A 57,671-nucleotide genomic window follows, 5' to 3' on the forward strand; every position below is an offset into this window, starting at 1 on the left:
GGTATTTGGTGACCCGGGACCGGAAGACGTAGTCCTCGAGAAAGGTGACCGCGCCCGCGTTCTCCATGGCACCGGCATTGAACTCCGGCACGAACAGCTGATCATATTTCCCGAACGCATACGGGAGTCCGAAGTTCTTGTGGTAGAAGGCGAATCCCTGTTTGGTCTCGGCGAACAGTCGCTCGGCATCCATGAATTCGGCGAGCGAGGCACGGCAGTAGATCCCCAGCGCAATGGTGCCGTGGTCGTCGGTGTAGGAGTCGGTCCACACCGCGTACGGCCCGGCGATCAGCGCTACGAGGTACGTGCTCATCGGCGGTGTCTCGCGGAAGCGATGGACACCGGGCTCGGCGGTGCCGTCGTCGACCACCGGACCGTTGGAGATGACCTTCCAGTCGGTCGGCGCGGTCACCGATATGGCGTAGGTCGCCTTCAGATCGGGTTGGTCGAAACACGCGAACATCCGCTTGGCGTCGGCCGTTTCGAACTGCGAGTACAGGTACACCGAGTCGTCGGTGGGGTCGACGAAGCGATGCAGACCCTCGCCGGTGTTGGAGTAGGCGCAGTCGGCGACCACTGTCAACGTGTTCTCGGCGCCGAGCGTGGACAGTGGGATACCGACGGATTCGTCGAAGTCCGACACGTCGAGTTCGGTGCCGTTGAGCGTGGCAGAGTGCAGCTGCGGGGCGACGAGGTCGATGAACGTCGACGATCCCGCGGTCGCGGTGAAGGTGACCGTCGATGTCGAACGGAAGGTGGTGGCGCCCGGTGCGCCGTTGCCGTCGGTGAGGTCGAGGTCGATGACGTAGCGGGTGACGTCGACGGTGGCGGCGCGCTCGCGGGCCTGATCACGGGTGAGGTTCGGGGCAGTCACAGCGGCCAGCTTAGCCGTGTTGGGCGAACCGGATCCGGGTCCGCGCGGGCACGGATGATGTGACGGTCCGGGTGCGGATGGAATGTCGCCGCGTGTGGTCGGGTTGAATCGACTGTGTCCCGGAGCGGGTCGGCGCGTGCCTGCCGCATCGCGGGAACCCCATGACGAGAAGGGATGCATGTATGTCGAAGGATCGTGTGGATTTCTGGTTCGACCCGCTGTGCCCGTGGTGCTGGATCACCTCGCGGTGGATTCTCGAGGTCGAGCAGGTACGCGACATCGAGGTGAACTTCCACATCATGAGTCTGGCCGTCCTCAACGAGGGACGCGACATTCCCGACGACTATCGGGAGAAGCTCAAGGAGGCGTGGAAGCCGGTGCGGGTGATCGCCGCCGCGGCGGCACAGAAGGGCGATGAGATCCTCTCGCCGATCTACACCGCCTTCGGCACCCGCATCCACAACCAGCAGGTCAAGGACTTCGGCGTCGTCGTCGCCGAATCGCTCGCCGAACTCGGTCTTGACCCGGAATTGGCGAAGGCCGCCGATTCGACGGAATTCGACGACGCGATCCGCGAGAGTCACCACCGCGGGATGGACAAGGTCGGCGACGACGTCGGCACCCCGACCATCCACATCAATGATGTGGCCTTCTTCGGGCCGGTGCTCTCGCGGATTCCGCGCGGCGAGACAGCCGGAAGTGTCTGGGACGGCGCGCTCGCGCTGGCCTCCTACCCGCACTTCTTCGAGCTCAAGCGTTCTCGCCACGAAGACCCCGAATTCGACTGAGGGGAAGATTGATTCGGGCGTGATGGCAGCGATCGCCGCCCGTCTCGATCGACACCGTCGGAGCCGCGGCCCCGTCCTCCCGTGGCCTGCCGCCGATGCCGCTCTCGGGCGTCGCGGGCAGGTTCACGTCGGGCCGGGGCCGGGCTCTATAGTGTCGGCATGCGCGTATACGTGGGTGGAGATCATGCCGGGTTCGAACTCAAGACGGCCATCGCCGAGCATCTGCAGGCCACCGGTCACGAGGTGATCGATTGCGGGGCACACGCCTACGACGCCGTCGACGACTATCCCGCGTTCTGCATCGCCGCCGCGGAAAAGGTGGTGGCAGATCCGGGCAGTCTCGGGATCGTGCTCGGCGGCAGCGGCAACGGCGAGCAGATCGCCGCCAACAAGGTGCCCGGTGCCCGCTGCGCCCTCGCCTGGAGTGTGGAGACCGCGCAGCTCGCCCGCCAGCACAACAACGCCCAGCTGATCGGAATCGGTGGCCGGATGCACACCACCGCGGCGGCTTTGGAGATCGTCGACGCGTTTCTCGCCGCACAGTGGTCGGAGGAGCCGAGGCATCAGCGGCGCATCGACATTCTGTCCGAATTCGAAGAGACCGGTGTGGCCCCCGCCGTACCGGAGGCGTGACTCGTCACGTTCGGTGTTGATCGAACGCGTGGCACACGATGCCTGAGGGCCACACCTTGCACCGGCTCGCGCGCCGGCAGCAGAAGTGTTTCGGCGGCCGAGAGGTCCGTGTGTCGAGTCCACAGGGCCGTTTTGCCGCGGGCGCGACCGTCGTCGACGGCATGGAGTTCCATCGTGCAGAGGCGTGGGGCAAGCATTTGATCCAGCGCTACCGGGATGGCGCGCGCCAACAGATCGTCCATGTGCATCTGGGTCTCTACGGCGGATTCACCGAACTGCCGGTGCCGATGGGGGAGCCGATCGGTCAGGTGCGGATGCGGATCGTCGGCGACGAGGTGGGCATGGATCTGCGGGGCCCGACCGCGTGCGAACTCTACACACCTGCCGAGCTCGATGACCTCGTCGCCCGGCTCGGTCCCGATCCGCTACGTCGCGGCGCCGACCCGGAACGCGCATGGCAGGCGATTCATCGTTCTGCCCGGCCCATCGGCGCGCTGCTGATGGATCAGAAGGTGATCGCGGGTGTGGGCAACGTCTACCGTGCCGAAGTATTGTTCCGGGCACGCCTCGATCCGCTGCGGGCCGGACGTGGCGTAGGCCGAGCGGCCTTCGACGAACTGTGGACCGATCTCGTGACGTTGATGCGAATCGGGGTGCGCCGCGGGCGCATTCACGTGGTGCGGGTCGAGGACGACTACGGTCCGGGCTCATATGCGCCCGACCGCCCGCGCACCTACGTCTACCGACGTACCGGCGAACCGTGCCGAATCTGTGGTACCCCCATCGCCATGGCCGAGATGGCTGGACGAAATCTGTACTGGTGCCCCAACTGTCAGCGGTGAGCGCCCAGGCGATGAATGAGGATGTAGTGGACGAGTCTGTGGCTCAGCGTGATTCGTGACGTTGGGCCATGACGAGCAGCTCGTCGCGCTGGGGTCCGGTCGACATCTGTGCGATGCGATCATAGAGGCGCCGGTGACTGGGTCCGGGGAAGAGAAAACGTTCACGCAAACGTGCGAACGACATGGGTACCGCTTCTTTCATACTTCTGGGAGTAGTTGATCGTTGATTACGGAATCAACCCCATCCATTGTTCGCGTTACGACAGTGTAAATCAATCTGGTTCCCGGTGATCCTGGTAACCCCGCGGACTACGACATGCGGGCCGCGAACGCGTGACCGGCCCGGTCACGACGGACTCTCAGAGTATGTTCAGGCGACTGCGCAGCGCTTCTCATCGGAGACGATGACGATGGATTCATGAGCGTCGACTGCGAGAGCGGCATCGGGCCCACGGTCACCCACGACCCCGACAGGTCCGCTGAGATGGGGGCGGGGCCGCGCGTGCGCGTGTTGGTGGTCGGCGGCACCGGCGAGTCCTTCGACGGCGACACCCGCCGCGAGGTCACCGGGCTGCTTGCCGGGGTCACCGGCGCGCTCGACGATCGGTTCTTGCCGCAATGGGTGGGATATCCCGCCAGTTATGGCCCGGCTCCGCATGTCTCGGGAATGAGTTTCGCCGATAGCGTCGACGCGGGCGTACGGCGAGTGTCCGCAGCGCTCGCCGAGACAGCTGGGCCGGTCATGATGGTCGGGTATTCACAAGGCGCGGTGGTGATCCGGCGCGCGCTCGCCGAACTACCGGCGTCATCGACCGCACAAATCCTGGCCGTCGGGTTCGTCGCCGACCCGCATCAGCCGCCAGATGCGGTAGCCGGATGTCACGGGTGGGGTGTGGCCGGGCCCGGTCCCGTGCTGCCGCCCGGTTTGCCTGCTCGATGGGTTGGCACCCCGGCGGACATGATCTGCAACGCCGCGCAGGACTCATTCGTCCGCGACATCGCCGATCTCACCCGGGCCCTGACGTTGGCGGCGCCGCGTCGATGGATGACAACGATCTGGAAGGTACTGCGCGACAACTCTTTCCAGAATGCCGACGTGACCTCTGTCAGGCCGGCGCAGTGGCGGCGGGACGTGGCGCGGTTGGCATCGGCATGGTGTGAGGTACGGGGCTATCTGCCGCCGGTCATCACCTGGCGCGGTATGGCCTTCGGCAACTCCATCGGTGGTAGGCACACCGCCTACCACGACGAACCGTACCGGCGGGACTCGGTGACCGATCCCTGTACCACAGGTTGTGAGTCACTGGCCCGCTGGATGCAGGTACAGGTGACCTTCACGCTCGGCGGCGTACCGAACTGAGGAAGTGGGTTCTCCCCGCGAGAGCACAGCAAAAAGGGCCGGCCCCCGCGGGGCCGGCCCTTGTTTGCTGTGCTCAGTGGATGCGAACGTCAGTCGCAGTCAGTTGCCGTCGTACTGGCCGCCGACGGTGCCGGTGACCACGATCGGGGTGCCCTGGCCGACGGTGTCATAGACCCACTTGCCGTTCTCGGTGCTCACATTGATGCAGCCGTGGCTGACGTCGCTCTTGCCCTGTTGCTGGACCGACCACGGCGCGGCGTGGATGAAGATCCCGTCACCCGACATCCGGGTCGCGTACTCGACGTAGGTGCGGTAACCCTCCGGCGAGTTGACCGGCACACCGTAGGTGGAGGAGTCCATGTACATGTCACGGTACTTCTCCCGGGTGTGGTAGACGCCGTTGGGAGTCGGATGCTCGTTGGTGCCCATCGAGATCGGCATCGACTTGACGAACTTGCCGTCGTTCCACCAGTAGATGGTGTGATTCGAGTCCTGCGCGAGGGCGACCCAGCCGGTGGGAGTCGCCACGTTCGGCTTGGCCGGCACGCCGGGGGTCTCCTGGGTGGTGGTGGCCGGCGGCGGAGGCGGTGTGGTCGGCGCAGGCGGCGTGGTGGTCGGCGGTGTCGGGAGGCCGGGGATCGAGGGCACCTCGACGGGCGGGAGTCCGGGGACGACCGTGATCGGGGCCGCCTGGGCCAAGCCGGGTAGGGCAAGCGCCACGGCGAGTACACCGAGTACGACGGCCACGAGGCGGCCCATGCCGCGTCGACGACGAGGTGAGTTGGTGGTGTTCAGCACGGAAGTTGAAACCTTTGCTTGTGGGACATCCGAGCGCTCCCCCGAGGGCGCCGAACCATCGTTACACAACTGTTGCCGCGGGCCCAAGACGTAGCGCGGCCTTGGCGCCTATGACGGTCTTGTATCGGCGATCCGTCATCTGAAAACCAAAGGTGAGAGTCACGCCGACGGAAAGTGTGATTGCGGTCACACTCGGGTACCTGTATGCGTCAACCGGTACGAATGATCAGCTCACGACGGGCGGTCACCGGCCGGGTGCGATGCCGGTCTCGTGTCAGGCGGGCTGAAGATGTTCGGTGTGCAGATGCCGCGACGGTTCAGAGCACCCCTCGTCGCGGCAGACGAGCGTGGTGTCGACCCGGCGACTGCCGCTCGAACTCTCGGTGACGTCCTTGCGGACATGCAGATTCGCCCCGCACGAGGGGCACTTGCGCCGGCTCTTGAGATAACTGGAAGGCATGGCCCAAGCCTACGCGTGAAGTGGCACAGATCACATCGATGGCTGCGGGCCACGCAGCGCCGCGACGGACTTGGGCCGGTGCGGTCCTGCGAGTCGAACAGCCGCGGGGATCTGCCGCCGGTGGCGCTTCCGGTTCGCGCGCGCGACGTAGACTGCGCCCGCCTCGCGTGCCCGGAAGTTCATGTCGTCGGGAGCATGCAGGAGCCAGAACACGACGGCGAGGGTGGCGGCGACGATCAGCACGATCAACACGGATTTCTCCTCTGGTCTGGTGGAACCCCCGGCGGTCGGGGGATACCGAAGACGCTATTGAGGACTTCTGCCCAGGTCAGCGGCCTGTGGGCGGAACTTTGCCGACCGCCCGGGGGCTGAGGCGGAATCCGACCAGGGGTGGATGTGCGACCCGTGCCGCGGGGATAGAATCGACGAATGCGCTGGTTGGAGGCGCACTACCGCCACGCCCTGGACATGTTCGGGTTCGAGTACCCGACGAGCTACATGCTGATCGCCGACCTCGGCGTGTTCACGCTTTGTGTGGCTGCGGTCGCGCAGCGCGTGCTCGCGGGTCCGTCCGGTCTCGACTGGGTGTGGATCTCCTCAGCAGTTGTCGCGGCCCTCGTGCCGCACGGGGCGTGCCTGTACGTGGGCTGGAAGCCACGGATTCTCGGGGTGACGGCGTTCACCATCGCAGCGGTCGTCTTGTTCTGGCAGGTTCCCGTCAAGGTGGATGTGGCCACTCTGTTGCTGCCGCTGGCGGCGACGATCATCGCTGCGGCGGCGACCCGGCGCAATGCGGTGATCTCCACCGCAGCTCTGGCGGCGACCGCCTTCGGCGGCAGCGTCGCCGGGGTCATCGCACAGGGCTGGCTGGTCGTCCTCATGGTCGGCTTCGGCGGCGTGGTCGGGTACCTCCTGCAAAAGCAGCTACTTCTGCTGCGCTCCGAGCGGCTCGCGCAGACGCAGCAGATGGCCTTGGATCGGGCAGCGATCGCCGGTGAGGTCCACGATGTGCTCGCGCACTCGCTGAGCATCATGATGCTGAACGTCACCGCCGCGCGTCGGGCGTTGCGGGAACACCAGGACCTGCCCGAAGCCGCCGAGGCGCTCGAGGACGCCGAACAGGTGGGGCGCTCGGCGATGCAGGATGTGCGCCGCACCATCGAACTGCTGCGTTCCACCGACGCGACGGCACCGACCACACCGCAACCAGGCCTCGCCGATCTCCCTGAACTGATCGACGGATTTCGGCGTGCGGGCGTCGACGTCGACGAGGCGGTCGAGCCGGGCCGGGTCAGTGCCGGAACCGGATTGGCGGTGTATCGCGTCGTGCAGGAATCACTGTCGAACGCGAGCAGGCATGCCGCCGGTTCGTCGGTGAGCGTGTCGGTATACCCGGAGTCCGCTGATGTGCTGGCCGTGCGGATCAGCAACGGCGTGACCGTCGGTACCGGTCGTGGCGGCGGAGGTTCCGGTCTGGCCGGGATGGCCTCGCGGGTCGAGCATTGCGGCGGGACGTTCCGCGCGCAGATCGTCGACGGACAATGGCGGGTGGAGGCGTTCTTTCCGATCGGTGCACGCGCAAGGCACACCACCGACACCGCGTCTGCGGTGGAGCCTGAAGCCGTTGGATTCCACAGTGGCACAGATGGACTCGGCCCCAGGGTGTCGGTGTCCGACGGTCCCTCCGTAGCTGGTTCGGTATGACGACCGGCGTCGCTCTGGTCGACGACCAAGATCTGGTGCGTGCTGGTCTGCGCAGAATCCTTCGCCCCCGGGACGGATTCGAGGTGGTCGCCGAGTGCTCCGACGGTGACGAGGTCGTCGATATGGTGGCCTCGAACCGGCCCGACGTGGTGGTCATGGATCTGCGCATGCGGCGGGTCGGGGGAGTGGAGGCCATCCGTCGCCTCGCCCGCACCACATCGCCGGACCGGTCGCCACCGCCGGTCCTCGTGCTCACCACCTTCCGTGACGAACAGTTGCTCTCTGCGGCGCTACGAGCGGGCGCGGCCGGCTTCGTGCTCAAGGATTCGCCCGCCGAAGAACTGATCCGGGCGGTCCGCCTCATCGCCCAGGGCGATGCGGTTCTCGATCCGGCCGTGGCCGCGCATGTACTCGACACCTACCGGAGTGCACCGGCACCGATATCGGCGCAGGATGGCGACCACGACTGCCTGACCTCACGCGAACTGACCGTGCTCGCGCTCGTCGGGCGCGGGCTCTCCAACGACGAAATCGCGGCCGAACTGGTGATCTCGGTGGTCACCGTGAAAAGCCACATCGGAAAGATATTCACCAAGCTCGGCGTGCGCGACCGCGCTGCCGCCGTCATCTACGCCTTCGATCACCGGATCGTCGAGCCTCGCGTGTGAGGCGGCGGCCGGCACGAATGGCTGCGGGTCGGTGATCGAGAATGATGCTGTTGACTGCCACGGCGTCTGATTGCCACTGCGTCTGATTGTCACTGCGGGGTCGAGTGATCTTCTCGCACAAATGAATAGAAGCCGAAGCGGCCGGTGTCGACTCTGAGTGAGTCGGTGTGGACGCTTGCTGCGTTCAGCGCTATTCGTGCGTTCCGGGCTGTTCGTGCGTTCCGGGTTGTTACAGCGCCGGCCGCGTCCGGTGACGGTACAGCGCGAACATCGCAAGCCACACGGTCGCGACGGCCACCGCTTCCATCACCCGGTTGCCGACAACCATGCCGACGAGAGCGATCGTGACGAGCGGTTCATGTGTCCGATTCTATCGAGTTGCGACATCAGGTGAAGTGGGTGATCGTGGCGTCGAACTTGTCGGCGGTGGGGAAGCCGAGCCGGGCTCGCCGATCGCAACCGAGGTTGCGCGGTTGCCCGAAAGAAAAAGGCCAGAGGGTGAAAATGCCCTCTGACCTGCGGAGCGGGTGACGGGAATCGAACCCGCGTAGCTAGTTTGGAAGACTAGGGCTCTACCATTGAGCTACACCCGCGTGCGCTCGCGTGGTGCCCGGATGATCCGCCGGCCGCCGTGGTGCGCGGATGAGACTGTACCTGCTCGGGGCGCCGGAACCGAAATCGCCCCGGCGGATACGCGTCGGGAGCACGAGTGGTGGCGGGCGTGCGGCGGACCGGGTTTCCCTCCGGCGTGCACCGACCCGTAACATCATCGGTCGGTCCTGTACGCGCGCATCCTTCGGTCGGTGATGTGCCGCGCTGCCGGGTCACGGGATGTGGCGCAGCTTGGTAGCGCATCCGCTTTGGGAGCGGAGGGTCGCAGGTTCGAATCCTGTCATCCCGACTATCACCGGCCTGACCCAACAGGACGGGTCGAGACGCTCAAGGCGTCCGTCGGCGTCCGCAACGCAGAAATAGGAGCATCGAAGCGTGAAGAGCACCGTCGAGCAGCTGAGCCCCACCCGGGTGAAGCTCCACGTGGAAGTACCGTTCGAGGAGCTCTCGGGCGATTTCGATCAGGCCTACCGGGTACTCGCCCAGCAGGTCCGCATCCCCGGATTCCGCCCGGGCAAGGCCCCCGCCAAGTTGATCGAGGCGCGCGTGGGCCGGGATTCGATCCTCGGTCAGGTCGTCAACGACGCATTGCCGGGCAAATACAGCCAGGCGGTCGCCGAGACCGAGACCAAGGCGATCGGGCAGCCCGAGATCGACCTGGAGGAGCTCAAGTACGGCGAGACCATCACGTTCTCCGCGGAGGTCGATGTCCGGCCGGAGCTCGACCTGCCCGACTACTCGACCCTGTCGGTAGAGGTCGAGCCGCTGGTCGACGACGCCGCGGCGGTCGACGAACAGGTCGAGAGCCTGCGTGCCCGCTTCGGCACCCTGGTCGGGGTCGATCGCGCGGCCCGCGACGGTGACATGGTCTCCATCGACCTGTCGGCCACCGTCGACGGCGAGGCCGTCGACGAGGCGTCGACCGAAGGTCTCTCGCACGAGGTCGGCTCCGGCGACCTGATCGACGGACTCGATGAGACTCTCGTCGGGCTCAAGGCCGGCGCGTCGAAAGTCTTCACCACCGAACTCGTCGCCGGCGATCATGCCGGCCAAGAGGCACAGGTCTCGGTCACCGTGAATTCGGTCAAGGAGCGCGAGCTACCCGAGTTCGACGATGAGTTCGCGCAGATGGCCAGCGAGTTCGACACCGTCGACGAGCTGCGCGAGTCCCTCGTGCAGCGGGTTGAGCAGTCCAAGAAGCTCGACCAGGCCAACAAGATTCGCGATGCCGTGCTCGACGAGCTGCTCGAGAAGGTCGAGATCCCGCTGCCGGAAAATGCCGTGCAGGGAGAGGTCGATGGTCAACTCGAGCAGGTTCTGCACAGCATCGGACACGACGAGGCCGTCTTCGCTCAGTTGCTCGAGGCGCAGGGCACCACTCGGGAAGCCTTCGAGGCCGACGCCCGCGAGGGTGCCGAGAAGTCCGTGCGTACGCAGCTGCTCCTCGATGCGATCGCCGATCAGCGCGAGACCCAGGTCGGCCAGGACGAGCTGACCCAGCAGATCCTGTTCTCCGCGCAGCGATACGGCATGGCTCCGCAGGAGTTCATCCAGCAGCTGACCCAGGCGAACCAGGTCGGTGCGGTCTACGCCGACGTGCGGCGGAACAAGGCGCTCGCCGAAATCGTCAAAGAGGTCACCGTCACCGACACCGACGGCAACACCGTCGACCTCACCGAGTTCTTCGGCGACCCCGACGCCGTCGACAGTGCCGAGAGCAATGACGACGCTGCGGACGTGAAGGGCGACGACGCCTGATCTTCACGTTTCGTAACAGCCGGATTCCAGTGATGGTGTCCGGCTGTTCGCGTCTGTGACTTGTCGCTGCGGATGTTCTGCTGTGAGCGAAGTAGGGCACCGGTGGGAGTGTCTCGGGGCGCGCATTGGTTAGTGTCGGTGACGACGCCGCACCGCTGACGCCGTTCGGCGATCCGAGACAAGCGCCGCCACCCGACTGCACAGAATGGACGAGCAACAAACCACGACGTGCGTGTCGATCAGACCGGCACGAGTCAGACCGGGGTTGCCCCGGGACCGGCACCATCCAGACAGGTACCACACCGACAGGTAAAGGCAGGAATCGTGAGCAAGCCGATGATCCACACCCCTTCGATGAGCTCAGGAGTCGCCGGGCTGAATCTCACCGATTCGGTGTTCGAGCGACTGCTGCGCGAGCGCATCATCTTCCTCGGCACGCAGGTCGACGACGACATCGCCAATCGGCTGTGCGCGCAGATCCTGCTGCTGGCCGCCGAGGATCCGACCAAGGACATCCACCTCTACATCAACTCGCCCGGCGGATCGGTGACCGCGGGCATGGCCATCTTCGACACCATGCAGCTCGCGGAATGTGACGTTGCGACCTATGCGATGGGTATGGCCGCGTCGATGGGCCAGTTCCTCCTGGCAGCCGGCGCCAAGAACAAGCGCCATGCGCTGCCACACTCGCGCATCATGATGCACCAGCCGTCGGCGGGAATCGGTGGAACCGCGGCCGACATCGCCATCCAGGCAGAGCAGTTCGCGGCGACCAAGAAGGAGATGAATCGGCTCAATGCCGAGTTCAGTGGTCAGCCGCTGGAGAAGATCGAGGCCGACGCCGATCGCGACAAGTGGTTCACCGCAGACGAGGCCAAAGCGTACGGGCTGGTCGATCACGTGATCACCCGGCCCGTGGCCAAGCCCTGACCCGGTTCCGCCCAGACCATTCGTCGTATCCCAACCTCACGGAGCAGACCATGACCAACATCTCCACCCCGGACGCACTGCCCGCCGATGTGGCTGCGGGAATCCCCGCTGCTGCGCTCGCCCTGAAAGCCATCGAGGCGCGCTACATCCTGCCCCAGTTCATCGAGCACACCCCCAACGGGCAACGGCAGTACGACCCGTACGCCAAGCTGTTCGAGGAGCGGATCGTCTTCGTCGGTACGCCCATCGATCAGACCGTCGCCAACGATGTGATGGCGCAATTGCTCGTCCTCGAGTCGCAGGACCCCGATCGCGACATCACCATGTACGTCAATTCGCCCGGCGGCAGCGTCCCCGACATGCTCGCCATCTACGACACGATGCAGTACGTGCACTGTGACATCGTGACCGTATGCCTCGGCGAGGCGGCCTCGGCAGCGGCGATCCTGCTCGCCGGGGGTACCCCGGGAAAGCGCGCCGCACTCCCGAACGCCACGATCCTGATCCATCAGCCGCGTACCGGTGGGGCCTACCAGGGTCAGGTCTCCGACCTCGAGATCCAGGCGGCCGAAATCGAGCGCATCCGCGGCCTGCTCGACGAGATCCTCGCCTCGCATACCGGGCAATCGGCCGAGAAGATCCGTGAGGACACCGACCGCGACAACATTCTCACCGCCGATGCCGCCAAGGAATACGGCATCATCGACGAGGTGTTCGAGTACCGCAAGAAGTCCATGAAGAAGTGAGTCAGCAGCACTGAGTCGGCCGCAGTCTGCACCGGGGCACGAGAGGTCGGTCGAGGTGGTCGCCGGCATCGGCCGGCGACCGGGGAATGTGACATTCTCACGCGACATTTGCCCCAAGCGGTCGAAGTAACGAGCAGGCGCGGGTACCGTCGGGAGGGCGAACGTTGGTGGCGCTCGAGTACGAACCCGAGCCCTCCGGGTGGCCACGACCGTCCGCGCCGCGCCTGTCTCCCGTCGCCGCCGATCTGGTGGCGGCGGCATCGAGCAGCCACGCAACATCGAGGAAGTAGGTACAGCACACGATGGCACGAATCGGAGACGGTGGCGATCTGCTGAAGTGCTCCTTCTGCGGAAAGAGTCAGAAGCAGGTCAAGAAGCTCATCGCCGGTCCCGGCGTGTACATCTGCGACGAGTGCATCGACCTGTGCAACGAGATCATCGAGGAAGAGCTCGCCGAGAACGGCGACGTCAAGCTCGATGAACTACCCAAGCCGGCCGAGATCAAAGAGTTCCTCGAGAACTACGTCATCGGCCAGGACACGGCCAAGCGCACGCTCGCAGTGGCGGTCTACAACCACTACAAGCGCATTCAGGCGGGGGAGAAGAAGGAAGCCCGCAGCGGTGAGATCGTCGAGCTGATGAAATCCAACATCCTCATGCTCGGTCCGACCGGTTGTGGCAAGACCTATCTCGCCCAGACACTCGCGAAGATGCTGAATGTTCCGTTCGCAATTGCCGACGCGACGGCGCTGACCGAAGCCGGATACGTCGGTGAGGATGTCGAGAACATTCTGCTGAAGCTGATCCAGGCCGCCGACTACGACGTCAAGCGCGCCGAGACCGGCATCATCTACATCGACGAGGTGGACAAGATCGCCCGCAAGAGCGAGAACCCGTCGATCACCCGGGACGTCTCCGGTGAGGGTGTGCAGCAGGCGCTGCTGAAGATCCTCGAGGGAACCCAGGCGTCGGTGCCCCCGCAGGGTGGCCGCAAGCATCCGCATCAGGAGTTCATCCAGATCGACACGACGAACGTGTTGTTCATCGTCGCGGGTGCGTTCGCCGGTTTAGAGAAGGTGATCTCGGAACGAATCGGTAAGCGCGGCATAGGTTTCGGCAACGAGGTCGCGTCGAAGAACGAGGTGGACACCACCGATCATTTCTCCTCGGTGATGCCCGAGGATCTCATCAAGTTCGGTTTGATCCCGGAGTTCATCGGTCGGTTGCCGATCATTGCGTCGGTGACCAACCTCGACAAGGAATCGTTGGTCTCGATCCTGTCGGCGCCGAAGAACGCGCTGGTGAAGCAGTACACCAAGCTGTTCGAGATGGACAACGTCGAACTCGAGTTCAGTGCGGATGCGCTCGAGGCGATCGCCGATCAGGCGATCCACCGCGGCACCGGTGCGCGCGGGCTGCGGGCGATCATGGAAGAGGTGCTGTTGCCGGTGATGTACGACATCCCGAGCCGCACCGATGTCGAGAAGGTCGTCGTCACCGCCGAGACCGTCAACGACAACGTGCTGCCGACGATCGTGCCGCGGGCCGACAGCGACGACGAACGGCGCGACAAGACGGCCTGAGTCCCGACGCCGGTACGCCCGGCCCAATCGGTAGAAGTTCACCACTCCCGCCCGGTCGGTCACGACCGGGCGGGAGTGGTGTGTTCCGGCCATCGGCCGGAGGTGTGCCCGGCGGGCCGACGGTCGAATACTTGTTGTGCGACACCGGTATCGGCGATCTCGGCACGCGGCAAGTGGTCATCACCCACACTGGAGCCATGACTGCGCAGACGAGCGATCGACATCTGGCCGGATTGGTGCTCGCGGGAGGACGATCCCGGCGAATGGGCCACAACAAGGCGGCGATGGACTGGGAAGGACAGCCGATGCTGGCGCGCATCGTCGAGACCCTCAACGGTTCCTGCGACAGCGGTGTCTTCGTCGCCGCGAGCACCGCCTCACCTGCCTATCAGGAGTTGTACGGCACAGGTGGCCCGCCGGCGCAGTGGGTAACCGGGGAACAGCAGGGCGCAGGCCCGCTCGGCGGGCTTGCCGAGGGCCTCGCGACAGCGCGCGATCACGGCGCGACGCTGGTGTTCGTCTGCGCCACCGACATGCCACTGATCGCACCCGGACTGATCGAGGAGCTCCTGGTGGGCATGACCGAGTCGGCCGACGCGGTGGTTGCCCGTGACGCCGAGCGCGATCATCCGATGGCGGGGATCTACCGCGTCGGGTCCGCAGCGAAGGTGGAAGCTCTGCTGGAGACCGGCGAGCGTCGCATGACCGCCGCTCTCGACGCGTTGATCACCCGTCGGATCACCGTGTCCGACCCGTCGTGGCTGATCAATGTCAACGCACCGGAGGACCTCCATCGGCTGCGCACCCTCGCGCGGCGCTGAACCTTCACACCCGGACGAGCCGGCCGGCTGCGGCGCGGTGACCGTCTAGCGCGCGGTGGGCGCAGGAGCGTGCGGGGCGTTCCCTAAGATTGGGGGGTGACCACACCCGATTCCTCCCGCGAGCTGCCGAAGTCCTGGGATCCCGCCGAGCATGAGGCCGCGCTGTACCGGCAATGGGTGGACGCAGGCTATTTCACCGCGGACGCGGCCAGTGACAAGCCGCCGTTCTCGATCGTGATCCCGCCGCCCAACGTCAACGGGTCCCTGCACATGGGGCACGCCTATGAGCATGTCCTGATGGACGCGTTGTCGCGTCGCCGCCGGATGCAGGGCTATGAGGTGCTGTGGTTGCCCGGGATGGACCACGCGGCGATTGCGATGCAGACGATGGTCGAGCGCAAACTCGCCGCCGAAGGGCTGACCCGCGACGACCTCGGCCGCGAGGCATTCATCGAGCGCGTCTGGGCCGAGAAGGCCGAGATCGGCGGCAACATCGGCGAACAGATGCGCCGCCTCGGCGACAGCGTGGATTGGAGCCGGGAACGCTTCACGATGGACGCAGGCCTCTCGCGTGCCGTGCAGACGATGTTCAAGAAGATGTACGACGACGGGCTGATCTATCAGGCCGAGCGTCTGGTGAACTGGTCGCCGGTCCTCAAGACGGCGGTGAGCGACATCGAGGTCAGTTACGCCGACGTCGAGGGTGAGCTGGTGAGCTTCCGCTATGGCTCGCTCGACGATTCGCAGCCGCATATCGTGGTCGCCACCACCCGGCTGGAGACGATGCTCGGCGACACCGCGATCGCTGTGCACCCTGGCGATGAGCGGTACGCACATCTGATCGGCACCGAACTGGCGCATCCGTTCGTCGAGCGGACGATACCGGTCATCGCCGATGACTACGTCGACCCCGAATTCGGCAGTGGCGCAGTCAAGATCACGCCGGCCCACGATCCCAATGACTTCGCGATCGGACAGCGGCACGATCTCGCGATGCCGACGATCCTGGACGAGGAGGCCCGGATCGTCGGCACCGGAACCCAATTCGACGGCATGGGCCGCTTCGAGGCGCGCGTCAAGGTGCGAGAGGCGCTGGCCGGTCAAGGGCGCATCGTCAAAGAGATCCGCCCATATCTGCACAGCGTCGGGCATTCCGAGCGGACCGGCGAGCCCATCGAACCGCGGTTGTCGATGCAGTGGTGGGTCGATGTCGCACCGCTGGCGAAGTCGGCCGGGGACGCGGTACGCGATGGTTCAACCGTCATCCACCCCACGTCCATGGAGCCGCGGTGGTTCGGCTGGGTCGATGACATGCACGACTGGTGTATCTCGCGCCAGTTGTGGTGGGGCCACCGGATTCCGATCTGGTACGGCCCCGAGGGCGAGGTCGTGTGCGTGGGCCCCGACGAGGAGGTGCCCGCCGGCTACCGACAGGAAACCGACGTCCTCGACACCTGGTTCTCCTCGGGTTTGTGGCCGTTCTCCACACTGGGATGGCCGGAACAGACCGATGATCTCGAGAAGTTCTATCCCACTTCGGTTCTCGTCACCGGCTACGACATCCTGTTCTTCTGGGTGGCGCGGATGATGATGTTCGGCACCTACGCAGGCACCGAGATGGGTGCGGATCGCCGTGTGCCCTTCCGGAATCTGTTCCTGCACGGTCTGGTCCGCGACGAGCACGGACGCAAGATGAGCAAGTCCAAGGGCAACGGCATCGACCCGCTCGAGTGGGTGGAGCGCTTCGGTGCCGACGCGTTACGTTTCACGCTCGCGCGTGGTGCGAATCCGGGTAGCGACATCTCGGTCGGTGAGGATCATGCGCAGTCCTCGCGGAATTTCGCGACCAAACTCTTCAACGCCACCAAGTTCGCACTGATGAACGGTGCAGCAGTCGGTGAACTGCCTGATCCGGCGGAACTCACTGCCGCCGATCGTTGGATCCTGTCGCGGCTCGAGGAGGTGCTCGCCGAGGTCGACGCCGGCTTCGAGTCCTACGAGTTCGCCAAGGCATGCGAAGCGCTCTATCACTTCGCCTGGGACGAGTTCTGCGACTGGTATCTCGAACTGGCCAAGGTTCAGTTTGCCGGTGGCGATGAACGGCGTTCGCACACAACAGGTCTGGTCCTCGGTGCGGTCCTGGATCCACTGCTGCGCGCGTTGTCGCCCGTGATGCCCTTCGTGACCGAGGTGCTGTGGAGGGCGGTGACCGGCGGTGAGTCGCTGGTGATTGCGCAGTGGCCGACGCCTGCGGGTCGCCGCGCCGACCCCGAAGCCGCGGCGACCATCGAGGACCTGCAGAAACTCATCACCGAGGTGCGGCGTTTCCGCAGTGACCAGGGCCTCAAGCCGGGCCAGAAGGTGCCCGTTCGGTTTGCGCACCTCGAGGAGTCCGGTCTGACGCCGCTGACGCCCTACATCGCGGCGCTGGCCCGGCTGGATGAGCCGGAGGCGGGATTCGCGGCGACGGCCACCGTCGAGGTCCGGTTGCGGGCCACGACGGTGGAGGTACAGATCGACACGTCCGGGACCGTGGACGTCGCGGCCGAACGCAAACGGGTGGCCAAGGATCTCGCGGCCGCCGAGAAAGAGCTGGCCCAGACCACCGCCAAGTTGGGCAATGACCAGTTCCTCTCGAAGGCCCCTGACCACGTCGTGGCCAAGATTCGTCAGCGGAGCACGATCGCAGCCGAAGAGGTCGCCCGGCTGCAGGCCAAACAGGATTCGCTGGGAGCGTCATGAGCCGCCGCGACGACGATGATCGGGTTGACGATGCCGTCGAGGGCGCCGACGACGAGCCGATCTTCACGGCAGCCGATTTCGCCGGTTGGGAGGACTCGGGTCCCATCGAGCCGGGTGATCTCGAGCCCGGTGATCTCGGGCCAGGGGACATCGAGCCCGACCGGATGGACCTCGCGTCGCTGCTGAGAGACGACGAGGAGACCGCGACCGATGCGCGGGACCGGGCTCCGCTGACCGCCGGCGACAGCGCGGCGGATCTGGCCGAACTCGCCGAGGTCGAGGCCGAACTCGACACCCGATGGCCCGAGACGAAGATCGAACCATCACTGACCCGGATCTCGGCGCTGATGGATCTGCTCGGGTCCCCGCAGCACGCCTATCCGGCGATTCATGTCGCAGGCACCAACGGCAAGACGTCGGTGACCCGGATGATCGACGCGCTGCTCATCGCCCTGCACCGGCGTACCGGGCGTATCACCAGCCCGCACCTGCAGCGCGTCACCGAGCGTATTGCGGTTGACGGACAACCGATCTCGGCTCGCACCTACATCGAGACCTACCGTGATCTGGAGCCGTACATCACGATGGTCGACGATTCGTCGACAGCCGTGGAGGGGCCACGGATGAGCAAGTTCGAGGTGCTCACCGCGATCGCGTATGCGCATTTCGCCGAGGCGCCCATCGATGTGGCCGTCGTCGAGACCGGAATGGGCGGCCGCTGGGATGCCACCAATGTCGTCGACGGCGTGGTCGCGGTGATCACGCCCATCGCCATGGATCACGCGGACTTCCTCGGTGATTCGCTGGCTGCGATCGCCGGGGAGAAGGCCGGAATCATCAAGCGTGCCGCAGAGGACCTGGTTCAGACCGACCCGGTCACCGTCATCGCCCCGCAGCAGCCCGAGGTGCTGGAGGTGCTGCTTCGCGAGACCGTCGAGAAGGGCACGATCGTGGCCCGGCAGAACTCGGAGTTCGCGGTACTCGAGGCAGCCACCGCCGTCGGGGGACAGATGCTGCGGATCCAAGGTCTCGGCGGGGTGTACGAGGAGGTGTTCCTGCCGCTCCACGGCGAACATCAGGCCGCCAACGCCGCGTTGGCGCTGGCGGCGGTCGAGGCGTTCTTCGGTGCCGGACCCGACCGGCAACTCGACATCGACGCCGTCCGTGCGGGTTTCGCGGCGGCGTCGAGCCCGGGACGGCTCGAGCGGGTGCGCAGCGCGCCGAGCGTGTTCGTCGACGCCGCGCACAATCCGCACGGTGCTCATGCTCTTGCCCATGCGCTGGCCGATCAGTTCGATTTCCGGCGTCTGGTCGGGGTGGTCGGTGTCCTCGGCGACAAGGACGCCGAGGGGGTACTCGCCGCGCTCGAGCCGATTCTCGATCAGATCGTGGTCACCAACAACGGGTCTCCGCGCGCACTCGATACCGAGGACCTCGCCGAGATCGCGCGGGAGGTGTTCGGGGAGGACCGGGTTCTGGTCGAACCGTTCTTGCCCGACGCGGTCGCCGCAGCGATCGGGCTCGCCGAGGAATCCGACGGCGAGCCGGTGTCCGGCGCGGGCGTGATCATCACCGGATCGGTGGTCACCGCCGGTGCCGGCCGAACCCTCTTCGGCAAGGAGCCCGCATGAGCGAACACCCTGGGTTCACCGCCCCGGCCACCGACCCGTGGCGCGGTCTGCGTGGAGTGATGGCCGGCACGCTGATCCTCGAGGTCATCGTCATGGTGCTGACCTTTCCGGTGGTGGCGAAGATCGGTCCGGGTCTGACCTGGGTGTCGGGCATCTATCTCGCGGTGGTGACCGTCTTGCTCATCCTGGCGAGCGGAATGCAGCGCCGGGCGCGTGCGCTCGAGCTCGACATCGGGTTGCAGGTGCTCGTGATCATCGGCGGGCTGTTCCACTGGTCGATCGCGATCGTCGGCCTGTTGTTCTTGTTCGTATGGCTCTACATCCGTTACGTCCGCAACGATGTCGCGCGCCGCATCCGCGAGGGACGCCTGGCCGGCCAGGAACCGATCGATCCGTCATAGTTCGCGCCGATTTGGCCGTAATGCCGGAATCGGTTGCTGTGCAGAGGCTTTCGCCCTTTGAATTGGGTATCGTCGGTGGCTTGTGTCAGTGATGAGAGGAAGAGTCGCCGGTGAGTGAGTTGACCTATCCGCAAGCCATCGTGATGGGTTTGCTGCAGGGCGTGACCGAATTGTTTCCGGTGTCGAGCCTGGGGCATTCGATCCTGGTTCCGGCGTGGCTTGGCGGCAGCTGGGAACAACTGGTAACCGAGTCCGACAGCGCCGGGCACACACCGTTTCTCGCCTTCGTCGTGGCGCTGCACGTGGCCACCGCTGTCGCGCTGGTCCTGTTCTACTGGCGGGACTGGGTCCACATCGTCGGCGGGTTCGTCTCGTCGGTGCGTCGACGGCGCATCGATGATGATTCCGCTCGGCTCGCATGGCTCATCATCGCGGCGACCATCCCGGTCGGGGTCGTCGGCCTCCTCGCCGAGAAACCGTTGCGTGTGGTGTTCGCCAATCCGCTCGCCGCGTCGATCTTCCTGTTCCTGAACGGGCTGGTGCTGGCCACCGCCGAGCTCTTGCGCCGCCGATCGGCCACCGGGCGGCACGCGCGGCGACGTCCCGACACAGACCGTCCGATGGCGGCGTTGGGAGTGGGGGAGGCGGTCGGCATCGGTGCGTGCCAGATCCTTGCGTTGCTGCCGGGGATCTCTCGATCGGGCGTCACGATCTCGGGTGGCCTGCTACGCCGATTGGCCCACGAGGACGCCGCGAAGTTCGCGTTCCTGCTCGCCACCCCGGTGATCCTCGCGGCCGGGTTGCTCAAGATTCCCGAGTTGTTCGGGCCGGCGGGACAGGGGATCGGTGGTCAGGTACTCGTCGGCTCGGTATGCGCTTTTGCCGCGGCATTCGCCGCCGTCGCGTTTCTGGCGCGCTGGTTTCACACCCGCACGCTGTATCCGTTCGTCGCGTACTGCGTCGTCGCCGGAGCGATCAGCATCGTCCACTTCGCCTGAACCATCGGTCTCGAGACCCACGTCGTCGTTCCCGTTCTGCCCGGGCTGTGCCGGTGTGGTCCGTTCAGCCGACGATCGGTGCGCAATCGTGACCTGAGCAGGTTGTTGTCGGCGGTGCCGGTCTTGCAGAATTACGCGAAGTCGCGCCGGGGCCGCGACGACGAATATGCCGGGGGCGAATGCGCGCTGTCGTCACACGTCGGTCGGGCCGGTGCGCTGACCGTACGGCGACCAACCGTCGCCGCTCCCACCGCACCACACCTGAAGGAGCCGCGTGATCATCGCCCGCGCCCGCGCCCGTGACCGCACCACCACCCCGACCCGGGCAGGGTTCATGGCCAGACGCGGGGCGCTTGCGCTCGTGGCGGCCGCGGCGGTCGGCACCGGCACCGTGGTGGGTGCGGCGCAATCGGCCGCGGTTGGAACGACTCCGCCGCCGCCCGACGCCCAGGCCGTCGTCGATCTGCCGGAGACCGGGTCGCCGATGCCGGTACCGACCGGTTCCTACGGCTACCTCGCCACCCACGATCTGACCAAACGCATGTCGACGATGAAGGTCGCCGACTCGATCGCGGCCTTGCCCGTGCCCGCCCAGTACCGCCCCGCCAACCTCGGACTCGCCAAGACGCTGGACCGGGCGGTGCAGGGAGCGCTCGCCGATCCGAAGGGCTGCGTGCAGATCATCGTGAACCCTCGATCGAGTTCTGGCGGACTGTTCGACTACGGGGTCTATGCGGTTTCGGGCCAGTACTGCTCATGAGTCCGGTGTCAGCGGTGGCCGCTACGCCGATAAGGTGTCCACGTGACTGAACGGACATTGGTACTGATCAAGCCCGATGGTGTCGCCCGAGCCCTGGTCGGCGACATCCTTGCCCGCATCGAACGCAAGGGTCTGACCCTGGTGGCACTGGAACTCAAGTCGGTGACCGACGAGCTGGCCCGGCTCCACTACGCCGAGCACGAGGGCAAACCCTTCTTCCCGGCATTGCTGGAATTCATCACCTCCGGCTCGCTCGTCGCGGCTGTCGTCGAGGGACCGCGCGCCGTCGCGGCGTGGCGGCAGATAGCCGGCGGCACCGACCCGGTGGAAAAGGCGGTACCCGGCACCATCCGCGGCGACTTCGCCTTGACCACGCAGAACAACCTCGTCCACGGCTCGGATTCTCCGGAATCGGCCGAACGCGAGATCGCCATCTGGTTCCCCGACATCGATTCCTGACATCCCGTCACCCGGCGGGTCGGCGCGCGTGGATGCACATGTGTGCCGGCGTCGACCCGCAGTGTGGGATACTTGGGGAGTTGTCGCGGACACACTTTGCCCGCGACGACACCGATGACGTTCGGAAATGGGTCGGACAAGCACGAAGTGCACCGGAATGCAGTACGCCCGGCATGAAGCACCTCGTGCCCGCCCGCCCAGCCGCTCTCCCCATCGCGGTGGTTCGCCGACGGTGACCCGCCGGCCACAGCCTCCGAGCCGATGGCGTGGAGGGTGGGCCGTAACCCATCACCCAGCAAGAGCGCCCTGCAGCTCCGATCGAGCCGAGGGGGCGCGCAGACCACACAACACCGGCCGAGGCCGGGACACACAGCAGAGACCCTCGCGTGGCCGCGTCGCAAGGACGCGCCCGGGGGTTCAAGGAGACACGAGTGACCGACAACGGGTCGCCGGATGACGCGAACGCAGCGTCTGATCCGGTGGAAGAATTTCCCAGCAAACTTCGTGTGCACGCACTCGCCCGAGTGCTCGGCCTGACCAGTCGTCAGGTACTCGCACACCTGGCCGAGTTGGGGTCGCACATGCGTAGCGCCCAATCGAGTGTTGAGCGCGAGTTGGCGCAGGCGGTGGCGCAGCGGGTTCGAGAGCATGGAAGCGAGTCGCTCGCTCCGCAGACGGCGAGCCCGGTAACCGATGTCCCGGTACCGGAAGCTTCCGTATCGAATAGCGCCGAGCAGCCCCGGGCCGGAGAGTCGGCACCGGTGGCCGCTGCCGCGCCCGAGGGCACGGACCGCCCGCGCGAGATCCAGGCCCCGGCCGAAGACGAGAAGGCCGGTGATCGGGGCCCCGACGAATCGGCGGCCGGAACCGCCGTGTTGTTCTCGGCGGCCGACGCCAGCAGCCATGCACCCGTTTCGGCAGTCGACGAGGTGGGGGCGGGACCGTTGTTCCTGCAGCCGAGTGCGCCGGCTTCCGCGCCGCAGCGCAGTGCGACCGGCTCCGGTGCCGCCGCGGACACCGCCGATGACGGGTCCAGCCGCGCCGCGGCAACGAGAGCCGGGTCGCATTCGAGTGCGCCCGCCGCCGGCAAGGATCGTCGGGCGGATATCGGCCGCGGTGACACCGACCCCGATGACACCGACTCCGATCACACCGACTCCGATCACACCGACTCGGATGACACCGATTTCGATGACACCGACTCCTCGGGTGAGGGTGGACGCAACCGACGCCGCCGGCGTGGACGTCGTGGACGGGGACGTGGGCGGGGCGACCGGCCCGAGTCCGACGACAACACCGACGATTCCGGGTCTGATTCATCTGGATCCAACTCTTCCGGGAACCGCACGAGCGATGTGGACTCGGACACCGGCACGACCTCCACGAGTGCGGACCCGACGGCATCGGTGCACACCGACGAAGCCGGCCCCGGCCCGAACTCCGAGAAGAAGTCGGGAAACCGGGCGGGTAAGAAGAACGCTGCCAAGAACAACGCAGGCAAAGACAACGCAGGCAAAGACAACGCAGGTAAAGACAACGCCGGTAAAGACAACGCCGGCAAGAACAAAGGAGCCGCCGACAAGGGCGGCGCGGCCAAGAGCGGCGACGACTCGGATGACGTCGCCGAGGATGCCGACCTCGAGACCACCGACGACGCCGACGACGCCGACATGCCCACGTCCAAGCGCCGCCGTCGACGTCGTCGTCGCAAGGGTGGTGGCGAGTCCGACGAGACATCGGTCGACGATCCGCCGAACACCGTCGTTCACGAACGCGAGCCCCGGAGCAAGCGGGTTCGCGACGAAGTCCAGGGGATCTCCGGATCGACCCGGCTCGAAGCCAAGCGGCAGCGCAGACGTGATGGCCGTGACGCCGGTCGTCGCCGGCCGCCGATCCTGAGCGAGTCGGAGTTCCTGGCCCGGCGCGAAGCGGTCGAGCGGGTCATGGTGGTGCGCGAGCGCAGTGCCAACAGTTCACTGCACAGCACCGACCACGCCGACGCCGCAGCGATCGAGGATTACACGCAGGTCGCGGTGCTCGAAGACGGTGTGCTCGTCGAACACTTCGTCACCACCGAGACCTCGTCGTCGATGGTGGGCAACATCTACCTCGGACGTGTGCAGAACGTGCTCCCGGGGATGGAGGCCGCCTTCGTCGACATCGGGCGTGGGCGCAATGGAGTCCTCTACGCCGGCGAGGTCAATTGGGACGCGGCAGGCCTCGACGGTGGCTCCCGCAAGATCGAGCAGGCCTTGTCGCCCGGCGACAACGTCGTCGTGCAGGTGAGCAAGGACCCGGTCGGGCACAAGGGAGCGCGCCTGACGACGCAGATCTCGCTCGCGGGCCGGTACCTGGTGTACGTACCGGGCGGGTCGTCGACGGGTATCAGCCGCAAACTGCCCGACGTGGAGCGCAAGCGACTCAAGCAGATCCTCGGCAAGCTCGTCCCCGATGACGCGGGCGTGATCATTCGGACCGCGTCGGAGGGTGTCAGCGCCGAGGAGCTGGCCGCCGACGTCGAGCGCCTCGAATCGAAATGGAAGTCGATCGAGTCGTCGGTAGCGGGCGCCCAGAAGAGCAATGGCTCACAGAAGGGTGGCGGATCGCAGAAGGGTGGCGGATCGCAGAAGGGCAGCGGATCGCAGAGCCCGCGGGCGTTGTATGAGGAGCCCGATCTGCTGGTGCGCGTGGTCCGCGACCTGTTCAACGAGGACTTCCGCAAACTCGTCATCGAGGGTGCCAAGTCGTGGAATCTGATCGAGGGATACGTCCGCTCGGTGGCCCCGGATCTGCTCGGGCGCGTGGAGAAGTTCGAGAGGGCACACGCCGATGCGCCGGATTCGTTCACGGTGTACCGGATCGACGAGCAGCTGGCCAAGGCTCTCGACCGGAAGGTGTGGTTGCCCTCGGGTGGCACCCTGATCATCGAGCACACCGAGGCGATGACGGTCGTCGACGTCAACACCGGCAAGTTCACCGGCGCCGGCGGCAATCTCGAGGAGACCGTCACCCGCAATAATCTCGAGGCGGCGGAGGAGATCGTGCGGCAGATGCGGCTGCGCGACATCGGCGGCATGATCATCGTCGACTTCATCGATATGGTTCTCGAGTCCAACCGCGACCTCGTCCTACGACGACTGACGGAGTCCCTGGCACGCGACCGCACCCGCCATCAGGTGTCCGAGGTGACGTCGCTCGGTCTGGTCCAGATGACTCGTAAGCGTTTGGGAACCGGTCTGCTGGAAGCGTTTTCGACGACGTGCACCGCCTGTGCGGGGCGCGGGGTGATCGTCCATTCGAGTCCGGTGGAAGTGCGTTCCGACGATGCCGCCCGCTCGGAGAACTCCGGCTCGAAGAAGGCGCGCCGCGGTAAGCGAAAGAACGAGCAGTCCGTCGAGCACCAGCAGGCCGCGCACAGTCCGGCCGAGCACCCGATGTTCCGGGCGATGGCTGCCCACGTCCACGAGGGCGATGAGCATCACGACCCCGCTCATCACGACCCCGCTCATCACGACGCAGCTCATCACGACGCCGCTCATCACGACGACCACGAGCGCGGCACCGCCGACCGCCCGGCCACTGATCGTGACACCACTGATCGTGACACCACTGATCGTGACACCACCGATGTGGGCACCGCCGGACCGGCGACCGGGTCCGTGGACACCGCCGCGTCCACCGGAGTCGACGGGATCCCCGAGGCGGGAGACGCCGGCGCAGCAGAGGTCGGGACCGGGCTCGCGGGCACCGGAAACGGCGGGTCGGGCCCGGCTCCGCGTCGGGCGCGGCGCCGGGTGGCACGGCCTGCGGCGGCACCGGCCACGGCGTCCGCGGCTCCTGCCGTCCATGTCGCTCCCGAGACCCCGCGCACACCGCTGACGACCTTCGGTCCGACGAGTGTCGAGTCGAGCGAGTCGGCGGTCGCGGTCCGTCGACGTCCGCGTCGGCGCGCCGCGGGCCGGCCGGCGGGACCGCCGGTAGACGAGTAGTCAGCGGCGCCATCCGGCGACCGCGACACGGCCCGGAACCGACGGTCGAGTCGAGTTTGACCTGACCGGACCGGCTCCCGTAACCTTGTTTGGTCGCCTCTGGCGGAGGGTTCGAGCTGTGCGGGGTCCCGATGGGATCCACGGCCGAGAGCTTCTCTGCGGCAGGTCTTCGGAGTGTTCCATGCAATCCCGGCGCGAGCAGGGTTTCGCACGGCCACACCGAATGCACACACCCACACACCCCGTGGACGCACATGCGTGGCACGGCCCGAGATGATGAACAAGAGGACAGCTTCGATGGCAACGTACGCGATCGTCAAGACCGGCGGTAAGCAGTACAAGGTCGCACAGGGCGACATTGTGAAGGTCGAGAAGATCGACAGCGCGCCGGGCACCACCGTGAATCTGCCGGTGGCGCTGGTCGTCGACGGTTCGAACCTCACCACCGACGCGGACAAGCTGGCGGGGATCTCGGTCACCGGCGAGGTGGTCGAGCATGTCAAGGGCCCGAAGATCCGCATCCACAAGTTCAAGAACAAGACCGGCTACCACAAGCGTCAGGGCCATCGTCAGAAGCTGACGCTCCTCAAGGTCACCGGCATCAAGTAAACGCAGTGGGGGCCGAGCCCCCATGAACCCCACACACTTTCAGGTAGCCAGGAGGACTGAGATGGCACACAAGAAGGGCGCGTCCAGCTCGCGCAACGGTCGCGATTCCAACGCCCAACGCCTCGGCGTCAAGCGTTTCGGTGGTCAGCAGGTGAGCGCCGGTGAGATCCTGATCCGCCAGCGCGGCACCAAATTCCATCCCGGCGTCAACGTCGGGCGCGGCGGCGACGACACCCTGTTCGCCCTCGCGGCGGGTGCCGTCGAGTTCGGTAGCAAGCGTGGTCGCAAGACCGTCAACATCGTTCCGGAGACCGCTCAGGCCTGACCGAGCGGTTCACGAGAACCACCAGAACACTGCGACAGGGCGGGCAGGGGCAGCAGGCACCCGGCCCGCCCTGTTGGTGTTCTACCTCCTTTCTTTCGGCGCCAGAGTCCGGCAGCGCCCGACTGGAAGGCCCTACACGAAGGACGTTGTCATGTCGCGGTTCGTCGACCGGGTGACCATTCACGTCGCCGCCGGTAACGGCGGCCACGGCTGTTCATCGGTTCACCGGGAGAAATTCAAGCCACTCGGCGGTCCCGACGGTGGCGATGGGGGCAACGGCGGTTCGGTACGTCTCGTCGTCGATCCGCAGGTGCACACCCTGCTCGACTTCCACTTCCGCCCGCACGCCAAGGCGGGCAACGGCAACCCGGGTCAGGGTGACAACCGCGACGGGGCGAATGGTCAGGATCTGGTGCTCGCCGTTCCCGATGGCACCGTGGTCCTCGACGGCGACGGCAGCATCCTCGCCGACCTCGTCGGCGAGGGCACGGCCTTCGAGGCCGCACAGGGTGGCCGCGGAGGATTGGGCAACGCCGCCCTGGCGTCACGTGCACGTAAGGCACCCGGTTTCGCGCTGCTCGGTGAAGAGGGCAGGCAGCGAGATCTGGTCCTGGAGCTGAAGTCGGTTGCCGACGTCGGCCTGGTGGGGTTCCCGTCGGCGGGCAAATCGTCGCTGGTGTCGGTGCTCTCGGCGGCCAAGCCCAAGATCGCCGACTATCCCTTCACCACGCTGCAGCCCAATCTGGGTGTGGTGCAGGCTCCCGGTGGCGTCTTCACGATTGCCGACGTACCCGGACTCATACCGGGCGCCTCGAGCGGACGTGGCCTGGGTCTGGAATTCCTGCGCCATCTCGAACGCTGCGCGGTGCTCGCGCACGTCGTCGATTGCGCCACTCTCGAACCCGGGCGTGACCCGGTGTCAGACATCGACGCGCTGGAGGCCGAACTCGCTGCCTACCGGCCCGCGCTGGCCGCCGACCACGGGCTCGGTGATCTCGCGGAGCGCCCGCGGGTGGTCATTCTCAACAAGATCGACGTCCCCGATGCAGCCGATCTCGCCGATCTCGTGGAACCTGAACTGGCGCAGCGTGGTTGGCCGGTGTTCCGGATCTCCGCCGTCACCCACGAGGGGCTGCGTGAGCTGACCAATGCGCTGCGGCGCATGGTCGACGACTATCACGAGGCTCATCCGAAGCCGAAGGCACGCCGAGCCGTCATCCGGCCCAAGGCCGTCGACGAGGCGCAGTTCGCGGTGTCACCCGATCCGGCCACGCCCGGCGGATTCATCGTCACCGGAACCCGTCCCGAGCGGTGGATCGCGCAGACCCAGTTCGACAATGATGAGGCGGTGGGCTACCTCGCCGACCGGCTCAACCGTCTCGGTGTCGAGGATGCGCTGGTGCGTCTCGGCGCCGAGCCCGGCGCCCCGGTGACCATCGGTGAGGTGAGCTTCGACTGGGAGCCGACCACGCCGATGGGTGATGACGTACCGATCACCGAGCGGGGCACCGACATCCGTCTGGAGCGGTCCGACCGGATGGGGGCTGCCGAGCGCAAGCAGGCGCGCCGGATGCGTCGTGGTCTGCCCGACGACGAGGCCGACCGGCAATGAGCGTTGTGCGCGAACGGATCGCACGTGCGCGCAGCATCGTCGTCAAGATCGGGTCGTCGGCGCTGACCGATCTCGGGACCGGCCTGGACATGGCGCGGCTCGATCGGCTCACCGATGTACTCGAAGCGCGGATGCGTGCCGGCTCCGACGTGACGGTGGTGTCCTCCGGTGCGATCGGCGCGGGTATCGCGCCGCTGGGCCTCAAGAAGCGCCCCACCGATCTGGCGACCAAGCAGGCCGCCGCCAGCGTCGGTCAATTGACGTTGGCCTACGCGTGGGGGACCAGCTTCGCCCGATACGGGCGCACCGTCGGCCAGGTGCTGCTCACCGCCGATGACATCTCCAACCGCGCCCACCACGCGAACGCGCAACGGACCCTGGATCGACTGCGATCCCTCGGCGCGGTCGGGATCGTGAACGAGAACGACACCGTCGCCACCAACGAGATCCGATTCGGCGACAACGACCGGCTCGCGGCCCTCGTCGCGCATCTCTCCGGCGCCGACGCGCTCGTGCTCCTGTCGGATGTGAACGGCCTTTACGACGGTGATCCGCGCAAGCCCGGCCCCGGCGGTCGGGTCGCGCAACTGATCTCTGAGGTCAACGGGCCCGAGGACCTCGATGGTGTGATCGCCGGTTCGGGTGGTGCGCTCGGCACCGGCGGGATGGCGTCCAAGCTGGCCGCGGCGCGGCTGGCGGCCGACGGCGGGGTTCCGGTACTGCTGGCCGCCGCCGCCGACGCCGCCCAGGCACTCGGGACCGCCTCGGTGGGAACGGTTTTCGCTCCCCGGCCCGACCGATTGTCGGCGCGGCGATTCTGGGTGCGCCATGCTGCCGACGCGCGCGGACAGATCGTCCTCGATGATGGGGCGGTGAATGCGGTCGGCGCCCGGCGGCGCTCGCTACTGGCCGCCGGAGTGATCGGGGTGCACGGCGGGTTCTCCGACGGTGACGTCGTCGAACTCGTCGATTCCACCGGCACGGTCCGCGCACGTGGCGTGTCGTCTTACGCCGCCGACGACGTGGCGCGGATGGTCGGGCGATCGACCTCGCAGCTGCCAGAACAGTTGCGGCGCCCGGTGATTCACGCCGACGATCTGGTGACCGTCTGAGCCAAGCGATCGGTGTCGCGCTCGCCGACCCCGGCCAGCGCGGGCAGTACGATGCCGCAGTAGTGATCGATCTTGAGGTCGGCAATCGCGTCGGCCCGGGTGGCGCCCCGGTTGAGCACCACCAGGGTCTTGCCGGTGCGTTGGGCGTGGCGCGCGAAGCGCAGACCGCTCATCACGGTCAGCGACGATCCCGCGACGAGTAGCGCGTCGCAGTCGTCGATGAGCGAGAATGCCTGCGCGACAAGCTCCTTGGGTGCGTTCTCGCCGAAGTACACGATGTCGGGTTTGAGGATCCCGCCGCATCGCGGGCAATCGGCGACCACGAAATCGTCGGTGTCGTCGAGCATCATGTCGGCGTCCGGGGCCACCTCGATCGCCCCGCGGCCCCGGACCCGTTGTGCGAAACCGGGGTTGAGCTCTTCCAGAGTCTCCGCGAGCCGGTGCCGCGACAGGGTGAAGCCGCACGCCACACAGCGCACCCGCCCGTAACAGCCGTGCAGTTCGATGACCCGCCGGCTACCCGCCTTGGTGTGCAGCATGTCGACGTTCTGGGTGATGATCCCCGCCAGACGTCCCTGTGCCTGCATCGTGGTGAGCGCGTGATGGGCGAGGTTGGGACGCGCGGCGTCCATGTGGCGCCAGCCGAGGTGATTTCGGGCCCAGTAGTGCCTGCGGAACTCTGGTGTGGACGCGAACATCTGGGCGGTCATCGGAGTGCGGACCGGCGCGCCGGGGCTCCGATAGTCGGGGATGCCGGAGTCGGTGGAGATGCCCGCCCCGGTGAGTGCGGTGATCCGCGCCCCGTCCAGAAGTGCCGAAAGCCGCTCGAGGAGGATGTCGAGATCCTCGTCGAGCGGCGTCGGTTCGGCCGGGACCCAGCCGATCTGTAAGCGGGTGCGCACCTGATCGAGGATATCGATTCGCGTGCGCGGGTGCGCCGCCTCAGGCGTTGGCGGTATCCGCGTGCTTGCCGCCTTGTTGCTCGGGCACGGTCACCAGTGGATACACCCCGTGCTCGTCGTGTACCTCGGTGCCCACGACCGGCGGGTTGAAGACACACAGCATCCGCATCTGCGTATCTGCGGTGACGGTGTGCCGCTCGTGACCGTTGAGCAGATACATGGTGCCGGGGGCCAAGGGATAGGTCTCGCCGGTTTCCCGGTCGAGAAGGGTGCCGGTGCCCTCCACGAGCCAGACGGCCTCGATGTGGTTGGCGTAATGGAACTCGTTGACGCTGCCGGCGTCGATCGTGGTCTCGTGGAAGGAGAACCCGACCCGGTCGCCGCCGAGCACGATTCGCTTGGACACCCAATTGCCCTTGGGGTCGGCGACGTCGCGGTCGGTTCCGGTGATCTCGTCTGTGGTGCGCACGATCATGCGAGCACCTCCTCGGTGGCGTCGGCGAGAATTCCCAGACCGCGGTCGAGATCCTCGGTGGAAATGGTCAGTGGCGGAAGCAGTTTGACGACCTCGTCGGAAGGCCCCGAGGTCTCGGCGAGCAATCCGGCGCCGAAGGCGGCGGCGCACACCTTGCCTGCGTCGGCGGCCTCGCCGAACACCAGTCCGCGGGCCATACCGCGTCCGCGGGTCGAGACACCGTCGTGCCGGGCGGCTAGCGTGCTGAGCACCTCGTCGATCTGACGGCCCTTCATGTGGACGTCGCGGGTGAGCGTGTCGTCGGACCAATAGTGCTCGATCGCCTTGGTGGCGGTCACGAAGGCGGGATTGTTGCCGCGGAAGGTGCCGTTGTGCTCGCCCGGTGACCACACGTCGAGGTCGCGACGGATGAGTACCAGGGCCAGCGGCAGTCCGTAGCCACTGATCGACTTCGAGAGGGTCACGATGTCGGGCTTGATGCCGGCTTCCTCGAAGGAGAAGAACTCGCCGGTGCGGCCGCATCCCATCTGCACGTCGTCGACGATGAGAAGGATGTCGCGGCGGCGGCACAGCTCCGATAGTGCGCGCAGCCACTCGGCCCGGGCGACATTCACCCCACCCTCGCCCTGCACGGTTTCCACGATCACCGCGGCGGGCAGATTCAGACCACTGCCGGAATCGTCGAGGACGCGCTCGAACCAGCTGAAGTCCTCGACGGAACCACCGAGGTAGTTGTCGAAGGGCATCGGCGTGGCATGCACGAGCGGGATGCCGGCACCGGCGCGCTTCATCGAGTTGCCGGTCACCGACAGCGAACCCAACGTCATGCCGTGAAAGGCGTTGGTGAAGCTCACGATCGATTCGCGACCGGTCACCTTGCGGGCCAGCTTCAGTGCCGACTCGACCGCGTTGGTGCCGGTGGGGCCGGGGAACTGGATTTTGTAGTCCAGGCCGCGCGGGGCCAGGATCTTCGAGGCGAATGCCTGGATGAATTCACCCTTGGCCACAGTGGACATGTCAAGACCATGGGTGATGCCGTCGGACTCGATGTAATCGAGCAGGGCGGACTTGAGCACCGGGTTGTTGTGCCCGTAGTTCAGGGCGCCGGCGCCGGCGAAGAAGTCGAGGTAGCGGGCACCGTCGGTGTTGGTCAGCCACGAACCGCGCGCCTGTCCGAACACCGTCGGCCACGTGCGGCAATAGCTGCGCACCTCGGACTCGTATTGCGTGAAGACCGAATCATCGATCGTGGTATCGAGCTTATTCATGGGCATTCCTCCAATATGGGAAATCGTCGGGTCGGCGATGACCGGTGCGAGTGTGTATCGCAGGTGACCGGCCGCATCATCCGACCGAGAGGGCGCCGCTGCCGGAAGACACCCCGGACAAGTCCTCCGGCGACACACGATGCGGTGCTCCGGTTGGGGCAACAATTGCACCCTGAGTGCGCCACGGCGCAGTCAGTGAACACCAAAAACGTTGCGCCCCTATGGTTCTGGAACTTCTGGCTCGAGGAGGTAGAGATCCTCGGGCTCGTGGGCGTCCGGGAAGTCGTCGGCCGCAAACAGGTCGCGGCGTTCGAACCCCAGTCCGCGCGCTGCGGCGACTGAGGCAAAAAGTCGTTGCGAGGCAACGTTGTCCGGGCTGATGGTGGTGTGCATCGCCACGGCACCGCGTCCGCTGACGCGATCGAAGAGACGATGAAGCATCGTCCCGGCGATCCGGTGGCCGCGATAGGTGTCGTCGACGGCCACCTGCCAGACCATCAGCGTCGACGGATCTGACGGGCGGCGGTAGCCCGTGACGAAGCCTACTGGCAGACCGTCGACTTCGGCGACGATCGAGGTGTCGGCGAAGTCGCGGCACCACAGCACGTACGCGTAACTCGAGTTGACGTCGAGAACTTGCGAGTCCCTGGCGATTTCCCAGAGGCGGGTACCGTCGGCGACCTTCGGCGCGCGGTAGTCGAGAACTAGTTGGGTTGATGTGGCCGAACTTGTGTGGGACGGGCTCATAACGCACTCGACGTTAACAACGTGTGTCGGCGAATTCACCCGCCTGCACAAATCGGACCTCGAATCTCCCACTTAACCCCAGTTCACCCGGCAGATGTGATGCGGGACACAAACGGTTGCGCACGGGCCTACGGCGTGCGGATCGCGGTGACGGGGAGGGCAGTATGGAGCGGTGACGCGGATCATCGCAGGTCGCTTCGGCGGTCGCAGACTCACAGTTCCCGACGAGGGCACCAGACCCACCTCCGACCGTGTGCGTGAGTCGGTCTTCAGCATGCTCGACGCGCGCATCGATCTGACGAGTACCCACGTGCTCGATCTTTATGCCGGGTCCGGCGCGCTCGGCCTCGAAGCGCTCTCGCGCGGGGCGTCGTCGGCGGTCTTCGTCGACAGCCGGGGGCGCGCGGCTCGCACGATCTCCGCGAATCTGACGGCCGTCGGGGCGGCCGCCTCGGGGCGTGTGATCACCTCGCCGGTGTCGGCATTCCTTGCCGGTGCCGCGCCCGGCCGATTCGACGTGGTGTTCTCCGACCCTCCGTATGCGCTCGCCGATGATGAGGTGGCCGCCGATCTGTCAGCGTTGGCCACCGGTGGTTGGCTCACCGACGACGGGCTGGTGGTCCTCGAGCGCGGACGCCGAGCCGTCCTCTCGTGGCCCCCGGGCTGGGAACTGGTCGTCGACAAATCCTATGGCGACACCACGGTGAAGGTCGCACGCCCCGGTGTCGCCGCGGACGAGTAGGTTCTGCAGAGCATGACCAGTGCGGTGATACCCGGTTCCTTCGATCCCTTCACACGCGGACACCGTTACGTCGTGGAGCGCGCGGCCCGGTGCTTCGACGAGTTGGTGGTCACCGTCGTGGTCAACCCCAACAAGCGTGGTCTCTTCTCCGTCGAGGAGCGACTCGAGCTCATCGCCGAGGACTGCGCCGATCTGCCCAACGTCCGCGTCGACCGGTGGCAGGGACTGCTCGTCGACTATCTGCGGAACAACTCGATCCATTCGATCGTCAAGGGGCTGCGTTCGGCGGTCGATTTCGACTACGAGTTGCCGATGGCGCAGATGAACCGGGAACTGGCCGACGTCGAGACCGTCTTCCTGTTGACCGATCCGCGATACGCGCACGTATCGAGTTCACTGGTCAAGGAGGTCGCCAAACTCGGCGGTGACGTGGCGCCGTTCCTTGCGCCCCACATCCTCCGGCGACTGGAGGCCAACCTTGCGGGCGAACGCACCATCTGAGCCGGCAGGTCACCGGCCGCGCGGTGACGCCTGCAGCGGACGAATCCGAGGCGCCTGCGCCGGGAAAAAATCTCCGAGAATGTGAACGCTGACCGGCGAGGGCCGCCTCACTATCGTGAGCTCGACGGTCATGAGCGTCAGCGACAAGCCCTGGCTTGCTGACCGGCAACCCTCGCATCGCGGTGGGGTGCCCCAGGTGACGACCGGATCGGGTTTCCCCCGATAAGCGCGATGGATTCGACGTGCCGGTTCCGCATCGAACCGCCGGTCGCCGTGGTCTCTCGACGCCTGATGCTATTGCGCGGGTGTCGGTGTGGTCTGCAGCGTCATCGTGCTGCCCCCGTTCCCGTACAGGAGAGTTCACACATGTCAGCCGCCCCATCGCCGTCGACGAAGGCCCGCGGTCATGCGCCGCCCGATCCGTCACCACCGTCGGCAGCCACCGAGGTGCCCGACGTCGCCAGGCCGGAACGTGTGGTGCCACTGTGGCATCCGGGCCGCTGGGTGCTGGCGGCGATCGTGCTTGTCGTCGTGGCACAGATCATCCATGGAGTGGCCACGAACTCCTTCTTTCAGTGGGATCGTTTCGGCTACTGGATCTTTCGTCCCGTGGTGATCGAGGGACTCGGCGTGACTCTCGAAGTCGCCGCCTACAGTGCGGTTCTGGGCCTCGGCGTCGGTATCGTGCTCGCGCTCATGCGACTGTCGAAGAACCCGGTCCTGGCGGCGGTGAGCTGGGCCTATGTCTGGTTCTTCCGATCGATTCCGCTGATCGTCCTGCTGCTCATCCTGTTCAACTTCGGGGCCCTTTATCAGAGCCTGAGTCTCGGAATCCCCTTCGGTCCAGGACTTTTCCACATATCCGAAGCCGACCTGGCCACACCTTTCATCATCGCGGTCGTCGGTATCACCGTGCACGAGGCGGCATTCGCCGCGGAGATCGTGCGGGGTGGGATCCTGTCGGTCGATCAGGGGCAACACGAGGCGGCCGCCGCGCTGGGCATCCCGCGCGGCTACCAATTCCTGCGGATCACGCTGCCCCAGGCGCTGCGCACGATCGTGCCGTCCTATGTGAATCTGCTGATCGGACTGATCAAGTCGACCTCGCTGGTCTACTACGTCTCGTTGCTCGATCTGTTCGGCGTGGTCTCGACCCAGAGCAGCACATACTCCGGTGACATCATTCCCCTGCTCATGGTGGCGACGGTCTGGTACGTCATCTTGACCAGCGTGGTATCGGTCGTCCAGTTCTACGTCGAACGCCACTTCGCGCGGGGGGCGGTGCGAACGTTGCCGCCGACTCCGCTGCAACGTGCCCGCACGGCCGTGGTGACAGTTCGCCGTGGCATCGCATTGCGGCCCTGGATGCGTGCGGTATGAGTGTGAAATCGAATACAGCTCAGGCTGTTTCCCCCTCCGACCGGGCTCGCGGCGCCGGTGTCGACATCGTCGACGCGCACCGTTGGTACGGGGACAATCACGTTCTCCAGGGCATCGACCTGAGTGTTCGTCCCGGCGAGGTGACGGTGGTCCTGGGCCCGTCGGGTTCCGGAAAGTCGACGCTGCTGCGGGCGATCAACCATCTCGACCGACTCGATGCCGGCCATGTCAGCGTCGGGGGAGAGCTGATCGGCGTGCGCCGGCTCAACGGGCACCTCAAGGAGCTGCCCGAACGGGCGATCCTGCGTCAACGGCGCAACATCGGCTACGTCTTCCAGTCGTTCAATTTGTTCTCCAATCTCACTGCCGCGGAGAACATCACCGCGGCGCTGGTGTCGACGCGCCGCGCCCGGCGTGCAGAAGCCGGCGACATCGCGCGTAAACTCCTTGAGCGAGTCGGACTTTCGGACAAGTTCGACGCATACCCGCGCCAGCTCTCCGGCGGACAACAGCAGCGAGTGGCGATTGCTCGGGCGCTCGCGCTCGATCCGCGGGTCCTGCTTTTCGACGAACCGACCTCGGCGCTCGATCCCGAACTCGTCGGTGAGGTGCTCGCGGTGATCGCCGACCTCACTGCCACCGGCACCACGATGATCATCGTCACCCACGAGATCGGATTTGCCCGTGAGGTCGCCGACACCGTCGTCTTCCTCGATGACGGCCTGATCGTCGAGCAGGGCACGCCGGAACAGGTACTCGACAGCCCATCGCACGCCCGGACAAAGGATTTCCTGACGCGGGTCCTCTGAATTCCGCGTCCGTCACACCTATGCCGACGGGTGCGGAGGACACAGTGTCCGCCCGGCCTCGTCGATCATCCCCTGCAGAAATGGAGTTACACCATGTCATCTTCTCGATCCCTCGTCGCCCGGCTCGGCGCCGTGGCCATCGGCGGAGTACTCACCGCAACACTGGTCACCGCCTGCTCGGGCGGGTCCAGTGATGCCGCCGACTCGTCGGGCACGCCGGGCAGCGTCGTCATCGGCGCTGTCTCCAACGGGGCGGCGCAGGAGACCACGCTCTCTGTGCCGCAGGTGGATTCGATTCGCAAGGCGCTGCCGGCGAAGGTGCGTGATTCCGGTCAGCTCACGATCGGCATCGGCGCCCTGCCCTCGGGGAATCCGCCGCTGGCGTTCATCGGTTCCGATCAGCACACGCTGACCGGCGTCGAACCCGATCTCGGGCGCGCCGTCGCGGCGGTACTCGGCCTCAAGCCGGTGGTCGGCAACTCCACGTGGGAAAATCTCTTCGTCGGCATCAGCAGCGGCCGCTCGGATGTGGGCTTCTCCAACATCACGGTGACCGAGGAGCGCAAGGACAAATACGACTTCGCCACGTACCGCAAGGACGAACTGGCCTTCGAGGTGCTCAAGTCGAACGCGTGGAACTTCGACGGAAACTACGAGAATCTTGCGGGTAAGACCGTGGCCGTCGGGTCGGGCACCAATCAGGAACGGATCCTGCTGAAGTGGCGCGACAAACTCGCTGCCGAGGGCAAGACGTTGAACGTGGTGTACTTCCCGGACGGCAACTCGTTCAATTTGGCGCTCGCCTCGGGCAAGATCGACGCGTATCTGGCGCCCAATCCGACCATCTCGTACCACGTCGTACAGACCGCCAACACCCCGAAGGCCACGCGGGTGGCCGGAACCTACTCGGGTGCCGGCTCCACCTTGCAGGGTCTCATCGCCGCGACGACCAAGAAGGGTAACGGACTGGTCGGGCCGCTGGCCGATGCGATCAATCACCTGATCTCCACTGGTGCCTACGCCAAATTGCTCGCGGCGTGGCATCTGTCGGCCGAGGCGTTGCCGGCCTCGCAGATCAACCCGCCCGGGCTGCCCCGCAACGACAGCTGAGGGGCTCATGTGCAGGTGGTGGCCGGCTCCGGCTCGCCAACCGGCGACCTGAGAAACAGGAGGATTCGCCGATGGGACATCATCACCTCATGGATATCGACCGGGATGGTGGGACAGGCACGGACACAAGCGTTCTCGACGACCCGATCCGATCGTCGCTGACCGGGCACCACCGGCACCTGGCGCAGCGACACGGCCGCATCCTGCGTTATCGGGACGACGTGTCGATATTCGCGGCATTCCCGCACGATCCCGGACCTGCGGACTGGGCCGACGCCGCCGAGTTCTTCGGTCCGGGTGGCACCGTGCCGATCTCGGGAGTCATGCCCACCCCGCCGCCCGGCTGGGAGATCACGATGAGTCTGCCCGGAGTGCAGATGATCGCGCGATCGGTCGCTGCAATGGCCGATCGCTCTGCGGTGGTGCTGACCGACGACGATGTCCCGGCGATGATGGATCTGGTGGCGCGCACCCGTCCCGGGCCCTTTCTCCCGCGGACCATCGAGATGGGTACCTACCGGGGGATCATCGCTGATGGCGCACTGATCGCGATGGCCGGCGAGCGTCTGCATCCCGTGGGCGCGACCGAGATCAGCGCGGTGTGCACCGATCCGCGTACCGCGGGCAAGGGCTGGCCGCGCGGCTGGTGCTCGCCGTTGCCGACGGCATCGTGCGACGCGGTGAGACCCCGTTCTTGCATGCGGCAGCCGACAACCGAGGCGCCATCCGGCTCTACGAATCGTTGGGGTTCGAGCTGCGCAAGGAGCTGACATTCGGGTCGATCCGCGTCCCTGAGTGATCCCTCGGGTATCACGTGACACGCCGACCACTCTGACCTCCATAACCACAGCGATCCCATTCGGCACAATAGTCACAGAAGTTTCACCAGATGACCAATGGCGTGAGCCGGATTGGGGTGGCTGTGTACCGCGTATTCGAAGCACTCGACGAACTCGTCGCAATCGTCGAGGAGGCACGTAGCGTTCCGATGACCGCGGGATGTGTGGTTCCACGCGGCGACGTGCTGGAACTGCTCGATGACATCAAGGACTCGATCCCGGGCGAGCTCGACGACGCGCAGGACGTACTCGACAGCCGTGACTCGATGCTCGAAGACGCCCGATCGCATGCCGACACCGTGACCGGCAACGCCGATTCGGAGTCCGAGGCGGTCCTCGCACACGCTCGTGCCGAGGCCGATCGCATCCTCGCCGACGCCAAGGCGCATGCCGACCGGATGGTCGACGAGGCGAACAACCACGGAAAGTCGCTGGTCGACGAGGCCGCCGACGAGGCTCGGCGGCTCTCGACCAGCGCGGCGCGCGAGTTCGAAGCGGTGACGGGGCGAGCCCGTGCCGAGGCGCAGCGGAGCATCGACGCCGCCAACAACACCTACGACAAGTCGGTCGCCGACGGGATCGCCGAGCAACAGCGGCTGGTGTCGGAGGCCGAGGTCGTGGCGGCGGCGAAGTCCGAGGCCGAACGCATCATCGACGCGGCGCACGCCGAGGTCGATCGTCTGCGCGGAGACTGCGATGTCTACGTCGACGAGAAGTTGGCGCAGTTCGAAGAGGTGCTCACCAACACGATGCGGTCGGTGAACCGCGGACGCCATCAGCTGCGCACCGGCGCCGGGATGCACGACTACGTCGAATACCCCCGCAGCGTCGACCACGATCACCCGCGTGGCCGGTCGCGCGATGATGCCGACGACTCGGTGTCGCCGCTGGCCGTGTAGGCCATCTACGGAGGCTCTCGCGTGCGTCGACACGGGGGTTCGCGCTCATTCGATGATTCGCTGACCTTGGCGTATGGTGCATTTGTGGCCGAAAATGCAGTGACTCCAGGTTCCCGTTCGGGTGCGGCTCCCGCGCATGCGCGTGGTCCCTTCGTACTCGACATCCGTTCGCTCGGCCGCCGTCCGGGCACGATGACCGAGGTGCACCAGACCGTTCGCACACCGGAGCGGCTGGGCGTGGAGATGATCGGCATCCCCGCTGATTCCGAGGTCGATCTCGATCTCCGACTCGAGTCGGTCAGTGAGGGCGTCCTGATCGCCGGAACGGTCTGTGGGGAGACGCAGGGTCAGTGTGCGCGCTGCCTCGAACCCGTCGACGGCACCGTCACGGTCTTTTTGACCGAGCTCTACGCGTACCCGAACAGCGAGACCGAACAGACGTCCGATGACGACGAGGTACATCGCATAGTCGACGACCGGGTCGACCTGGAACAGGCCATCATCGACGCGGTCGCCCTCGAACTGCCGATGTCGCCGTTGTGTCGCGAGGATTGTCCCGGGTTGTGCAGTGTCTGCGGGGTGCCGCTGGATGGCGCCGAATCGGGTCACGGACACGAGCTCATCGATCCGCGGTGGGCCGGGCTCGTCGACAAGTTCGGTGATCTCGGCGACGGCACGACCACGACATCGAGCGATCAGGGAGGTTCCGACGATCGTGGCCGGACACGAGGCGTGCAGTGAGTGATGGCAAGCGCCGGGGCAAGCGGCCCCCGTCGTGCGGTCCGCTGTTGGCGGCGCTCGGTACCGAGATCTCCGACGAATTGTTGACCCTGGCGCTGACGCATCGTTCCTACGCTTACGAACATGGCGGATTACCCACCAACGAACGCTTGGAGTTCCTGGGGGATTCGGTACTCGGTGTCGTCATCACCGAGCGGCTCTATCTGCGATTTCCCGAGCGGCCCGAGGGTGAACTGGCCAAGATCCGGGCCAGTGTGGTGAACATGCATGCCCTCGCCGAGGTGGCGCGCGGCCTGGGAGAGGACGGGCTGGGAGCTTACCTGTATCTCGGTCGGGGAGAAGAGCTCACCGGCGGCCGCGACAAGGATTCGATCCTTGCTGATGGCCTCGAATCACTATTGGGCGCAGTCTATCTCGATCATGGGCTCGCCACCTCGCAGCAGGTCGTCTTGGGTTTGTTCGATGAGATGATCGAGCGCGCAGGCGATCTCGGCGCCGGACTCGACTGGAAGACGTCCCTGCAGGAACTTGCTGCCGAGCGCGGGTTCGGCCCGCCGCAGTACCAGGTCTCCTCGACGGGGCCCGACCACAGCAAAGAGTTCACCGCGATGGCGGTGATCGCCGGCGAGCACGTCGGTCAGGGTATCGGCCGGACCAAGAAGGAGGCCGAGCAGAAGGCGGCGGCCCTGGCCTGGCAGACGCTGACCGATCGCGCCGGCGCCTCGTGACCGTGCCCGATCGACACACATGAACCGCGCGGCGAAGCACTATGTGCCGGACATGGGTACCGACAGGGGTGGAGCAAAGATCCTATGGCACAGCGTGTCCGGATGAGTGACCGACCGACGAGGCCGGTACCGTCGATCAAATACTTCGCGACGAGCTGGTACGACCGTGGATTCGCGTACTGGCGTCGGCGCTGCTGGTTGACAGCTTTTGCGCTCTTGCTTGCCCTTGCCGTCTCGGTAGGAATCTCGGCGTTGATCGTTGCGCTCGTTGACCTCATCGCATCGCCCGTCGGTCGCGTCGGCGCTATTGCTGTTGCTGCCATTCCGGTGGTGTGGAGTTGCTATAGCGCATACCTCACGCCTCGGCGCCCGCCAGAAGATCGTGCCGCGCACCACCCGATGAGCTTTGCCCCCCAGAACCCGGCCCATGTCCGGGTGGGCGGAGCGGCAGGAGTGACCACCGGACTCACGGCCACTGCGGGTTCATCGCTGGCGGGCGGACTGCTCGCGGTCGGTAGCCTCTTCCTGGTCGGCCAGGCGCTCGGTCTCCTGGCTATCACTCTCGGAAAGTACGTCAGCGAGGACGAATGGCGGCTCGCGCGACAATACGGCTCGGAAGAACTCGGACATCTGAGCCGCGGCGATGCCTGAACTTCCCGAGGTGGAGACCGTTCGCTCCGGTCTCGCCGAGCATGTCGTCGGGCGACGCATCACCGGCGTGGACGTCTTGCATCCCCGGGCCACGCGCCGTCACGTGGGGGGCGGCGCCGACCTCGAAACCCGTTTGCGCGGAAAGGCTCTCACCGCGGTCCGGCGCCGCGGAAAGTACCTGTGGCTCGACGTCGCCGACGACGACGATGACGCCGCGCTGGTCGTCCACCTCGGGATGAGTGGGCAGATGCTGATCGCGCGGGCCGGCGCTCCCGACCACACCCATCTGCGCGTGCGGGCCCACCTCGACGGCGGCGACGAACTGCGTTTCGTCGACCAGCGCACTTTCGGCGGCTGGCACCTCGACGAGCATGTGCCCGACCCGTATTCCAGCGCTTCTGGGGTGGCCGATCCGGAACCGACGCCGCTCGTGCCCGCGTCGATCGCCCACATCGCGCCGGATCCGTTCGACCCGGTCTTCGACCGCGCGGCCGTCGTCGCGAAATTGCGTGCGCGCCACACCGAGATCAAACGTGCACTGCTCGACCAGACCATCATCTCCGGGATCGGCAACATCTACGCCGACGAAGCGCTGTGGCAAGCGCGGCTGCATGGCACCCGAATGACCGATACTTTGGCGCCCAAGCGATTACGTGAGCTCGTCGACGCCGCTGGGGACGTGATGGCGCAGGCATTGAAGGTTGGCGGTACGTCCTTCGATGCGCTCTATGTCAACGTCAACGGTGAGTCGGGATACTTCGAGCGTTCGCTCAACGCCTATGGACGCGAGGGGCAGCCGTGCCGGCGCTGCGGCGCCATGATGCGTCGCGAGCAGTTCATGAATCGCTCGAGCTATTCTTGTCCGTCCTGCCAGCGGAAACGCTAACTGCCCCTTGAGTGATGCCGGGCTGTAGCGACGCGCCGAGCTTCTGCTGGACAGGTCTCGATTCGACGCCCTGCACGTGCAATGACGAAGATCTGGTGTCTTCCAGAGCGGCTCGTGCCGTGCAGGCCTGCGTTGCGTTGAACGAGGCAGACGGACAGTGGAGTACCAATTTTTGGTATGGTCTCGATGTGGCTCAGAATACTTCGATCAGCCTTGACGCCCACTTCTCGGACTTCCTTTCGCGAGAGGTCGCGTCGGGCCGCTACCGGTCCGCAAGCGAGGTCGTCCGCGCTGGTCTGCGGCTTCTGGAGGATCGGGAGACGCAGCTGGCAGCGCTCCACTCCGCCCTCGTCGCAGGCGAGGAGAGCGGCGCGCCGGAGGACTTCGACTTCGATGCCTTCATCGCAGCCAAGAAGTCGTGACGGGATACCGCCTCACCCCGGCGGCGCAGCGTGATCTCTCGGCGATCTGGGACTTCACCGAGGAGCGCTGGGACGTCGGCCAGGCCGAGACGTACGTGACGGAGATCGGGGCGGCGATCGAGCGCATCGCAGCCGACCCCCGTCGCGGTCTTGCGTGCGATGAGATCCGCCATGGGTACCGTCGGTACGGCATCGGCAGCCACCTGCTCTTCTACGTGGAGCGTTCCGACGGCGTGGACGTGATCCGGATCCTGCACCAGCACACGGACCCGGGCCGTCACCTTTGATGCGGACGTAGGATCCCCCGTGGGTGTGTGGCGCCTCTCGCGCTGATGTCTCGCGGCTCGAAAGCGCTCGGCGAACAGGGAAGGCGAGCGACACCGTCGGCGTTGTCGACACCGAAGCCACCGTCGGCGTTGTCGACACCGAAGCCACCGTCGGCGTTGCCGACACCGAAGCCACCGACCCGGTCCGGCCAGTACCCGAAGGAGCCCCGTCACGATGACCGTCGAGCAACACGCCGAGAGTTCGCAGCCCGGAGGTCATTCCGGGAAGCCGCACACCGAGCTGTGGGTGCAGCGCAGCGGAACCCGGCGCTACACCGGTCACAGTTCGCGGGGCGCCGAGGTTCTCATCGGCTCCGAGGACGTCGAGGGTGTCTTCACGCCGGGTGAGCTGCTGAAGATCGCGCTGGCCGCGTGCACCGGGATGTCGTCGGACCGGCCGCTGTCGCGGCGCCTGGGTGACGACTACGACGCGACCATCCGTGTCGATGGGGCCGCCGACCGCGAGAACGAGGTGTATCCGCGGCTCGAGGAAGTGCTGGAGGTGGATCTCTCCGAACTCGATCCGGAGGCGGCGCAGCGGCTCCTGGTGGTCGTCGAGCGTGCGATCGGTGCGGTCTGCACGGTGGGCCGCACCATCAAGGCGGGCGCCGAGGTCGATCTGCGTATCGACACCGAGTGACGGCAGGGGAGCAGGCTGCATGAGCGACGACGACGCCGGTGACGTGCGGCTCACCGCCTACGTACACGGACATGTCCAGGGGGTGGGGTTCCGCTGGTGGACACGCTCGCGGGCATTGGAACTCGGGCTCGTCGGCTATGCCGCGAACCAGCCGGACGGCCGGGTGCTCGTGGTCGCGCAGGGGCCGCAGGCGGCGGTGGACGTCCTCGTCGACGCGTTGCGGTCGGATGCGACGCCGGGGCGCGTCGACCTGGTCGTCGACAGCTACGACGCGCCGTGTGGGGATCTGACCGGGTTCGTGGAGAAGTAGGAGTCGACCGGCGCCGGCCCGTCTCGAGGTCCGTCGGAGGTGGGTAGGCTGTACGGTCGTGCACCTCAAGTCGCTTACTCTCAAGGGCTTCAAGTCCTTCGCGTCGGCGACCACCTTGCGGTTCGAGCCCGGGATCACGTGTGTCGTCGGGCCCAACGGGTCCGGCAAGTCGAATGTCGTCGACGCTCTGACCTGGGTGATGGGGGAGCAGGGCGCCAAGGCATTACGCGGCGGGAAGATGGAGGACGTCATCTTTGCGGGCACCTCGGGTCGCCCGCCCCTGGGCCGCGCCGAGGTCACGCTCACCATCGACAACTCCGACGGCGCGTTGCCCATCGAGTACTCGGAGGTGTCGGTCACCCGCCGCATGTTTCGTGACGGCGCCGGCGAATACGAGATCAACGGCAACTCGTGCCGGCTGATGGATGTGCAGGAGTTGCTGTCGGACTCGGGCATCGGGCGCGAGATGCATGTCATCGTCGGTCAGGGTCGGCTCGCCGCGATCCTGGAGTCCCGGCCGGAGGACCGGCGTGCCTTCATCGAAGAGGCCGCCGGGGTTCTCAAACATCGCAAGCGCAAAGAAAAGGCCGTCCGCAAACTCCAGTCGATGCAGGCGAATCTGGATCGACTGGGCGATCTGACCGCCGAATTGCGCCGCCAGCTCAAACCGTTGGGCCGACAAGCCGAGGTCGCCCGGCGCGCGCAGACGATCCAGGCCGATCTGCGCGACGCCCGGCTGCGCCTCGCCGCCGACGACCTGGTGACCCGGCGCGGTGAGATGGCCCAGCACACCCAGGTCGAGGACGGTATCCGCCGCGAGCAGGACGAGGTGTCGGCCGAACTCGACGCCGTGACCGGTGAACTCGCCGATCACGAGGAGCATCTCGCGCAGATCGTGCCCGCCGCCGAGGCGGCCGGACAGGCCTGGTTCACCCTGTCGGCGTTGGCCGAACGAGTCGACGCCACCGCGCGCGTCGCGGCCGAACGCACCCGCTATCTCGACGAACCGGTGTCCGGTACGACCGGCCCCGACCCTGAGGAACTGGACCGACAGGCCGACGACGCCGCCGAGAACGAGGCGCAGATGCAGGCGGCTCTCGAGAGCTCAGCAGAGTTCCTGGAAGGAACCCAGGACGAGCTCGCCGAGCGAGAACGTGCCGGCGCGGCCGCCGAGCAGGCCCATATGGCCGCGGTCCGCGCGATCGCCGACCGCCGCGAAGGTCTGGCCCGCCTCGAGGGGCAGGTCGACAGTCTGCGGACCAAGGCGGATTCCATCGACGCCGAGACCGCACGACTGACCGCAGCAATCGCCGCTGCGGCGCAGCGGGCGCAGGCCGCGCAGACGCAGCAAGATGTGGTGGCACAATCGCTCGGCGAACTCGAGGCCTCGGAGAAGAGCCTTGACGACCATCACGAACGGTGCGTCACCGCCCTCAACCTGTCCAACGAGCGGGCCGCGACCTTGCAGGCGGAGGATCGCGAGACCGAACAGCGGATCGCGTCACTGACAGCCCGCATCGAGGCGTTGTCGGTGGGTCTGGAGCGCGGTGACGGTGGTGCCTGGCTGCTGGAGAACTCCGCGGACGGTCTGCTCGGGCCGATATCGGAACTGATCACCGTCGAACCCGGCTACGAGGCCGCCATTGCCGCCGCCCTCGGCGGTGCGGTCGACGCGATCGCTGCGGCCGACCCGGCATCGGCATTGCGGGCGCTCGAGGCCTTGAAGGCCGGGGACGGCGGCCGGGCATCGATGATCCTCGGCGGGCTCGCCGAGGACGCGTCCGCGCCGGCAGGCCGTCTGCCCGAAGGTGTGGCATGGGCATCGTCGGTGGTGAGCTGCGCGCCGTCGATCCGCGGTGCGGTGGAAGCGATCCTGGCCGACACCGTCGTGGTGGACACCGCGGCGTCGGCGGTCGGCGTGACCGTCGAACTCGGTGTGCGTGCGGTGACACGCGATGGCGACCGGGTGTCGCGTGCGACGGTCGAGGGTGGTTCGGCGCATCGGCCGTCAACGCTCGAGGTGCAGTCGGCGATCGATACGGCCACCGGCGATCTTGCTGCCACCCGGCGTCGCCTCGAAGAACTCGGCGCCGCGTTGCAGGGTGCGCTGGCCGAACAGCAGGAGCGCCGGGAGGCCGCCGAGGAGGCACTGGCGGGCCTACACGAATCCGACAGCGCGGTCGGCGGCGCCTACGAACAGCTCGCCCGGTTGGGCCAGGAGATCCGGGCGGCGCAGGACGAAGGCGACCGGCTGACCCGGCAACGCACCTTCGTCGAGACCGGTCGTGCCGAGACGACCGCGAAGCTCGACGAGCTCGAACAACGTCTGGCGCTCGCGCGGGATGAGGGGGCCGAGCAACCCACAGACGACGCCGACTCCGGCGACCGGACGATGGCCGCAGAGGCGGTGGCTGCCGCACGGGCCGCCGAAATGGAGGCGCGTCTGGCGATGCGCACCGCCGAGGAACGGCTTGCGTCGGTCCGCGGGCGCGCCGACTCGCTGCGCCGGGCAGCGCAGCGCGAGCGCGATGCGCGTGAGAGTGCGCGTCGCCAACAGGAAGCGCGCAGACAGGCGGCGACAGTCGCCGCGGCGGTTGCCGTATCGGCGGCCGAGGTGACCGAACGGGTGGCGGCTGCGGTCGCGACGGCGCAGGCCGGACGTGACGAGCTCGAACGGGTCCGGGCCCACCGCACGGCGGCCGTCGACGAACTCAAGAGTCGTGTCAATGTGCTGTCGCAGCGCCTGAGTACACTCAAAGACGCCGTGCACCGCGATGAGGTCGCGCGCGCGCAGGCCAGTTTGCGGATCGAACAGCTCGAGGAGCACGTCCTCGAGCAGTTCGCGATGGCCCCCGACGACCTCATCGCCGAGTACGGGCCGGATGTCCCGATGCCGCCGTCCGCGTTGGAGGTGGCAGAGTACGAGGCCGCCAAGGCCAGGGGTGATCAGGTGGTCGCGCCGGCCCCGATGCCCTACGAGCGGGCCGCCCAGGAGGCACGTGCCAAGAAGTCGCAGAAGGACCTCAACACACTGGGCAAGGTGAATCCGCTCGCACTGGAGGAGTTCGCCGCGCTCGAGGAGCGGTATACCTTTCTCTCGGCACAGCTCGAGGATGTCAAGGCCGCGCGCAAGGACCTGATGTCGGTGATCGAGGACGTCGACGGGCGCATCCTCCAGGTGTTCACCGAGGCCTACGCCGATGTCGAGCGCGAATTCGCCCAGGTGTTCTCCACGCTGTTCCCCGGTGGTGAAGGACGTCTGGTGCTGACCGAACCAGACAACATGCTGACCACCGGTGTGGAGGTCGAGGCCCGGCCGCCGGGTAAAAAGGTCAAACGTCTGTCGCTGCTGTCCGGCGGTGAGAAGTCGCTGACCGCGGTGGCGATGCTGGTGGCCATCTTCCGGGCGCGGCCCTCGCCGTTCTATGTCATGGACGAGGTCGAGGCGGCTCTCGACGACACCAACCTGCGGCGCCTGATCAGCTTGTTCGAGCAACTGCGCGAACGATCACAGCTGATCGTCATCACCCACCAGAAGCCGACGATGCAGGTCGCCGACGCGCTCTACGGCGTGAGCATGCGCGGCGACGGGATCACCACGGTGATCTCGCAGCGGCTGCGCGGGATGGACATCCCGGTCACCGCGACCGCCCCCGCCGAACCCGGCTCCGATTGAGAACAGGACCAATGCAGCAGTGAACACCGAAATCATCATCGGCATCGTCGTAGCGGTGGTCGTGATCCTCGCGATCATCGTGGCGGGCATCGTGCTCGCGCGGCGCCGCCGGGTCTCGCTGACCGACCAGTCCGACACCCAGGTGATCGACGGGAGCAAGCCGCAGGTCGACAGATCCGGCGGCTACCAGGCCGGATCGGGGTTCACGTTCACTCAGGGCGGTGCCGGGACGACGGCGGTCCCACCGGCCGAGCCGGTCACGCCTTCGGTAGAGCGCACGGATGCCGAACGTACCGAGGCCGAACGTACCGAGGCCGAACGTACCGAGACCGACGGTCAGCCGGGCGTCGGTGACGACGCGTCGATCCCGCGCGACTCCACGCAGCGTGGCATGACCGACGTCACCCTTCCGGATGTCGTCGACGGCGCCCCCGACGTCGTCGCTACCGCTCCGGATGCCGTCGACAGTGCTCCGGCCACCGCCGATAGTGCTCCGGCTACCGCCGACAGTGCTCCGGCTACCGCCGACAGTGCTCCGGCCACCGCCGACAGTGCTCCGGCCACCGCCGACAGTGCTCCGGCCACCGCCGACAGTGCTCCGGCTACCGCCCCGACCGACGCGGCGGATGCGACGGTGGTCCCGCCGCGCGAGGAGATCGAACCCACCGCCGGACGTCTCGGACGTCTGCGGGGCCGGCTGTCCCGCTCGCAGGGCGCCATCGGCAAGAGCATGCTCGGGCTGCTCGGGGCCGGCGACCTCGACGAGGACAGCTGGGAGGAGATCGAGGACACCCTGGTGATGGCCGACCTCGGAGCCGCGTCGACGAGCGCGGTCGTAGAACGATTGCGCACCGAGCTCGCCACCCATCCGGTCCGCACCGCCGAGGAGGCCCGGGCGCTGCTGCGGCGAGTGCTCGTCGCCCAGTTGCATCCGGAGATGGACCGCTCGGTGCGGGCGCTTCCGCACGCCGGGACGCCGGCCGTTGTCCTGGTCGTCGGTGTCAACGGCACCGGGAAGACCACCACCACCGGCAAACTCGCTCGCGTGCTCGTCGCCGACGGCCGACGCGTCCTGCTCGGCGCTGCCGACACCTTCCGGGCGGCGGCGGCAGATCAGTTACAGACCTGGGGCGAGCGTGTCGGTGCCGAGATCGTGCGTGGGCGCGAACAGGCCGATCCGGCATCGGTCGCCTTCGACGCGGTCGCCAAAGGTATCGAGTCGGGCGTCGACGTCGTCATGATCGACACCGCCGGACGGTTGCACACCAAGACCGGCCTGATGGACGAGCTCGGCAAGGTCAAGCGCGTCGTGGAGAAGAAGGCGCCGGTCGACGAGGTCCTGCTCGTCCTCGATGCCACCGTCGGCCAGAACGGCCTGACCCAGGCCCGGGTCTTCGCCGACGTCGTCGACATCACCGGTGTGGTCCTGACCAAGCTCGACGGTACGGCCAAGGGCGGCATCGTTTTCCACGTGCAGGAAGAGCTCGGTGTCCCGGTCAAGTTGGTCGGGCTGGGGGAGGGCGCCGACGATCTGGCGCCCTTCGAGCCGGGCGCGTTCGTCGACGCGCTTCTCTGAACCACGCACGCCGCTGACGTCACCCACCTCTTGTCCTCCGACTCCCGGGTGCCGGCGTTGACGGCTTCATCGATGCGTGAACGTGTGATTGTCTGCTGCACAATCATGCGCACCGCTGCATACCGACCAGGGAGTTAACATCTACGAAATATAAACTGCCCGCTGGTTCACACATCGGAAACGACGAATAGCTCTCGCCGAAACAAACACCAAGCAATCTTCTCTCCAGGTCAAAACCGCGGCCTGTGAGCGGTGGGATGAGGAGGAGACTAGTGGCTTTCCCCACTATGGGTGTGCCGGATTCGGGCGACACAGCCTGGATGTTGGCCAGTTCGGCGCTCGTCTTATGTATGACGTTGCCCGGTCTGGCGTTCTTCTACGGCGGCATGGTCCGCGCGAAGAACGTCCTGAACATCATGATGATGAGTGCGTTGTCGGCGGGAATCGTCACCGTGCTCTGGACGATATACGGGTTCTCGATGGCGTTCGGCAACGACATCCTGGGAACGAATAACGGCGGACTGCTCGGCGATCCGGGTGAATACTTCGGGCTGAAGAACCTGCTCGCGGGCGTCAACGGTACCGCAGCGGTGGCCGCCGATCCCGCAACGCAGACCGCGGCGTCGCCGGCGGTCGAAATTCCGATCTTCGGCACGATTCCGGCGATGGTCTTCGTGGCGTTCCAGTTGATGTTCGCCATCATCACGGTCGCCCTGGTCTCCGGTGCGGTGGCCGACCGGATGAAGTTCGGTGCATGGACAGCATTCACCGTCCTCTGGTCGACCATCGTCTACTTCCCGGTGGCCCACTGGGTCTTCGCCTTCAACGGCATCACCGCAGAGAAGGGTGGCTGGATCGCCAACAACCTCAAGGCGATCGACTTCGCCGGTGGTACGGCCGTCCACATCAACGCCGGCGTCGCCGGTCTGGTTCTGGTGCTGTTCCTCGGAAAGCGCAAGGGCTGGCCGAAGACCCCGATGCGGCCGCACAACCTGCCCTTCACCATGCTCGGTGCCGGATTGCTGTGGTTCGGCTGGTACGGCTTCAACGCCGGCTCGGCGACCTCGGCCAACGGCGTCGCCGGCTCGACCTTCATCACCACGACGGTCGCGACCGCGGCAGCGATGCTCGGCTGGCTGATCACCGAGCGCATCCGTGACGGCCATGCGACCAGCCTGGGTGCCGCGTCGGGCATCGTCGCGGGACTCGTGGCCATCACGCCGTCATGTTCTTCGGTGGACATCTGGGGTGCACTGATCATCGGCGTGCTCGCCGGCATCATCTGCGCACTGGCCGTGGGTCTGAAGTACAAACTCGGATATGACGACTCGCTCGATGTCGTCGGTGTTCACATGGTCGGCGGTATCCTCGGTACCGTGCTGATCGGCTTCCTGGCCACCAAGAAGGCCCCGGCCGCCGTTGACGGTCTCTTCTACGGTGGTGGTTGGGATCAGCTGTGGCGTCAGGTGCTCGGCGCAGGTGCCGTATTGGCCTATTCGGCCATCGCCACTGCAATAATCGCAGCCGTGATCAAGTTCACCATCGGTCTCCGTACGGACGACGCCGATGAGGCTCAGGGTCTCGACGAATCGCAGCACGCAGAATCCGCATATGACTTCGCGCCGATCAGCGGGGGCTCGCCCTTCGCTCAGGCAGGCGTCATTGGTGCCGGCAAGGAGGCATGATCCACAGTGAAGCTGATCACCGCAATCGTGAAGCCGTTCACGCTCGAAGATGTCAAGGCAGGGCTCGAGCAGGCCGGAATCCTGGGCATGACCGTCAGTGAGGTCCAGGGTTACGGCCGTCAGAAGGGCCACACCGAGGTCTATCGTGGCGCCGAATACTCGGTGGACTTCGTCCCGAAGGTTCGGGTGGAGGTCGTCGTCGATGATGCTGCCGTGGACAAAGTCGTCGACGTGATCGTCGAGGCCGCCCGCACCGGCAAGATCGGCGATGGGAAGGTCTGGGTATCGCCGGTGGAGTCGGTCGTTCGCGTCCGCACCGGCGAACGCGGCGCCGACGCACTGTAGCGCAGGGTCGATGCCCTTCGTGAACACCGGTCACGGCCCCGCGCCCGACGATGAATCGGGCGCGGGGCCGCGTCCTTCCCAGACACCGGTTGCGGCAACCGATCTCGCCGCCACCCGACGCCAGCTGACCGCGGCGTCGGGACCCAATCGACTTGATGCCGCAGGACTGCGGCAGGTGCTGGTCGACCTGCACGAATTCTGGCTCACCAGCAAGGGTGCCGAACTCGGGATCAAACCCGGCAGCGGACTGGCCATCGTGGCCGTCGGTGGACTCGGCCGTGGCGAGTTGCTCCCGTACTCCGACCTCGACCTGATCCTGCTGTACGAGGACCAGTCGCCCGAACGGGTGTCGGAGGTCGCCGACGGACTCTGGTATCCGTTGTGGGACGCCAACATTGCGCTCGATCACAGTGTGCGGACGGTGCCGCAGGCGCTGCAGGTCGCCTCCGACGACATCACAGCGGCGCTCGGGCTGCTCGAGGCCCGCCACATCGCGGGCGACGAGGATCTGTCCGCGTTGCTCATCGGTGGGGTCCGGCAGCAGTGGCGCTCGGAGATCCGCACCAGGTTCCCGGCGGTCGTCGAACATGCGCGGGAGCGGTGGCGGCGCAGTGGCGACATCGCCCACCGCGCCGAGCCGGATCTCAAGAACGGCCGCGGAGGTCTGCGCGACGTGCAGCTACTCGGCGCCTTGTCGATCGCCCAACTGACCGATGGGATGGCGAGCTTGCGCCCGGACTCGCCCGGGGCGGGACCGCAGTTGGCTTATCACCGGCTCCTCGACATCCGTACCGAGCTGCATCGGATTGCCGGGCGCGCCCGCGAGCAGGTCCGCGCACAGGACGCCGACGAGATCGGTGCCGCATTGCGCATCGGGGATCGGTTCGAGCTTGCGAGGCTCATCAGTGACGCGGCGCGCACCATCGGATACTCCACCGACGTCGGGTTGCGCACGGCAGGCAACGCATTGCCCCGACGTGGGCTCGCCAAGCTCCGCCGCTCGCCGATCCGGCGACCCCTCGACGAGGGGGTCGTTGAACACAATGGCGAGATCGTGTTGGCGCGCAATGCGATTCCGAGTAAGGACCCGGGGCTGATCCTGCGTGTCGCGGCGTCGTCGGCACGGACGGGTCTACCGATCAGCGCGTCCACGCTGGCCAGGCTGGCCGACTATGCACCGGAGTTGCGTGAGCCATGGCCCAGCGACGCGCTCGGCGATCTGCTCTTGTTGCTCGGTGCGGGGTCGCACATGGTCGCGCCGATCGAGGCGCTCGATCGCACCGGGCTGTGGGGACGGTTGTTGCCGGAGTGGGGTGCGGTCCGGGATCTGCCGCCGCGCGACGCCATCCACACGTGGACGGTTGATCGCCACCTCGTCGAGACCGCGGTCCATGCCAGTGCGATGACCACCCGCGTCACCCGGCCGGATCTGCTGCTACTCGGATCACTGATCCATGATCTCGGAAAGGGCCGTGGCGCAGACCATTCGGTCGTCGGCGCGGAACTCGCCATCCAGGTCGGCAGTCGGATCGGGCTCTGGCCGCAGGATGTGATGCTGCTGTCGCAGATGGTTCGCCACCATCTGCTCCTGCCGACCGTCGCGACCCGACGGGACCTCGACGATCCGGCGACGGCCGAAGAGGTCGTCGAGAAGCTCGGGCACAACCGGATGCTGCTGGAGCTGCTCGCAGCGCTGGCCGAGGCGGATTCGCTCGCGACCGGCCCGGGCGTGTGGGGTGACTGGAAAGCCTCGCTGATCAACGAATTGGTGCGTCGGGCAACGCGTCTGCTCGATGGCGGTGAACTACCCGTGCCCGAACCGTTGACCGACGAGATGGTCGCGCTGGCGCAGAGCGGCGAGTTCGCCGTCAGACTCGTCCCCTCCGACGGTCTGCACACGTACTCGGTACTGATGGTCGCACCGGACCGGCCGGGCACGTTGTCGAAGATGGCCGGGGTACTGGCGCTGAACGGACTGCGGTCGTTGTCGGCGGCGGTGCAGAGTCATCAGGGCCGGGCCGTCAACAGCTTTCAGGTGGTTCCGGTGTTCGGTACGCCGCCCGAGGCGGGGCTGCTGCGACAACAGTTGATGGCGACCGTCGAGGGCAAGTTCAGTGTGCTCGAGCGCCTCGACAAGCGCGAACTCGAGTCGCCGACACCGACTATCGGCACGGTCGCCGCATCTCCGGGATCGGTGGCCGGCACGGGCCACGCGTCCGACGACCCGGCCACGGTGGCCACCAATGCGGTGCCCGCACTGTTCGCGATGGCGCCGTCGCGGGTGTTGTGGGCGGAGTCGACGGTCGACGGCGGGGTACTGATGGAATTGCGCACCGACGACCGTCTCGGATTGCTGAGCCGGGTGAGCGACGTCATCGAACATGCCGGAGTGAGTGTGCGGTGGGCCAAGGTCGCCACTCTGGGCAACACCGTCGTCGACACGTTCTGCCTGGTGTTGGGGCGCGACACCCCGCAGCGGCGGTCCGAGCTCGCCGACGCGGTGCTGGCCGTGTGCCCGCCACCGCGGCCGCGGACCGAATCCGACGACGGGGGTCCGGACAGCTACGGCGGCACAGGTAGATCCGGCGTGCCCATCAGCTGAGCGCACTTCGGCCCGCCGGGCGTCGCATATCCGCACCCGCATCGGGCATGCGGTGCGGCGGTCATGGAAAGATGGTGGAATGTTCGACTCCCTCTCCGATCGGTTGACCGGTGCGTTACAGGACCTGCGCGGCAAGGGCCGGCTCTCCGACGCCGACATCGACCGCACCTGCCGCGAGATCCGGCTCGCACTGCTCGAGGCCGACGTCTCGTTGCCGGTCGTCCGTGCCTTCATCGCACGCATCAAGGAACGCGCCAAGGGTGCCGAGGTCGCGGCGGCGCTGAATCCCGCGCAGCAGGTCGTCAAGATCGTCAACGAGGAACTCGTCGGCATCCTCGGCGGCGAGACGCGGCGCGTACGGTTCGCCAAGACCCCGCCCACTGTCATCATGCTGGCCGGTCTGCAGGGCGCCGGTAAGACGACGCTCGCCGGGAAGCTGGGCGCCTGGCTCAAGAAGCAGGGACATACCCCGCTGCTCGTGGCCTGTGACCTGCAGCGTCCCGGTGCGGTATCGCAGCTGCAGATCGTCGGTGAGCGCGCCGGGGTGCCGGTGTTCGCGCCGCATCCGGGCACGAGCATCGCCGGCGAGACCGCACCCGCCGACGGGAACTCGCTTGGGGTCACCGCCGGCGACCCGGTAGCGGTCGCGCGGGGTGGTGTCGCCGAGGCGCGGACCAGACACCACGACGTCGTCATCGTCGACACCGCCGGCCGCCTGGGCATCGACGCCGATCTGATGAAGCAGGCCTCCGACATCCGGGACGCCACCGCGCCAGACGAGGTGCTGTTCGTCGTCGACGCGATGATCGGTCAGGACGCGGTCACCACGGCCGAGGCCTTTGCCGAAGGGGTCGGGATCACCGGTGTCGTGCTGACCAAGCTCGACGGTGACGCCCGCGGCGGTGCGGCGCTGTCGGTACGAGAGGTCACCGGCCGCCCGATCATGTTCGCCTCCTCCGGCGAGAAGCTCGAGGACTTCGATGTCTTCCATCCCGACCGGATGGCGAGCCGCATCCTCGGCATGGGCGATGTGCTCTCGCTCATCGAGCAGGCCGAAGAACACTGGGACGCGCAGCAGGCCGAGGAGGCCGCCGCCAAGATCAGCCAGGGCGAGCTGACCCTCGAGGACTTCCTCGAACAGATGCAGATGATTCGCCGGATGGGCCCGATCGGCAACATTCTCGGACTGCTGCCCGGCGCGGGGCAGATGAAAGAGGCGCTGTCTCAGGTCGACGACAAGCAGCTCGATCGGGTGCAGGCGATCATCCGGGGCATGACGCCCGCCGAGCGCGACAACCCGAAGATGATCAACGCCTCGCGGCGCCTGCGGATCGCCAACGGTTCGGGTGTGACGGTCACCGAGGTCAATCAGCTGGTCGATCGATTCTTCGAGGCACGCAAGATGATGGCGCAGATGTCGGGCCGGATGATGGGTCCGGGCCGCAAGACGAACCGGAAGAAGGGCAAGGGAAAGAAGGGCAAGGGCAAGGGCCGCGGACCCACCCCACCGAAGGTGCGCGGCGGGTTCCCGGGCATGCCGGGTGGATTCCCGGATCTGTCGAATATGCCCGCCGGTCTGGACCAGATCCCGCCGGGTCTCGAGGGCATCGACGTGTCGCAATTCCAGCAGCCGAAGAAGAAGTAGTTCAGGCGGTGCCCGGCGAGGACGTCGCGGCCCGGCACTACCGGGGGCGCGACCCGATCACCGACGAACCTGTCGAACTGTGGGTTGTCGACGGCCGCATCTCGCTGGCGAAGGTACCCGGCGCGCTCACCGTCGCCGACGGTTCGTGGATCCTTCCGGGACTCGTCGATGCCCACAACCACGTGGGGATCGCGCCCGGACTGGGCGTCACGATCGAGCAGGCGCGGAACTTCGCACGCCAGGACGTCGCCGCGGGCACCTTGCTGATCCGTGAGGTCGGATCACCGGTGGACACCCATCCACTCGACGATGACCCGCGCTGCCCGCGCTTCATCCGAGCGGGAAAACACATCGCCCGGCCCAAGCGATACCTTCGCGACTACGGTGTCGATCTGGCCGATCCGAACGATCTTGCCGACGAGGTCGCCCGGCAGGCCGCCAACGGCGACGGCTGGGTCAAGATCGTCGGTGATTGGATCGACCGCGAGGCCGGCGATCTTGCGCCGTTGTGGGAGCGCGGGCAGCTCGAGGCGGCGGTGCGCGTGGCACACGATCACGGGGCGCGGATCACCGCGCATGTCTTCGGCACCGACGCACTTGATGACTTGATCGCGGCCGGGGTCGACTGCATCGAACATGGCACCGGGCTGCGGACCGACCATCTCGATTTGTTGGTTGATCGGTCGATTGCCTTGGTTCCCACCATGATTCAAGTCGACAACTTTCCGGGGATCGCCGACGGCGCAGATCGGTTCCCGACCTACGCCGCCCACATGCGCGCTCTGCACGCCAACGCCATCGACGTCTTCGCCGCGGCGCGGGAGGCCGGCGTGACCATGTTCGCCGGCACCGACGCCGGGGGTTTCGTCGAACATGGCCGCATCGTCGACGAGGTCGAACGGTTGGCCGGCATCGGGCTCGGCGCGCGGGGCGCGCTGGCCGCGGCGAGCACCGAACCGCGGCGCTGGCTGAGGGCCGGACTCCTCGCGCACGGCGACCGTGCCGACTTCCTCGTCTTCGATGCCAACCCGGCGACCGACCTCGGTATCCTGCGCCATCCGCAGGCGATCGTGTGCTCCGGGCTTCACCTCTGAAGGGTGCGTCACGGATCTATTCCGTCTCGGTTCAAATGTGATCCAAATCACCAGCTGTCCGTTGATACCCGTACTTACTCTTCGGTAGGGTCACAGATGCATTGCAGGCGTGACCAGCCTGCAACAGCATCCGGGTCATCTGGGCGGCCCGGTCAAGGGGTGGGTCCGACCGCCGCGGACGCGAGGCGGGTCGAGAGAAAGTCGGACATGCGGTTACCTTTCGCGGGGTGGGTAACCGCATGTCTGCACCCCGGACCTGGCGGTGGCGCGCGTTACTCGATTTCTTTCCCTCGGGTCGGTCTGGCAGAATGAACCGCTGGTTCGTCGGACCCGGTTACGTACCGCCCGACGGTCACACCGATACAGATCGCAAAACCGGGCCCCACAACCGGTGGGGTCGCTGAATTGCGCAGTGGCCACGAAAGAAGAAGACATGGCTGTCAAGATCAAGCTCACGCGGCTCGGCAAGATCCGTAACCCGCAGTACCGCATCATCGTCTCCGACGCGCGCACCCGCCGCAACGGCCGCGCCATCGAGACCATCGGCAAATACCACCCGAAGGAAGACCCGAGCTTCATCGAGGTCGATTCCGAGCGCGCCCAGTACTGGCTGAGCGTCGGCGCACAGCCGACCGAGCCCGTCGCCGCCATCCTGAAGATCACCGGTGACTGGCAGAAGTTCAAGGGACTGCCGGGTGCCGAGGGCACCCTGAAGGTCGCCGAGCCCAAGACCTCGAAGCTCGACCTGTTCAACGCGGCGCTGGCCGCGGCCGACAGTGCGCCCGCCGCCGAGGCCACCACCCCCAAGAAGAAGCCCGCCAAGAAGGCCGATGCGCCGGCCGACGCCACTGACGAGACCGCCGCCAAGGACCAGGCGTGAGCGCTGTGGCCGCCGACGCCGTGGAACATCTCGTCCGCGGCATCGTGTCCAACCCCGATGACGTACGCGTCGATCTGATCACCGGACGACGGGGCCGACTCGTCGAGGTCCACGTCAATCCCGAGGATCTGGGCAAGGTGATCGGGCGCAACGGCCGGACCGCCACCGCGCTGCGCACCCTGGTTGCCGGGATCGGTGGCCGCGGGATGCGTGTCGATATCGTCGACACCGACCGCTGATCAGTCGCGCAATGGAGCTCGTGGTGGGCCGGGTGGTCAAATCCCACGGCGTTCGCGGCGAACTCGTCGTCGATATCCGCACCGACGAACCGCAGGAGCGATTCGCGCCGGGTGCGACCCTGCATGGCCGGTTGCCGCGTGGCGCCGGCGAGCGCACCTTCACGGTGACAGCCGCCCGGGAACATTCCGGGCGGCTGTTGCTGTCGCTGGCCGAGGCCACCGACCGTTCGACCGCCGACGCCCTGCGGGGCACCCTGTTCCTCGTCGACAGTTCGCAGGTCGATTCCGGGGACGATCCCGATTCCTTCTACGATCACGAACTCGAGGGTGTGGCGGTG

At 66.5% G+C, this 57,671-nt stretch carries 54 protein-coding genes, 2 tRNA genes, 1 pseudogene and 1 riboswitch (2 of these 58 cut by a window edge); of the genes and pseudogenes, 48 read left to right on the plus strand and 9 right to left on the minus strand.

Going from position 1 to position 57,671, the window contains the following annotated elements:
• Positions 1-874: the start of an aminopeptidase N gene (gene pepN, locus ACPXB3_RS00570; RefSeq protein ID WP_425725951.1), read on the minus strand. The gene continues 1,709 nt to the left of window position 1, outside the view; 874 of the gene's 2,583 nt are visible here — the first part of the coding sequence; its start codon is at positions 872-874; its stop codon lies beyond the left edge, outside the window.
• Between the two features lie 182 nt (positions 875-1,056).
• Here pepN and ACPXB3_RS00575 point away from each other — a divergent pair, with 182 nt between their 5' ends.
• The 4 genes from ACPXB3_RS00575 to ACPXB3_RS00590 all read left to right on the plus strand — a co-directional run bounded on the left by ACPXB3_RS00575 (position 1,057) and on the right by ACPXB3_RS00590 (position 4,497).
• Positions 1,057-1,662 carry a DsbA family oxidoreductase gene (locus tag ACPXB3_RS00575; RefSeq protein WP_425703089.1) on the plus strand — a complete coding sequence of 202 codons (606 nt, stop codon included), beginning with the start codon at positions 1,057-1,059 and terminating at the stop codon, positions 1,660-1,662.
• 159 nt (positions 1,663-1,821) lie between these two features.
• Positions 1,822-2,295 carry a ribose-5-phosphate isomerase gene (locus ACPXB3_RS00580; RefSeq protein WP_425703091.1) on the plus strand — a complete coding sequence of 158 codons (474 nt, stop codon included), beginning with the start codon at positions 1,822-1,824 and terminating at the stop codon, positions 2,293-2,295.
• A 38-nt stretch (positions 2,296-2,333) separates the two neighbouring features.
• On the plus strand, positions 2,334-3,137 hold the full coding sequence (locus ACPXB3_RS00585) for an Fpg/Nei family DNA glycosylase (protein WP_425725953.1): 804 nt from the start codon (positions 2,334-2,336) through the stop codon (positions 3,135-3,137).
• A 484-nt stretch (positions 3,138-3,621) separates the two neighbouring features.
• A complete protein-coding gene (locus tag ACPXB3_RS00590; protein ID WP_425703521.1) occupies positions 3,622-4,497 on the plus strand; it encodes a PE-PPE domain-containing protein in 876 nt (291 codons plus the stop codon).
• A 99-nt stretch (positions 4,498-4,596) separates the two neighbouring features.
• Here the strand turns inward: ACPXB3_RS00590 and ACPXB3_RS00595 are convergent, their stop codons facing one another.
• The 3 genes from ACPXB3_RS00595 to ACPXB3_RS00605 form a co-directional block, all read right to left on the minus strand.
• Complete coding sequence (locus tag ACPXB3_RS00595; protein WP_425725955.1) at positions 4,597-5,295, minus strand: L,D-transpeptidase; 699 nt, start codon at positions 5,293-5,295, stop codon at positions 4,597-4,599.
• A 274-nt stretch (positions 5,296-5,569) separates the two neighbouring features.
• Positions 5,570-5,755, minus strand: a complete 186-nt coding sequence (locus tag ACPXB3_RS00600) for a hypothetical protein (protein ID WP_425703097.1) — start codon at positions 5,753-5,755, stop codon at positions 5,570-5,572.
• 30 nt (positions 5,756-5,785) lie between these two features.
• Positions 5,786-6,007 (minus strand): hypothetical protein, encoded by a 222-nt coding sequence (locus ACPXB3_RS00605; RefSeq protein ID WP_425703099.1) that lies wholly within the window; start codon positions 6,005-6,007, stop codon positions 5,786-5,788.
• A gap of 177 nt (positions 6,008-6,184) precedes the next feature.
• On the opposite strand from ACPXB3_RS00605, the gene ACPXB3_RS00610 reads away from it, so the two are divergent.
• Both ACPXB3_RS00610 and ACPXB3_RS00615 read left to right on the plus strand, forming a co-directional pair.
• Positions 6,185-7,459 (plus strand): sensor histidine kinase, encoded by a 1,275-nt coding sequence (locus ACPXB3_RS00610; RefSeq protein ID WP_425703101.1) that lies wholly within the window; start codon positions 6,185-6,187, stop codon positions 7,457-7,459.
• Positions 7,456-8,127 carry a response regulator transcription factor gene (locus ACPXB3_RS00615; RefSeq protein ID WP_425725957.1) on the plus strand — a complete coding sequence of 224 codons (672 nt, stop codon included), beginning with the start codon at positions 7,456-7,458 and terminating at the stop codon, positions 8,125-8,127. Before ACPXB3_RS00610 ends, ACPXB3_RS00615 begins: the two co-directional genes overlap by 4 nt.
• A 522-nt stretch (positions 8,128-8,649) precedes the next feature.
• Here the strand turns inward: ACPXB3_RS00615 and ACPXB3_RS00620 are convergent.
• A tRNA-Gly gene (locus ACPXB3_RS00620) sits at positions 8,650-8,720 on the minus strand.
• Between the two features lie 234 nt (positions 8,721-8,954).
• On the opposite strand from ACPXB3_RS00620, the gene ACPXB3_RS00625 reads away from it, so the two are divergent.
• The 17 genes from ACPXB3_RS00625 (at position 8,955) to proB (ending at position 29,215) form a co-directional block, all read left to right on the plus strand.
• Positions 8,955-9,028 (plus strand) — tRNA-Pro (locus ACPXB3_RS00625).
• An 86-nt stretch (positions 9,029-9,114) separates the two neighbouring features.
• On the plus strand, positions 9,115-10,497 hold the full coding sequence (gene tig / locus ACPXB3_RS00630; RefSeq protein WP_425703105.1) for a trigger factor: 1,383 nt from the start codon (positions 9,115-9,117) through the stop codon (positions 10,495-10,497).
• A 324-nt stretch (positions 10,498-10,821) separates the two neighbouring features.
• Positions 10,822-11,427, plus strand: coding sequence for an ATP-dependent Clp protease proteolytic subunit (locus ACPXB3_RS00635; RefSeq protein ID WP_425703107.1), 606 nt, complete (start codon positions 10,822-10,824; stop codon positions 11,425-11,427).
• Positions 11,428-11,477: 50 nt separating this feature from the next.
• Positions 11,478-12,173, plus strand: a complete 696-nt coding sequence (locus ACPXB3_RS00640; RefSeq protein ID WP_425703109.1) for an ATP-dependent Clp protease proteolytic subunit — start codon at positions 11,478-11,480, stop codon at positions 12,171-12,173.
• 302 nt (positions 12,174-12,475) lie between these two features.
• Positions 12,476-13,756 (plus strand): ATP-dependent Clp protease ATP-binding subunit ClpX, encoded by a 1,281-nt coding sequence (gene clpX / locus ACPXB3_RS00645; protein ID WP_425703111.1) that lies wholly within the window; start codon positions 12,476-12,478, stop codon positions 13,754-13,756.
• A 197-nt stretch (positions 13,757-13,953) separates the two neighbouring features.
• Positions 13,954-14,577 carry a molybdenum cofactor guanylyltransferase gene (locus ACPXB3_RS00650; protein WP_425703113.1) on the plus strand — a complete coding sequence of 208 codons (624 nt, stop codon included), beginning with the start codon at positions 13,954-13,956 and terminating at the stop codon, positions 14,575-14,577.
• 96 nt (positions 14,578-14,673) lie between these two features.
• Positions 14,674-17,319, plus strand: a complete 2,646-nt coding sequence (locus ACPXB3_RS00655; RefSeq protein WP_425703115.1) for a valine--tRNA ligase — start codon at positions 14,674-14,676, stop codon at positions 17,317-17,319.
• 164 nt (positions 17,320-17,483) lie between these two features.
• Entirely contained in the window at positions 17,484-18,950 is a 1,467-nt protein-coding gene (gene folC, locus ACPXB3_RS00660; RefSeq protein ID WP_425703523.1) for a bifunctional tetrahydrofolate synthase/dihydrofolate synthase, read from the plus strand.
• The gene (locus ACPXB3_RS00665) at positions 18,947-19,351 is read left to right on the plus strand and encodes a DUF4233 domain-containing protein (RefSeq protein WP_425703117.1); all 405 of its coding nucleotides are present in this window, start codon (positions 18,947-18,949) and stop codon (positions 19,349-19,351) included. Before folC ends, ACPXB3_RS00665 begins: the two co-directional genes overlap by 4 nt.
• 110 nt (positions 19,352-19,461) lie before the next feature.
• Entirely contained in the window at positions 19,462-20,349 is an 888-nt protein-coding gene (locus ACPXB3_RS00670; protein WP_425703119.1) for an undecaprenyl-diphosphate phosphatase, read from the plus strand.
• Between the two features lie 274 nt (positions 20,350-20,623).
• Positions 20,624-21,109, plus strand: a complete 486-nt coding sequence (locus ACPXB3_RS00675; RefSeq protein ID WP_425703121.1) for a hypothetical protein — start codon at positions 20,624-20,626, stop codon at positions 21,107-21,109.
• Between the two features lie 42 nt (positions 21,110-21,151).
• Positions 21,152-21,568 (plus strand): nucleoside-diphosphate kinase, encoded by a 417-nt coding sequence (ndk, locus tag ACPXB3_RS00680; protein ID WP_425703123.1) that lies wholly within the window; start codon positions 21,152-21,154, stop codon positions 21,566-21,568.
• A 431-nt stretch (positions 21,569-21,999) separates the two neighbouring features.
• Positions 22,000-25,557, plus strand: coding sequence for a translation initiation factor IF-2 N-terminal domain-containing protein (locus ACPXB3_RS00685; RefSeq protein ID WP_425725959.1), 3,558 nt, complete (start codon positions 22,000-22,002; stop codon positions 25,555-25,557).
• A gap of 297 nt (positions 25,558-25,854) precedes the next feature.
• On the plus strand, positions 25,855-26,166 hold the full coding sequence (gene rplU / locus ACPXB3_RS00690; protein WP_425703127.1) for a 50S ribosomal protein L21: 312 nt from the start codon (positions 25,855-25,857) through the stop codon (positions 26,164-26,166).
• 61 nt (positions 26,167-26,227) lie between these two features.
• The gene (gene rpmA / locus ACPXB3_RS00695) at positions 26,228-26,491 is read left to right on the plus strand and encodes a 50S ribosomal protein L27 (RefSeq protein WP_425703129.1); all 264 of its coding nucleotides are present in this window, start codon (positions 26,228-26,230) and stop codon (positions 26,489-26,491) included.
• 151 nt (positions 26,492-26,642) lie between these two features.
• Positions 26,643-28,103 (plus strand): GTPase ObgE, encoded by a 1,461-nt coding sequence (obgE, locus tag ACPXB3_RS00700; RefSeq protein ID WP_425703131.1) that lies wholly within the window; start codon positions 26,643-26,645, stop codon positions 28,101-28,103.
• Positions 28,100-29,215, plus strand: coding sequence for a glutamate 5-kinase (proB, locus tag ACPXB3_RS00705; RefSeq protein WP_425703133.1), 1,116 nt, complete (start codon positions 28,100-28,102; stop codon positions 29,213-29,215). The genes obgE and proB overlap by 4 nt, the downstream gene beginning before the upstream one ends.
• Here proB and ACPXB3_RS00710 read toward each other — a convergent pair.
• The 4 genes from ACPXB3_RS00710 to ectA all read right to left on the minus strand — a co-directional run bounded on the left by ACPXB3_RS00710 (position 29,188) and on the right by ectA (position 32,607).
• Positions 29,188-30,117 (minus strand): Sir2 family NAD-dependent protein deacetylase, encoded by a 930-nt coding sequence (locus ACPXB3_RS00710; protein ID WP_425703135.1) that lies wholly within the window; start codon positions 30,115-30,117, stop codon positions 29,188-29,190. The two genes, proB and ACPXB3_RS00710, sit on opposite strands and share 28 nt — an antisense overlap.
• Positions 30,118-30,157: 40 nt before the next feature.
• Positions 30,158-30,592 (minus strand): ectoine synthase, encoded by a 435-nt coding sequence (locus ACPXB3_RS00715; protein WP_425703137.1) that lies wholly within the window; start codon positions 30,590-30,592, stop codon positions 30,158-30,160.
• Complete coding sequence (ectB, locus tag ACPXB3_RS00720; RefSeq protein WP_425703139.1) at positions 30,589-31,860, minus strand: diaminobutyrate--2-oxoglutarate transaminase; 1,272 nt, start codon at positions 31,858-31,860, stop codon at positions 30,589-30,591. The genes ACPXB3_RS00715 and ectB overlap by 4 nt, the downstream gene beginning before the upstream one ends.
• A gap of 219 nt (positions 31,861-32,079) precedes the next feature.
• Positions 32,080-32,607: a diaminobutyrate acetyltransferase gene (gene ectA, locus ACPXB3_RS00725; protein ID WP_425703141.1), complete on the minus strand. Its 528-nt coding sequence runs from the start codon at positions 32,605-32,607 to the stop codon at positions 32,080-32,082.
• Positions 32,608-32,779: 172 nt separating this feature from the next.
• On the opposite strand from ectA, the gene rsmD reads away from it, so the two are divergent.
• The 25 genes and pseudogenes from rsmD to rimM form a co-directional block, all read left to right on the plus strand.
• Entirely contained in the window at positions 32,780-33,349 is a 570-nt protein-coding gene (rsmD, locus tag ACPXB3_RS00730) for a 16S rRNA (guanine(966)-N(2))-methyltransferase RsmD (RefSeq protein ID WP_425703143.1), read from the plus strand.
• Between the two features lie 12 nt (positions 33,350-33,361).
• On the plus strand, positions 33,362-33,850 hold the full coding sequence (gene coaD / locus ACPXB3_RS00735) for a pantetheine-phosphate adenylyltransferase (protein WP_425703145.1): 489 nt from the start codon (positions 33,362-33,364) through the stop codon (positions 33,848-33,850).
• Positions 33,851-33,976: 126 nt separating this feature from the next.
• A riboswitch (SAM riboswitch) is annotated at positions 33,977-34,085 on the plus strand.
• Positions 34,086-34,216: 131 nt separating this feature from the next.
• The gene (locus tag ACPXB3_RS00740; RefSeq protein WP_425703147.1) at positions 34,217-35,230 is read left to right on the plus strand and encodes an amino acid ABC transporter permease; all 1,014 of its coding nucleotides are present in this window, start codon (positions 34,217-34,219) and stop codon (positions 35,228-35,230) included.
• Entirely contained in the window at positions 35,227-36,039 is an 813-nt protein-coding gene (locus ACPXB3_RS00745; RefSeq protein ID WP_425703149.1) for an amino acid ABC transporter ATP-binding protein, read from the plus strand. The genes ACPXB3_RS00740 and ACPXB3_RS00745 overlap by 4 nt, the downstream gene beginning before the upstream one ends.
• A 93-nt stretch (positions 36,040-36,132) precedes the next feature.
• Positions 36,133-37,149, plus strand: coding sequence for an ABC transporter substrate-binding protein (locus tag ACPXB3_RS00750; RefSeq protein ID WP_425703151.1), 1,017 nt, complete (start codon positions 36,133-36,135; stop codon positions 37,147-37,149).
• A 71-nt stretch (positions 37,150-37,220) separates the two neighbouring features.
• Positions 37,221-37,948 (plus strand): annotated as a pseudogene (locus ACPXB3_RS00755) (GNAT family N-acetyltransferase).
• 123 nt (positions 37,949-38,071) lie between these two features.
• On the plus strand, positions 38,072-38,887 hold the full coding sequence (locus ACPXB3_RS00760; protein ID WP_425703525.1) for a DivIVA domain-containing protein: 816 nt from the start codon (positions 38,072-38,074) through the stop codon (positions 38,885-38,887).
• An 84-nt stretch (positions 38,888-38,971) separates the two neighbouring features.
• Positions 38,972-39,628, plus strand: a complete 657-nt coding sequence (locus ACPXB3_RS00765; RefSeq protein ID WP_425725961.1) for a YceD family protein — start codon at positions 38,972-38,974, stop codon at positions 39,626-39,628.
• Positions 39,625-40,356 (plus strand): ribonuclease III, encoded by a 732-nt coding sequence (rnc, locus tag ACPXB3_RS00770; protein ID WP_425703157.1) that lies wholly within the window; start codon positions 39,625-39,627, stop codon positions 40,354-40,356. Before ACPXB3_RS00765 ends, rnc begins: the two co-directional genes overlap by 4 nt.
• A 102-nt stretch (positions 40,357-40,458) precedes the next feature.
• Positions 40,459-41,007, plus strand: a complete 549-nt coding sequence (locus tag ACPXB3_RS00775; RefSeq protein ID WP_425703158.1) for a hypothetical protein — start codon at positions 40,459-40,461, stop codon at positions 41,005-41,007.
• Positions 41,000-41,893 (plus strand): bifunctional DNA-formamidopyrimidine glycosylase/DNA-(apurinic or apyrimidinic site) lyase, encoded by an 894-nt coding sequence (gene mutM, locus ACPXB3_RS00780; protein WP_425703159.1) that lies wholly within the window; start codon positions 41,000-41,002, stop codon positions 41,891-41,893. The genes ACPXB3_RS00775 and mutM overlap by 8 nt, the downstream gene beginning before the upstream one ends.
• A 188-nt stretch (positions 41,894-42,081) precedes the next feature.
• Positions 42,082-42,315, plus strand: a complete 234-nt coding sequence (locus ACPXB3_RS00785) for a type II toxin-antitoxin system ParD family antitoxin (RefSeq protein ID WP_425703161.1) — start codon at positions 42,082-42,084, stop codon at positions 42,313-42,315.
• Positions 42,312-42,602 carry a type II toxin-antitoxin system RelE/ParE family toxin gene (locus ACPXB3_RS00790; RefSeq protein WP_425725963.1) on the plus strand — a complete coding sequence of 97 codons (291 nt, stop codon included), beginning with the start codon at positions 42,312-42,314 and terminating at the stop codon, positions 42,600-42,602. The genes ACPXB3_RS00785 and ACPXB3_RS00790 overlap by 4 nt, the downstream gene beginning before the upstream one ends.
• A 214-nt stretch (positions 42,603-42,816) precedes the next feature.
• Positions 42,817-43,281, plus strand: coding sequence for an OsmC family protein (locus tag ACPXB3_RS00795; RefSeq protein WP_425703165.1), 465 nt, complete (start codon positions 42,817-42,819; stop codon positions 43,279-43,281).
• 19 nt (positions 43,282-43,300) lie between these two features.
• The gene (locus tag ACPXB3_RS00800) at positions 43,301-43,591 is read left to right on the plus strand and encodes an acylphosphatase (RefSeq protein WP_425725965.1); all 291 of its coding nucleotides are present in this window, start codon (positions 43,301-43,303) and stop codon (positions 43,589-43,591) included.
• 58 nt (positions 43,592-43,649) lie between these two features.
• The gene (gene smc, locus ACPXB3_RS00805; protein ID WP_425725967.1) at positions 43,650-47,267 is read left to right on the plus strand and encodes a chromosome segregation protein SMC; all 3,618 of its coding nucleotides are present in this window, start codon (positions 43,650-43,652) and stop codon (positions 47,265-47,267) included.
• A gap of 19 nt (positions 47,268-47,286) precedes the next feature.
• The gene (gene ftsY / locus ACPXB3_RS00810) at positions 47,287-48,843 is read left to right on the plus strand and encodes a signal recognition particle-docking protein FtsY (RefSeq protein WP_425703169.1); all 1,557 of its coding nucleotides are present in this window, start codon (positions 47,287-47,289) and stop codon (positions 48,841-48,843) included.
• Between the two features lie 287 nt (positions 48,844-49,130).
• Positions 49,131-50,528 (plus strand): ammonium transporter, encoded by a 1,398-nt coding sequence (locus tag ACPXB3_RS00815; protein WP_425703526.1) that lies wholly within the window; start codon positions 49,131-49,133, stop codon positions 50,526-50,528.
• 6 nt (positions 50,529-50,534) lie between these two features.
• Positions 50,535-50,873, plus strand: coding sequence for a P-II family nitrogen regulator (locus ACPXB3_RS00820; protein WP_005176661.1), 339 nt, complete (start codon positions 50,535-50,537; stop codon positions 50,871-50,873).
• A gap of 10 nt (positions 50,874-50,883) precedes the next feature.
• Positions 50,884-53,475: a [protein-PII] uridylyltransferase gene (locus ACPXB3_RS00825; RefSeq protein WP_425703171.1), complete on the plus strand. Its 2,592-nt coding sequence runs from the start codon at positions 50,884-50,886 to the stop codon at positions 53,473-53,475.
• Between the two features lie 79 nt (positions 53,476-53,554).
• Entirely contained in the window at positions 53,555-55,120 is a 1,566-nt protein-coding gene (gene ffh, locus ACPXB3_RS00830; protein WP_425725969.1) for a signal recognition particle protein, read from the plus strand.
• Between the two features lie 8 nt (positions 55,121-55,128).
• Positions 55,129-56,214 (plus strand): amidohydrolase family protein, encoded by a 1,086-nt coding sequence (locus ACPXB3_RS00835; protein WP_425703175.1) that lies wholly within the window; start codon positions 55,129-55,131, stop codon positions 56,212-56,214.
• A gap of 433 nt (positions 56,215-56,647) precedes the next feature.
• On the plus strand, positions 56,648-57,094 hold the full coding sequence (gene rpsP, locus ACPXB3_RS00840; RefSeq protein WP_425725970.1) for a 30S ribosomal protein S16: 447 nt from the start codon (positions 56,648-56,650) through the stop codon (positions 57,092-57,094).
• The gene (locus ACPXB3_RS00845) at positions 57,091-57,333 is read left to right on the plus strand and encodes an RNA-binding protein (RefSeq protein ID WP_425703179.1); all 243 of its coding nucleotides are present in this window, start codon (positions 57,091-57,093) and stop codon (positions 57,331-57,333) included. The genes rpsP and ACPXB3_RS00845 overlap by 4 nt, the downstream gene beginning before the upstream one ends.
• A gap of 11 nt (positions 57,334-57,344) precedes the next feature.
• Positions 57,345-57,671 carry the 5' portion of a ribosome maturation factor RimM gene (gene rimM, locus ACPXB3_RS00850; RefSeq protein WP_425703181.1) on the plus strand. 264 nt of this gene lie beyond the right edge of the window, so 327 of the gene's 591 nt are visible here — the first part of the coding sequence; the start codon lies at positions 57,345-57,347; its stop codon lies off the right edge, out of view.

Origin of the sequence: Gordonia sp. DT219 (assembly GCF_049847065.1) — a bacterium.
In the GTDB taxonomy this organism is placed as follows: Bacteria; Actinomycetota; Actinomycetes; order Mycobacteriales; family Mycobacteriaceae; genus Gordonia.

Coding starts and splice junctions, on each gene's coding strand:
- ACPXB3_RS00575 (WP_425703089.1), top strand. CDS start 1,057: ATGTCGAAGGATCGTGTGGATTTCTGGTTCGACCCGCTGTGCCCGTGG.
- ACPXB3_RS00580 (WP_425703091.1), top strand. CDS start 1,822: ATGCGCGTATACGTGGGTGGAGATCATGCCGGGTTCGAACTCAAGACG.
- ACPXB3_RS00585 (WP_425725953.1), top strand. CDS start 2,334: ATGCCTGAGGGCCACACCTTGCACCGGCTCGCGCGCCGGCAGCAGAAG.
- ACPXB3_RS00590 (WP_425703521.1), top strand. CDS start 3,622: ATGGGGGCGGGGCCGCGCGTGCGCGTGTTGGTGGTCGGCGGCACCGGC.
- ACPXB3_RS00600 (WP_425703097.1), bottom strand. CDS start 5,755: ATGCCTTCCAGTTATCTCAAGAGCCGGCGCAAGTGCCCCTCGTGCGGG.
- ACPXB3_RS00610 (WP_425703101.1), top strand. CDS start 6,185: ATGCGCTGGTTGGAGGCGCACTACCGCCACGCCCTGGACATGTTCGGG.
- ACPXB3_RS00615 (WP_425725957.1), top strand. CDS start 7,456: ATGACGACCGGCGTCGCTCTGGTCGACGACCAAGATCTGGTGCGTGCT.
- ACPXB3_RS00640 (WP_425703109.1), top strand. CDS start 11,478: ATGACCAACATCTCCACCCCGGACGCACTGCCCGCCGATGTGGCTGCG.
- clpX (WP_425703111.1), top strand. CDS start 12,476: ATGGCACGAATCGGAGACGGTGGCGATCTGCTGAAGTGCTCCTTCTGC.
- ACPXB3_RS00650 (WP_425703113.1), top strand. CDS start 13,954: ATGACTGCGCAGACGAGCGATCGACATCTGGCCGGATTGGTGCTCGCG.
- folC (WP_425703523.1), top strand. CDS start 17,484: ATGGACCTCGCGTCGCTGCTGAGAGACGACGAGGAGACCGCGACCGAT.
- ACPXB3_RS00665 (WP_425703117.1), top strand. CDS start 18,947: ATGAGCGAACACCCTGGGTTCACCGCCCCGGCCACCGACCCGTGGCGC.
- rplU (WP_425703127.1), top strand. CDS start 25,855: ATGGCAACGTACGCGATCGTCAAGACCGGCGGTAAGCAGTACAAGGTC.
- rpmA (WP_425703129.1), top strand. CDS start 26,228: ATGGCACACAAGAAGGGCGCGTCCAGCTCGCGCAACGGTCGCGATTCC.
- obgE (WP_425703131.1), top strand. CDS start 26,643: ATGTCGCGGTTCGTCGACCGGGTGACCATTCACGTCGCCGCCGGTAAC.
- proB (WP_425703133.1), top strand. CDS start 28,100: ATGAGCGTTGTGCGCGAACGGATCGCACGTGCGCGCAGCATCGTCGTC.
- ACPXB3_RS00715 (WP_425703137.1), bottom strand. CDS start 30,592: ATGATCGTGCGCACCACAGACGAGATCACCGGAACCGACCGCGACGTC.
- ectB (WP_425703139.1), bottom strand. CDS start 31,860: ATGAATAAGCTCGATACCACGATCGATGATTCGGTCTTCACGCAATAC.
- ectA (WP_425703141.1), bottom strand. CDS start 32,607: ATGAGCCCGTCCCACACAAGTTCGGCCACATCAACCCAACTAGTTCTC.
- coaD (WP_425703145.1), top strand. CDS start 33,362: ATGACCAGTGCGGTGATACCCGGTTCCTTCGATCCCTTCACACGCGGA.
- ACPXB3_RS00740 (WP_425703147.1), top strand. CDS start 34,217: ATGTCAGCCGCCCCATCGCCGTCGACGAAGGCCCGCGGTCATGCGCCG.
- ACPXB3_RS00745 (WP_425703149.1), top strand. CDS start 35,227: ATGAGTGTGAAATCGAATACAGCTCAGGCTGTTTCCCCCTCCGACCGG.
- ACPXB3_RS00750 (WP_425703151.1), top strand. CDS start 36,133: ATGTCATCTTCTCGATCCCTCGTCGCCCGGCTCGGCGCCGTGGCCATC.
- ACPXB3_RS00775 (WP_425703158.1), top strand. CDS start 40,459: ATGAGTGACCGACCGACGAGGCCGGTACCGTCGATCAAATACTTCGCG.
- mutM (WP_425703159.1), top strand. CDS start 41,000: ATGCCTGAACTTCCCGAGGTGGAGACCGTTCGCTCCGGTCTCGCCGAG.
- ACPXB3_RS00795 (WP_425703165.1), top strand. CDS start 42,817: ATGACCGTCGAGCAACACGCCGAGAGTTCGCAGCCCGGAGGTCATTCC.
- ACPXB3_RS00800 (WP_425725965.1), top strand. CDS start 43,301: ATGAGCGACGACGACGCCGGTGACGTGCGGCTCACCGCCTACGTACAC.
- ACPXB3_RS00815 (WP_425703526.1), top strand. CDS start 49,131: ATGGGTGTGCCGGATTCGGGCGACACAGCCTGGATGTTGGCCAGTTCG.
- ACPXB3_RS00825 (WP_425703171.1), top strand. CDS start 50,884: ATGCCCTTCGTGAACACCGGTCACGGCCCCGCGCCCGACGATGAATCG.
- ffh (WP_425725969.1), top strand. CDS start 53,555: ATGTTCGACTCCCTCTCCGATCGGTTGACCGGTGCGTTACAGGACCTG.
- rpsP (WP_425725970.1), top strand. CDS start 56,648: ATGGCTGTCAAGATCAAGCTCACGCGGCTCGGCAAGATCCGTAACCCG.